Annotated in this window: 47 protein-coding genes (1 of these 47 only partly in view); 23 read left to right on the top strand and 24 right to left on the bottom strand. The window is 42.8% G+C overall.

All coding sequences use genetic code 11. From position 1 onward, the window contains the following. A protein-coding gene (locus AC2SLT_RS00480) for an efflux RND transporter periplasmic adaptor subunit (protein ID WP_486545278.1) crosses the window boundary here: on the bottom strand, positions 1 to 413 show its beginning. It extends 994 nt beyond the left edge of the window; 413 of the gene's 1,407 nt are visible here — the first part of the coding sequence; the start codon lies at positions 411 to 413; its stop codon lies beyond the left edge, outside the window. 617 nt (positions 414 to 1,030) lie between these two features. On the opposite strand from AC2SLT_RS00480, the gene AC2SLT_RS00475 reads away from it, so the two are divergent. Beyond that, complete coding sequence (locus tag AC2SLT_RS00475; RefSeq protein ID WP_486545277.1) at positions 1,031 to 1,579, top strand: hypothetical protein; 549 nt, start codon at positions 1,031 to 1,033, stop codon at positions 1,577 to 1,579. A 103-nt stretch (positions 1,580 to 1,682) separates the two neighbouring features. Here AC2SLT_RS00475 and AC2SLT_RS00470 read toward each other — a convergent pair whose 3' ends face one another. Next, positions 1,683 to 2,480, bottom strand: a complete 798-nt coding sequence (locus tag AC2SLT_RS00470; protein ID WP_486545275.1) for an MOSC domain-containing protein — start codon at positions 2,478 to 2,480, stop codon at positions 1,683 to 1,685. 356 nt (positions 2,481 to 2,836) lie between these two features. After that, on the bottom strand, positions 2,837 to 3,895 hold the full coding sequence (locus AC2SLT_RS00465; RefSeq protein ID WP_486545274.1) for an OmpW/AlkL family protein: 1,059 nt from the start codon (positions 3,893 to 3,895) through the stop codon (positions 2,837 to 2,839). A gap of 448 nt (positions 3,896 to 4,343) precedes the next feature. On the opposite strand from AC2SLT_RS00465, the gene AC2SLT_RS00460 reads away from it, so the two are divergent. Continuing rightward, positions 4,344 to 5,828 (top strand): FAD-binding oxidoreductase, encoded by a 1,485-nt coding sequence (locus tag AC2SLT_RS00460; protein WP_486545273.1) that lies wholly within the window; start codon positions 4,344 to 4,346, stop codon positions 5,826 to 5,828. 366 nt (positions 5,829 to 6,194) lie between these two features. Next, entirely contained in the window at positions 6,195 to 6,932 is a 738-nt protein-coding gene (locus AC2SLT_RS00455; RefSeq protein ID WP_486545272.1) for a glycosyltransferase family 2 protein, read from the top strand. A gap of 212 nt (positions 6,933 to 7,144) precedes the next feature. On the opposite strand, the gene AC2SLT_RS00450 is transcribed toward AC2SLT_RS00455, so the two are convergent. Continuing rightward, entirely contained in the window at positions 7,145 to 7,780 is a 636-nt protein-coding gene (locus tag AC2SLT_RS00450) for an O-acetyl-ADP-ribose deacetylase (RefSeq protein ID WP_486545270.1), read from the bottom strand. A 218-nt stretch (positions 7,781 to 7,998) separates the two neighbouring features. Between AC2SLT_RS00450 and AC2SLT_RS00445 the strand changes: the two genes are divergently transcribed. Further along, complete coding sequence (locus AC2SLT_RS00445) at positions 7,999 to 8,532, top strand: DUF2058 domain-containing protein (RefSeq protein ID WP_486545268.1); 534 nt, start codon at positions 7,999 to 8,001, stop codon at positions 8,530 to 8,532. Positions 8,533 to 9,277: 745 nt separating this feature from the next. Further along, positions 9,278 to 10,195 carry a DJ-1/PfpI family protein gene (locus AC2SLT_RS00440; protein WP_486545266.1) on the top strand — a complete coding sequence of 306 codons (918 nt, stop codon included), beginning with the start codon at positions 9,278 to 9,280 and terminating at the stop codon, positions 10,193 to 10,195. Positions 10,196 to 10,417: 222 nt separating this feature from the next. Here AC2SLT_RS00440 and AC2SLT_RS00435 read toward each other — a convergent pair whose 3' ends face one another. Beyond that, positions 10,418 to 11,968 (bottom strand): flavin-containing monooxygenase, encoded by a 1,551-nt coding sequence (locus tag AC2SLT_RS00435; RefSeq protein WP_486545651.1) that lies wholly within the window; start codon positions 11,966 to 11,968, stop codon positions 10,418 to 10,420. A gap of 638 nt (positions 11,969 to 12,606) precedes the next feature. Here AC2SLT_RS00435 and AC2SLT_RS00430 point away from each other — a divergent pair. Further along, a complete protein-coding gene (locus tag AC2SLT_RS00430) occupies positions 12,607 to 13,761 on the top strand; it encodes an ImmA/IrrE family metallo-endopeptidase (protein WP_486545264.1) in 1,155 nt (384 codons plus the stop codon). Further along, entirely contained in the window at positions 13,758 to 14,240 is a 483-nt protein-coding gene (locus tag AC2SLT_RS00425; RefSeq protein ID WP_486545263.1) for a DUF4411 family protein, read from the top strand. Before AC2SLT_RS00430 ends, AC2SLT_RS00425 begins: the two co-directional genes overlap by 4 nt. A gap of 320 nt (positions 14,241 to 14,560) precedes the next feature. Here AC2SLT_RS00425 and AC2SLT_RS00420 read toward each other — a convergent pair whose 3' ends face one another. Further along, positions 14,561 to 14,779 carry a hypothetical protein gene (locus AC2SLT_RS00420; RefSeq protein WP_486545261.1) on the bottom strand — a complete coding sequence of 73 codons (219 nt, stop codon included), beginning with the start codon at positions 14,777 to 14,779 and terminating at the stop codon, positions 14,561 to 14,563. Between the two features lie 138 nt (positions 14,780 to 14,917). Then, on the bottom strand, positions 14,918 to 17,191 hold the full coding sequence (recG, locus tag AC2SLT_RS00415; protein ID WP_486545649.1) for an ATP-dependent DNA helicase RecG: 2,274 nt from the start codon (positions 17,189 to 17,191) through the stop codon (positions 14,918 to 14,920). Positions 17,192 to 17,645: 454 nt separating this feature from the next. Here recG and lnt point away from each other — a divergent pair, with 454 nt between their 5' ends. The 4 genes from lnt to AC2SLT_RS00395 all read left to right on the top strand — a co-directional run bounded on the left by lnt (position 17,646) and on the right by AC2SLT_RS00395 (position 24,008). Further along, a complete protein-coding gene (gene lnt / locus AC2SLT_RS00410; RefSeq protein ID WP_486545260.1) occupies positions 17,646 to 19,220 on the top strand; it encodes an apolipoprotein N-acyltransferase in 1,575 nt (524 codons plus the stop codon). Between the two features lie 260 nt (positions 19,221 to 19,480). Continuing rightward, a complete protein-coding gene (locus tag AC2SLT_RS00405) occupies positions 19,481 to 19,903 on the top strand; it encodes a hypothetical protein (RefSeq protein ID WP_486545258.1) in 423 nt (140 codons plus the stop codon). A gap of 425 nt (positions 19,904 to 20,328) precedes the next feature. Then, a complete protein-coding gene (locus AC2SLT_RS00400; RefSeq protein WP_486545256.1) occupies positions 20,329 to 21,894 on the top strand; it encodes a peptide MFS transporter in 1,566 nt (521 codons plus the stop codon). A 218-nt stretch (positions 21,895 to 22,112) separates the two neighbouring features. Then, the gene (locus AC2SLT_RS00395) at positions 22,113 to 24,008 is read left to right on the top strand and encodes an aminopeptidase P family protein (RefSeq protein WP_486545254.1); all 1,896 of its coding nucleotides are present in this window, start codon (positions 22,113 to 22,115) and stop codon (positions 24,006 to 24,008) included. 829 nt (positions 24,009 to 24,837) lie between these two features. Here AC2SLT_RS00395 and AC2SLT_RS00390 read toward each other — a convergent pair. From AC2SLT_RS00390 to urtA, 9 genes are all read right to left on the bottom strand, one after another. Continuing rightward, positions 24,838 to 26,475, bottom strand: coding sequence for a phospholipase D family protein (locus tag AC2SLT_RS00390; protein WP_486545253.1), 1,638 nt, complete (start codon positions 26,473 to 26,475; stop codon positions 24,838 to 24,840). A gap of 117 nt (positions 26,476 to 26,592) precedes the next feature. After that, complete coding sequence (locus AC2SLT_RS00385) at positions 26,593 to 27,174, bottom strand: dihydrofolate reductase (RefSeq protein ID WP_486545251.1); 582 nt, start codon at positions 27,172 to 27,174, stop codon at positions 26,593 to 26,595. Positions 27,175 to 27,259: 85 nt separating this feature from the next. Then, positions 27,260 to 28,120 (bottom strand): thymidylate synthase, encoded by an 861-nt coding sequence (locus AC2SLT_RS00380; RefSeq protein WP_486545249.1) that lies wholly within the window; start codon positions 28,118 to 28,120, stop codon positions 27,260 to 27,262. Positions 28,121 to 28,281: 161 nt separating this feature from the next. Then, positions 28,282 to 29,163 (bottom strand): prolipoprotein diacylglyceryl transferase, encoded by an 882-nt coding sequence (lgt, locus tag AC2SLT_RS00375; protein ID WP_486545248.1) that lies wholly within the window; start codon positions 29,161 to 29,163, stop codon positions 28,282 to 28,284. Positions 29,164 to 29,634: 471 nt separating this feature from the next. Then, positions 29,635 to 30,333, bottom strand: coding sequence for an urea ABC transporter ATP-binding subunit UrtE (gene urtE, locus AC2SLT_RS00370; RefSeq protein ID WP_486545247.1), 699 nt, complete (start codon positions 30,331 to 30,333; stop codon positions 29,635 to 29,637). 322 nt (positions 30,334 to 30,655) lie between these two features. Continuing rightward, positions 30,656 to 31,690 (bottom strand): urea ABC transporter ATP-binding protein UrtD, encoded by a 1,035-nt coding sequence (urtD, locus tag AC2SLT_RS00365; RefSeq protein ID WP_486545246.1) that lies wholly within the window; start codon positions 31,688 to 31,690, stop codon positions 30,656 to 30,658. Then, positions 31,690 to 32,760 carry an urea ABC transporter permease subunit UrtC gene (gene urtC, locus AC2SLT_RS00360; protein WP_486545244.1) on the bottom strand — a complete coding sequence of 357 codons (1,071 nt, stop codon included), beginning with the start codon at positions 32,758 to 32,760 and terminating at the stop codon, positions 31,690 to 31,692. The genes urtD and urtC overlap by 1 nt, the downstream gene beginning before the upstream one ends. 10 nt (positions 32,761 to 32,770) lie before the next feature. Next, a complete protein-coding gene (urtB, locus tag AC2SLT_RS00355; protein WP_486545647.1) occupies positions 32,771 to 34,411 on the bottom strand; it encodes an urea ABC transporter permease subunit UrtB in 1,641 nt (546 codons plus the stop codon). Positions 34,412 to 34,937: 526 nt separating this feature from the next. Then, positions 34,938 to 36,287, bottom strand: a complete 1,350-nt coding sequence (urtA, locus tag AC2SLT_RS00350; RefSeq protein WP_486545243.1) for an urea ABC transporter substrate-binding protein — start codon at positions 36,285 to 36,287, stop codon at positions 34,938 to 34,940. Between the two features lie 295 nt (positions 36,288 to 36,582). Between urtA and AC2SLT_RS00345 the strand changes: the two genes are divergently transcribed. Continuing rightward, positions 36,583 to 37,464 carry an NRDE family protein gene (locus tag AC2SLT_RS00345; protein WP_486545241.1) on the top strand — a complete coding sequence of 294 codons (882 nt, stop codon included), beginning with the start codon at positions 36,583 to 36,585 and terminating at the stop codon, positions 37,462 to 37,464. Positions 37,465 to 37,753: 289 nt separating this feature from the next. After that, positions 37,754 to 38,848: an NAD(P)-dependent alcohol dehydrogenase gene (locus AC2SLT_RS00340; protein ID WP_486545240.1), complete on the top strand. Its 1,095-nt coding sequence runs from the start codon at positions 37,754 to 37,756 to the stop codon at positions 38,846 to 38,848. A 109-nt stretch (positions 38,849 to 38,957) separates the two neighbouring features. Here AC2SLT_RS00340 and AC2SLT_RS00335 read toward each other — a convergent pair whose 3' ends face one another. Further along, complete coding sequence (locus tag AC2SLT_RS00335; protein ID WP_486545238.1) at positions 38,958 to 39,479, bottom strand: RNA pyrophosphohydrolase; 522 nt, start codon at positions 39,477 to 39,479, stop codon at positions 38,958 to 38,960. Between the two features lie 241 nt (positions 39,480 to 39,720). Between AC2SLT_RS00335 and AC2SLT_RS00330 the strand changes: the two genes are divergently transcribed. The 4 genes from AC2SLT_RS00330 (at position 39,721) to AC2SLT_RS00315 (ending at position 43,433) form a co-directional block, all read left to right on the top strand. After that, complete coding sequence (locus tag AC2SLT_RS00330) at positions 39,721 to 39,963, top strand: hypothetical protein (protein WP_486545236.1); 243 nt, start codon at positions 39,721 to 39,723, stop codon at positions 39,961 to 39,963. Positions 39,964 to 40,208: 245 nt separating this feature from the next. Beyond that, on the top strand, positions 40,209 to 42,098 hold the full coding sequence (locus AC2SLT_RS00325) for an autotransporter domain-containing protein (protein ID WP_486545234.1): 1,890 nt from the start codon (positions 40,209 to 40,211) through the stop codon (positions 42,096 to 42,098). 382 nt (positions 42,099 to 42,480) lie between these two features. Next, positions 42,481 to 42,891, top strand: a complete 411-nt coding sequence (locus tag AC2SLT_RS00320; RefSeq protein ID WP_486545645.1) for an OsmC family protein — start codon at positions 42,481 to 42,483, stop codon at positions 42,889 to 42,891. Positions 42,892 to 43,007: 116 nt separating this feature from the next. Continuing rightward, entirely contained in the window at positions 43,008 to 43,433 is a 426-nt protein-coding gene (locus AC2SLT_RS00315) for an MAPEG family protein (RefSeq protein WP_486545232.1), read from the top strand. 316 nt (positions 43,434 to 43,749) lie between these two features. Here AC2SLT_RS00315 and AC2SLT_RS00310 read toward each other — a convergent pair whose 3' ends face one another. Then, positions 43,750 to 44,718 (bottom strand): tRNA dihydrouridine synthase, encoded by a 969-nt coding sequence (locus AC2SLT_RS00310; RefSeq protein WP_486545231.1) that lies wholly within the window; start codon positions 44,716 to 44,718, stop codon positions 43,750 to 43,752. A 190-nt stretch (positions 44,719 to 44,908) separates the two neighbouring features. Between AC2SLT_RS00310 and AC2SLT_RS00305 the strand changes: the two genes are divergently transcribed. Next, on the top strand, positions 44,909 to 45,400 hold the full coding sequence (locus AC2SLT_RS00305; RefSeq protein ID WP_486545229.1) for an ASCH domain-containing protein: 492 nt from the start codon (positions 44,909 to 44,911) through the stop codon (positions 45,398 to 45,400). An 86-nt stretch (positions 45,401 to 45,486) separates the two neighbouring features. On the opposite strand, the gene AC2SLT_RS00300 is transcribed toward AC2SLT_RS00305, so the two are convergent. The 5 genes from AC2SLT_RS00300 to hisIE all read right to left on the bottom strand — a co-directional run bounded on the left by AC2SLT_RS00300 (position 45,487) and on the right by hisIE (position 50,499). Further along, entirely contained in the window at positions 45,487 to 47,001 is a 1,515-nt protein-coding gene (locus tag AC2SLT_RS00300) for a UvrD-helicase domain-containing protein (protein ID WP_486545227.1), read from the bottom strand. 441 nt (positions 47,002 to 47,442) lie between these two features. After that, on the bottom strand, positions 47,443 to 48,243 hold the full coding sequence (gene tatC / locus AC2SLT_RS00295) for a twin-arginine translocase subunit TatC (protein ID WP_486545644.1): 801 nt from the start codon (positions 48,241 to 48,243) through the stop codon (positions 47,443 to 47,445). Between the two features lie 134 nt (positions 48,244 to 48,377). After that, the gene (tatB, locus tag AC2SLT_RS00290) at positions 48,378 to 49,151 is read right to left on the bottom strand and encodes a Sec-independent protein translocase protein TatB (RefSeq protein ID WP_486545225.1); all 774 of its coding nucleotides are present in this window, start codon (positions 49,149 to 49,151) and stop codon (positions 48,378 to 48,380) included. A 64-nt stretch (positions 49,152 to 49,215) separates the two neighbouring features. After that, positions 49,216 to 49,461 (bottom strand): twin-arginine translocase TatA/TatE family subunit, encoded by a 246-nt coding sequence (gene tatA, locus AC2SLT_RS00285; protein ID WP_486545224.1) that lies wholly within the window; start codon positions 49,459 to 49,461, stop codon positions 49,216 to 49,218. A 168-nt stretch (positions 49,462 to 49,629) separates the two neighbouring features. Then, positions 49,630 to 50,499: a bifunctional phosphoribosyl-AMP cyclohydrolase/phosphoribosyl-ATP diphosphatase HisIE gene (hisIE, locus tag AC2SLT_RS00280; RefSeq protein ID WP_486545223.1), complete on the bottom strand. Its 870-nt coding sequence runs from the start codon at positions 50,497 to 50,499 to the stop codon at positions 49,630 to 49,632. An 854-nt stretch (positions 50,500 to 51,353) separates the two neighbouring features. On the opposite strand from hisIE, the gene rpmI reads away from it, so the two are divergent. From rpmI to AC2SLT_RS00255, 5 genes are all read left to right on the top strand, one after another. Further along, complete coding sequence (gene rpmI, locus AC2SLT_RS00275; protein WP_486545221.1) at positions 51,354 to 51,554, top strand: 50S ribosomal protein L35; 201 nt, start codon at positions 51,354 to 51,356, stop codon at positions 51,552 to 51,554. Between the two features lie 93 nt (positions 51,555 to 51,647). Beyond that, positions 51,648 to 52,004 carry a 50S ribosomal protein L20 gene (rplT, locus tag AC2SLT_RS00270; protein WP_486545219.1) on the top strand — a complete coding sequence of 119 codons (357 nt, stop codon included), beginning with the start codon at positions 51,648 to 51,650 and terminating at the stop codon, positions 52,002 to 52,004. 286 nt (positions 52,005 to 52,290) lie between these two features. Then, complete coding sequence (pheS, locus tag AC2SLT_RS00265) at positions 52,291 to 53,466, top strand: phenylalanine--tRNA ligase subunit alpha (protein ID WP_486545218.1); 1,176 nt, start codon at positions 52,291 to 52,293, stop codon at positions 53,464 to 53,466. Between the two features lie 135 nt (positions 53,467 to 53,601). After that, on the top strand, positions 53,602 to 56,013 hold the full coding sequence (pheT, locus tag AC2SLT_RS00260) for a phenylalanine--tRNA ligase subunit beta (RefSeq protein WP_486545216.1): 2,412 nt from the start codon (positions 53,602 to 53,604) through the stop codon (positions 56,011 to 56,013). 560 nt (positions 56,014 to 56,573) lie between these two features. Further along, positions 56,574 to 56,909 carry an integration host factor subunit alpha gene (locus tag AC2SLT_RS00255; RefSeq protein WP_486545643.1) on the top strand — a complete coding sequence of 112 codons (336 nt, stop codon included), beginning with the start codon at positions 56,574 to 56,576 and terminating at the stop codon, positions 56,907 to 56,909. Positions 56,910 to 56,976: 67 nt separating this feature from the next. Here the strand turns inward: AC2SLT_RS00255 and AC2SLT_RS00250 are convergent, their stop codons facing one another. Then, the gene (locus tag AC2SLT_RS00250) at positions 56,977 to 57,333 is read right to left on the bottom strand and encodes a hypothetical protein (protein ID WP_486545214.1); all 357 of its coding nucleotides are present in this window, start codon (positions 57,331 to 57,333) and stop codon (positions 56,977 to 56,979) included. Between the last annotated feature and the right edge of the window lie 338 nt (positions 57,334 to 57,671).

Here is a 57,671-nt window from a genome sequence, read left to right as displayed (position 1 = left end):
ACAGTTTCGACGGTCAATACAGGCTTTTGAGACCCAGACTTATCGACTTCAGTGATGCTGGTTGCGGTTGCGACTTGAGGGTTCACTGACTTTTCATCCGCAAGCTGCGCATCTGCAAGCTGTTTTTTTGCCCACATTTGTCCACCGACTAGTCCGGCCACAAGTGTGACCAAGAGCAACGGTATCATCCACAACCAGTTGGTTTTAGACTTGTGCTTGCCAGTGTAAGGGGGATACTCAACAGCACCCTCTTTACCCTTCTCATTGTGAGCTTTATTAAGGGCTTCACTAGTAGATTCACTATGAGAAGTGGCGTCATGCACAGTAACCTTATTGTCTAATGGTTTACTGTCTGATGGTTTGGTGCTGACATCCTCTGATGTCTGTTTATTGGGGTCAAAAGAACTTGTCATATTAGTCTCACAAACGGTTTCGTTTGGATGTATAGTTGCTGAATTTATAAAACGCTACCTTGCCAACCTCATTTAGCCTACCCTGGTAGACCCTTTATTCGGTTGCATGGTAATTGTCATCGTCAAGTTAAAGAGCTTAGGCGTTAACCTCGTGAAGCTTACTTGTATAGTATTCGCACGCGGCTACCTCTACCCTTATTTTACTGTCTATGACTCTATTTTAAAGCTCATTGACTATAGAAGAATTGAATTTTTTCAAATAGCTATTTTTGTAAAAAGTCTTTCTTTTAATGAGTTATTATTGCAGATAATAATGGCACTATGGGTTCGTTAATATGCTGTTTTATAAACTTTAAAGATTTAACAGTTTGATTTACAAAGCTTTATAAAGGACGGCACTCACTCACGTTTTCATAACAGTTCTCTTTACAAACAGCCTATAAACATACAACTCTCAAGTAAAATATTACAAAGCCCTTATAAAAACAGCCTATTAAGCTTTTATTATATTGTTAATATCATTATATCTAGATCGTATTATATAGACTACCTTGGTCATCTATAAGATATTTTTAATTAATTAACACTTTAACATAAATTTTAATTTGGAGAAGCATATGATGTTTAATAATAATTCGTTAGTATTTTCAGCATTAGTTGCAAGCTTATTCGCAGTATCTGGAACAGCTGTTGCAGCAACTGGTCCTACTTATAATGGCTCTGGGATGACAGGTTATCAGGTTGGAAATCAGGACGTAGATCATGGCGTTATAAATCGAGGTAATGTTACACCTGCTAATGAACTTGAAAAACCTGTTGATAATACACTACAACAAAAGGTAAATGACAAACGTGGTGAGCTATTGGCCACACAACCAGGTCGTGTTGAGATTAATCAACATACTAAACGCAGTCATGACATGAGCAATACTTCAAATAGTAATGAGAGTGTGAACCGAGTCAACGCGATTAGTACTGCCCCCTTATTAAAAGGAGAAGGGTCAGCCAATCAGGTCAATAGAGGTAATGTAACGCCAGCTAATATGCGTACAACGCCGGCACCGATTACTCTGCAACAAAAAATCCAAGATAAGCGTGGTGAGCTTGTTGCCACTCAACCGGGTGAAGTTGAGATTCAAGAGATGCGTCATTTTGGTGTGCAGTAAACTATATTTAGTGTAGAACGCTTAAACTAAACAATAGTTAGATCAAAAAGAGTTGGCTTCTATGCCAACTCTTTTTTTGCTTGACCTTTTTAATTAAACCCTCTTAATTTAACGGTTGTGATTTTATTTTTTTAGATAGTACTTTTTTCCAACTTTCTTCAAGACAGTCAATATCAAGCCAAGGCTGAATGACATCGGTGTCAATAGTTTGTTTTGCGTTGGCAAGTTGCCATAGCTTGTCCAAACTTGCAAAAGGGTAGGGTCGCTCAATTAAATATACAGGCAGATCTTGACGAATAACACCTTCTTTAACCACCTCAAAATACCAACCCGCAATACCTTGTTGAGTAAACCATGAGGCAATATTTTTATTCCTATTGCTAGTACTAGATAGCATGCCTATTTGATCGTTAATTTTATAGCATGGCCGTCTCGGTTGCACAATACGCAGCTGAACCGCGTCTTCTGCATCTCCATACTGAAAGACATCGCCAATGCACACTGTTGATTCAGCCAAATCAGCATAACCAGACAGGGGTACAGTGGTTAAGTTTTCACCCAATAAACCAATCGAAGTTTTTAACCCAAACGCTTGGTTAAGCTTATCATAGGTAGCAGATGGCATCTGATGAACCGCCTTTAAATGACCACCATGATGACGTCTGTCAGCTTGCTCATCTGTGATAAGCCCCATATAGTTAACGGCAGTGGGTTCAGAGATTGGGGTTTTGTTAATGGCACTCAGCTGTTCACGGGTGAAAGGCATGGCCTTTCCAGCACGCACATGACTTAAGGTGGCGATATGAAGCGGTAGTTTTTGGGTAGCAAAATCATTGATATGAGTATTTTTATTGATACTTTCATTGTTGCGTTTTTCTGGACTTTCTGGGGACTGAGTCATGGCTTATGTTTCCAAATAGGAGTGACACCTTTATGAGTTATATCTTTCAAGTAAAATAACCTATCGTATTTAGGCTCGGTTATGCTCACTGAATCGACTGTTAGTTTCGTTAGATTTGTTTTGTTTGGATTTGACTTCTTTGAAAGGTAAATTTAACGATTTGATATTGAATTATGAGTATTAAATAAAAGGGTACACCTTAAGCTATTAGTATAAACTATTAAGCTTAACTATCAGGTTTAATACGCTTTTGAGTTTAATTCAAAGAAAACGCACATTCAATCCGAAGTTGAATGTGCGTTTATTATTGATGCGAATAATGTGCTAACTCTTGATTAAGAATATAGGGTCTTAAACTAGAAGCGGTAACCCACACCTAAGTAAGTAATATAGGGATCTATATCAATATTCGAAACCGCTTTGATTAATTGCTCGCCATCATCGTTTTTCACCGTAATGGTAGTATCGCTGTCAAGCTTAGCGTATGACACTGAGCCTACCGCAAACCAACTTTCATCGAAGTCATAAGTCGCACCGACGGTGACGATAGGTGCCCAAACACTGTCCGCTTCAACCTTAAGTTCCATTCCACTATCGGACGGTATACCTTCAAGAGAAGCCCCAGCTTTATCATTTTTAATATTTTGAATCATATCTCCAGCAGCCACTAGGTCTTTAGCAATACCAGAGTTAAGCTCAATATCATTAAAATAAGCATACATTAAACCTGCACCGACATAGGGACGGAACTTATCAACCCCTGACTTACCAAATTGATAATGGACTTCTGCAGCCGGTAGCCAAGCACGTGCTGTGGAAGCAGTGCTACCTTGGGATAGATCGGTAATTTCAATGTCTTTTTGAACATCGAATGGAGGTATAATATTAACTCCTGGTGTAACACTACCACTAAAGGGAGCCACAACAGTACCCTTACCTAAAATATCTACTTTAGGAGGGACACCTGCTTTAACTTCTACAGACCAGTTGTCATCAATATAATAATTAAATAACAGACCCACGGTATCTACATCATCAGCCTCAAGACCTGTACCAGGTGTCGCAAAGTTTTGTAAACCGTTGATCGTCGAACTTCCTGACAGTGAAGGGTCCAATGAGTCGCCAGTTAAAAGACTAAAAGTACTTTCAAGACTATTCGCTAATTCTGGATCAACGATATCGTAAACCGTTTGTTTTTTAATACTACCATTTTGAGCCACGGTACCATCATCGATAGCAGTGGTATTTTTAACAGGGGTCGCATCACCCGTAGGACTGGCGTGTAACCAACCTGCTGATACAGAAAATCGCTTGAAGCTACCATCTGTTTTGAAATAATCAAATTCAGCAGCAGCAGATTGACTAAACAGAATTGGCGCAGCAACGGCGCAGGCGAAAGATAGGGATTTATTCATGTTACGTCCTTGTATAATAGTAAAATGAGGTAGAAGATAAGATAACGAATCGTTAAGTCAATAGAGGCTCAAAAGCTTTGTCATAAACCAGCCTACGATGGGATGTTATAAGCAGCAAACTCTTAGGGAGTATGCTAAAGGGTAGAGGATCAAACCATCTGCTAAAATAGTGTAGAAAAACCTACTCTTAAACCGTCCTTGTATACACCCAACGTAGCCATTAAAGACAATCATGTTACACGATTATATCAGCATAGTGATAATTGTTTTAAAGGTTGCCTTATTCTAAAAAACTTGATGAGTATAGTCAAACCATTTTATTAACATAGTCCTAAGAAATTCTTACGAAAATAACAACTTAATATGTAGATTAACGCCTCACCCCTAACGCTATAGGACGTTATTTTGACCTCGTCATCTGATATACGTAATTATAAGGAAAAATATTATGAATCATACAACAGTAAAGCATTTAGAAACAAAAGATTTGGACGATTATTCTCATGATAATTCAGTAGCGTCTCATACTCATAATGGTTCAGAGCAGCAAGAGGGTTATCAGGATGCTATTGCCTCGTTAAAACAACAGTTTGGTGATCAACTGAGTGTGAATTTAACCAACCGTCAGCAGCATGCACATACGATGACATGGCTACAAAACCAGCCGGCGGATGCGGTTCTTGTGGCACGTTCTAAACATGATGTGGCAAAAGCGGTGGAGATATGTAACGCCTATCAAATGCCAGTTATCGCATTTGGTATAGGCTCGTCGTTAGAAGGTCAACTCAATGCCCCTTATGGAGGGCTATGTATTGATATGAGTGAAATGAATGAAATTATTCAAGTGAATAATGAGGATTTGACGGTGACCGTGCAGCCGGGAGTTACCCGTGAGCAGCTCAATCACTATCTGCGCGATACCGGTTTATTTTTCCCGATAGATCCAGGTGCGAATGCCACTATTGGAGGGATGGTCGCAACCCGTGCGTCAGGCACCAATGCGGTACGTTATGGCACTATGAAAGATGTGGTACTAGCCCTAGAAGTAGTCACCGCTGACGGTACTCTTATTAAAACCGGGACCCGTGCCAAAAAATCAGCGGCAGGGTATGACTTAACCCGATTAATGATAGGCTCTGAGGGGACCTTAGGGGTTGTCACAGAAGTGACCTTAAAATTATTTGGTATTAGTGAATGTATCGGCAGTGGTATTTGTCACTTCCCAACTGTCGAAGCGGCCTGTGAAGCCACAATGCTAACAATCCAAATGTGTTTGCCTATTGCCCGTATCGAGCTTCTTGATACGCTACAAGTCAAAGCCTGCAATCAATATTCAAATCTAAATCTTAAAGAGTCGCCTACTTTATTTGTTGAATTCCATGGCAGTGACGCCGGCGTACAAGAGCAAGCGCAGATTTTTTCTCAAATCGTGGAGGAATGTGGCGGGTCTGACTTTGCTTGGGACAGTAATGAAGATGAGCGAAGAAAGTTATGGCATGCCCGTCACAATGCGTATCCTGCCAGCTGTGCGTTACGTCCTGAAGCCAAAGCCTTATCTACAGATGCCTGCGTGCCTATCTCAAGGTTGGCGGAGTGTGTCAGTGCGACGGCCAAAGACATTGAAGCCTCGGGCATGATAGGGCCTATTGTCGGTCACGTCGGTGATGGTAACTTTCATGTACTGCTGCTGGTAGACACTAATAACCCTGATGAGATCAAAACAGCTGAAGAGCTGGTGGGACGTTTGGCGAAGCGATCTATTGATATGGATGGTACCTGCACCGGTGAGCATGGTATCGGACAAGGCAAACAAAAATATATGGCTTATGAACATGGTGAGGCGGTCAAAATGATGCAAGCGATCAAACAGGCGCTTGATCCTAATAATATTTTAAATCCTGGTAAAGTCTGGCCACCAATAGACGCTGCTTAAACAACCCTAACAGTAACATCCTATGTCATTATAATCATATTGACACATTTAGGACGTAACATGAGTGATAATAATATTTAAAAACATATGACCTGATTTATAGTCAACGAACTACTAAACAATTACGGCGTTAACCTCGTTAAGCTTAGTCCCGTATTACTTGATACTTGCACACGGTTGGCTTGTAACCATTTTAGACTTCTTTGACTATATTATGCTCATTGTCTACTATCAATGCAGAAAAACTAACCTATCAAAACTAACTTATCAAAACTAAGCTGTTAAAGACACCAAACCCACTGCCGGTAAAGCGAGTTTGATTAAGATAGGTGGTTTTCAACATTGGTATCACTATAGGATTGTCTTGTGTCTTCACTCAGTATTGTGATTATTACTCTAAATGAAGCCGAGCGTATTAGCGGACTTCTTAGCGATTTGGTAAAGCAAACCTATCGCGATTTTGAAGTCATTTTAGTGGATTCAAACAGTGATGATGACACCTGTGATATAGCCCGCCACTATGCCAATGCCTTGCCAAGCTTACGCATTAAGCAAATGCAGGACAGAGGGGTCTGCTTGGGACGTAATACTGGCGCCGAACTTGCTAATTATGAAAATCTGCTATTTTTGGATGCTGATGTTCGATTAGCACCAGATTTTCTACAAAGAGCGATGGCTTATAAGGAAGCAAGACAGCTCGATGTTGCGGGGGTTTATTTATCTCCTAAAGGACTACCAAAACGCTATACCCTCGGTTATCAACTTTTTAATATGGGTATCTTTTTGACCCAGTTTACGTTTCCTACGGCAGTGGGTGCGTGTTTGTTTTCAACTAAATCAATCCATCAGGCGATAAATGGGTTTGATGCCAGTATCACACTGTGTGAGGACTGTGATTATGTGAATCGGGCCAGTCGTCACACTAAGTTTCGTATGCTACCGATAGGATTTACCTTTGATCCTAGACGCCTTAAACAAGATGGTATCTTAAAGACAGGTAGCAAGTATTTGTATGCCAATACCCACCGTTTATTTATCGGTGAAATTCAGAATCAAAAAATTCGCTATGATTTTGGTCATTACAAGTCCGATAAATCCAAATAAACAGTGTCATACCTCATACCTTACGTCAATCTTAACTTAAAGTACACGCTATAGCTTTTGCAAGGTTTAGCTCCCTTCCTTTTTCAAAGGAAGGGTTGGGGATGGATTTTCGTGAAAAATCCCCCTAAATCCCCCTTTAAAAAAGGGGGACTTGCAACCCTTTTCAATATTTTTTAATAGATGAACTAAAAGTACTGTTGATAATTCAGTTGTTAAGGTCTGTTGTCTAAAAGCGCTTTGTACACCGCTGCATCTGCTGATGAAAAGCAACAAAAAATGATATCAGTGATTGGCAACGGTGTGTTGTCCTTAAGCGACGTCTCTATAAACTGCTGTACTGTCTTTATCGCTATCTGAGTGGCTTCTTTGATAGGGTAACCATAGACGCCCGTACTGATGGCTGGAAACGCAATGCTTTTAATTTGATGCTGTAGTGCTAATGTCAATGAGTTGCGATAGCAGTTTGCCAGTAGTTTAGGTTCATTGTCATTGCCGCCATGCCATACGGGTCCTACGGTATGTATGACATAATCAGCTGGCAGGTTAAATCCTGGGCTAATTTTGGCCTCACCGGTTGGACAACCCCTTAAGCCGCGGCAGTAGTCAAGTAACTCTCGCCCAGCCGCTCTATGGATCGCACCGTCAACGCCGCCCCCGCCCAATAAGCTTGAATTGGCAGCATTGACAATAGCATCTACCTTAAGCTGGGTAATGTCCGCTTTAATCACTAATACTCGAAGCGTGTCTGTCTCATTTCCCGTCACATCGCCCTGCCCATTAGCACTATTATCAAGGCGAATCATCTTTTGAGCGACGGGCTCAATCTCTTTTAACGACAATGCCATCATGGTGTTATTCTCCGTTTATGGTATGCTTTTATATTATAGTGAAACCATTTTAAAACTGCGACAGCGTTAAGCTTATACTTCATTAACGAATATTTTTACGCTATTACGCGCCATGAGTCGGTGAGGTATGGGAAAGGTAGTCTCTATAACAAATAGAGCTAAAAATAAGAAATTTTCAGATTCACGTGTTTAAATACAATATCTAAGGTGACAGTCATATGGCAAAAAATGCCTTACAAGCGCAATTATTAAAAGCGGGATTGGTTGACAGCAAAAAGGCCAAAAAGATAAGCAAGCAGACGCAACATGCCAAGCGTACGGGTAATGATCCTGATGCAGAGGTTAAGAAGGCCGTGGCAGCAGCACAAGCAGAAAAGTTTGAAAAAGATCAGAAGCTGAATCAACAAAAGCAGCAAGCGTTAGAAGAAAAGACCCGCTATGCCAATATTATCCAAATGATTAATCAACATCAGATTACAGAGACCCAAGGAGATGTTGAGTACCGCTTTGTCGATGACTCAAAAATTAAAAAGATTCATATTACCCAAAAGTTATTTGACCAAATCGTGGCCGGTCATGTCAGTATTGCGCGCTTAGAAGAAGGCTATGCGTTACTACCACGGCCACTGGCGGACAGGATTAACGATAAGATGGAAGGCTTTATCGTAGAATCGAATGATAAAGCGGTGGACGCACCCGCTGAAGATGATCCATACGCCGCCTATGTCATTCCAGACGACTTAATGTGGTAGGGTGGCTTGTAATTTGGCCTGCTTATTCAGACCTGCTAGATTTTTTATATCAATGATTGTTAAACGTTGTTTCACGTGAAACAACTTATTCTATTATTTTTCAATACACTTTATACATATTCAAACACTCATTATAGGGTGCAAACTATGTAGCATACGACCTGCCATAACAACTAAAACATAACCCTCTGCTATATTGGTAGAGGGTTTTTCATAAGCTTAATTTAATCCGGAGATACGCATAACCTACACAGCTTACGAAACGTTAAATCTTTCATCACCTTAATAACGCAGGAATTTGCTAAATTGAATAGATATTGATTAGATAAGGTATCGCTATTGCTCATACATGACGTTGTAAACAATCTTATCTATAACGTTTAAACATCATGTGTTCCATTATTTAACTATTCGTTTGAATTTACCGTTTAAATAAAAAGCTGGCAGTGGTTTATCATTTAACGCAATTTTGAAAACACGCCAATCTCAACTTAAAGGATTAACTGTAGCTTTTGAAAGGTTTAGCTCCCTTCCTTTTTCAAAGGAAGAGTTGGGGATGGATTTTCGGTAAAAATCTCCCTAAATCCCCCTTTAAAAAAGGGGGACTTGCCACCCTTTTAAGTATTGTTTACTAGTGGAGCTAAAAGTACTGTTGATAATTCAGTTATTAATATTGCTAGCTATTAAGTTTAGGATGGGATTGAAAAAATACTTATATATCTACAATCTTAAAGGAAGAAACAATATGAATATTAAAGAAACGCTAGGGAATATTAAGCAGACACTAGGCTTTGAGCCACAAGAAATTGAAGAGGGTATATTTATCCCTGCAGAATCGGCACTCAAAATCGCCGCACCTAAAAAGAGTGATTACGATAATACCGTTTTTGATGCTCCGTACAGTGGCAACAAAAAGATTATGATGGTCTGCACCGAACAAAAATATATGACCATGGAAAATGGTAAGAAGTTTGCAACGGGTAATCAGCCCATCGAGATGATGGTGCCGATGTTACATTTTAAAAAAGCAGGGTTTGAAGTTGATGTGTTCACTCCAACGGGTAAATCTGTTGAAATTGAAACGTGGGCAATGCCAAATGAAGATGACAACGTCAAAAACATTTATCAAGAATACAAAGATAAGTTTGAGTCGCCAAATAGCTTAGCAGACTTCGTTAAAAACGACATGGCAGATAGCGAAGACTATGTCGGCATCTTTATACCCGGTGGACATGGCGCGATGTTAGGTCTACCAGAAGATAAAAACTTAGGGGAAGTACTGCGTTGGGGACATAAAAAAGAGCTTGTGACTATGGTAATTTGTCACGGTCCAGCCGCTTTATTAGCCGCAGATCTAGCGCCCGCAGATTCTACTGATAACGACTCTGAAAATAAAGCAGATGGCGACTTCATCTATAAAGGATATGATATTGTTGCGTTCCCTGATGTCATGGACAAGCAAATGCCTAAGATGGGCTATCTACCCGGTAATATGCCATGGTACTTTAACGAAAAGCTTGAAGCCTTAGGAATGACGGTTACTAATAAACTGGCAACCGGCCACACGCATCAAGATAGAAAACTAATCTCTGGTGACGGCCCACTAGCCGCCAATGACTTTGGTAAACTCGGTGTTAAAGAGCTGTTAAAAGTCGTTAGATAGGTTATCTGAATTAACCTAATCTTTCTAACAATACGCTACTAAAGCAATAAGCTACTAACACATCCAGTCATAAAAAAATAAAGACCCTTAAATACCGTTTGCCACTCAGCAAACTATTTAAGGGTCTTTTTGATCAAGGCGCGATATGTTTTATTTCAAGTCCTATTTTATGCATTTGCTTTAAACCGCTACCGACTTTAAACCGCTACCGACTTTAAACCGCTACTTGCCAAATCTTAGCCATTTGTCCTCAATTCTGCGATATTTAAGCATAACAGTATCCGTTAAATAGTTATTAGTGACTAGCCATGGATAGCGGTCGCCCTGTTTAGGAAGGACGTTTTCAGCTCGTTTGATATATCCAGCTGTTAAGGAACCCATTACTGTGTCAGGTTGTTTTACAGCAACTTCACCATCGTCAGCCACGGGGCTTGGCACCACAGTTGAGTAGCCATTAAGGTACATATGGCGCAATAAACGGGTAATATAGCCGCAAGCCAAATCGATTTTTAAAGTCCAAGAAGCATTGGTATAGCCAAATAATACGGCTAAGTTTGGCGCCCCATCTACCATGACTGCTTTATAAGTCATGCGTTCGCTTACCTCTCGTAGCTCACCATCTATATAGACTTTTGCCCCGCCAAGCATTTGTAGCTTAAGGCCAGTCGCTGTTACTATGAGATCAGCCTCTAAATGGCGTCCTGATTCAAGTTCAATACCTGATGGCGTAAAGCATTTGATAGAATCCGTCACTATGTCAGCTCGCCCGCTTTGTATGGCTTTAAACAGATCGCCATCTGGCACCGCACACAAACGCTGATCCCAAGGATCATAATCGGGCTTAAAATGCTCAACGCTAACAACGCTTCCTTTTAGTGCTTTTTTGGCATCTCTTATTAACACGGTTTTTAACACTTTAGGGGCAACTTTTGCTAATTTATACACCCCTTGTTGAAATAAGATGTTTTTGCCACGTACAAGGCTATAGGCTGTATCCGAACTAAGTTTAAAGCGCTCTGTTAGCAAGGTTATGCTGTTATCCTCACTGGGTACACTTCCAATATATGTGGGCGATCGCTGTAACATCGTCACATGCGCCGCTTTACGGCCCTTGGGATTAGACGCTGATATCGTCTTATCAAGTAGCGCAGGCACCAAAGTCACTGCCGTCGCACCACTACCGATCACCACCACCCGCTTATTATTATAGTTAATATCATGTGTCCACTGCTGCGGATGAACGATCTGACCTTTAAACGACTCTTGTCCCTTAAACGTTGGTTGATAGCCTTCTTTATAATCGTAATAACCGGTCGCCCCGATGATAAACCGACTAGTAATCTGTTGGGTTTTACCAGTTTTAACATCGAGTACAGTTGCCGTCCAATACTTGAGCTTACTTGACCACTCAATTTTGGATACCTCTGTATTAAACTGTATTAGCGAGTCGATCCCTACATCTTCAGCGGTCTCTACAATATAGTGTTTAATAGACTCGGCATCGGCCAGCGTTTTTTTACCAAGCCAAGGCCGATGCGCAAACCCAAACGTCGTCATATCAGAGTCAGAGCGTATCCCTGGATACTTAAACAAATCCCACGTCCCACCTATAGCAGCCCGTTTCTCAATAATAGCGACTCGCCCGGTCTTAATAGACTTTGAGAGTATCTTATCGCGCTGAATATGACAGGCCATATCAATTCCTGAGACACCCGCCCCGATAATCAACATGTCATATTGCGGATGTTTGTTGGTAAAGGGCAGGCGCGGCATCAATCGCTTTGCACTAGCCAGCGCCCGCTTTGGCATATTTGGCAGTGGCGGTAATTGAGGCAGTTTTTGTTTAAGCGGAGTTTTCGGTGTTGCTGGTGGTTTAGGTGGGGTAGCGTTGGACTGCGTGAAGTCTGTCATTGAGTCACGCAATTTACGTAGCGTTGATAGCGATGGCATGGCTCATCCTTGAGAATGATAAGTTTGATAAATGATAAGTTTGAGAAAAGTATGGTTTTATTCTCTATTATACCTATTATAACGTCTTATAAAACGGCAACGCTATGAAGGGCGCTAGTACTTAAAAGATAATGCTTATACTGCGCTACACCACACGCTACACATTTTGCTCACTATATTTAGGGTTTTAGTATAGTAAAATAAAAAATGACATTTATGATCATAAGCTGACTTTATAAAATAAAGACTTCATAATAAATGTTTATCATCTTAAGGTGGATCAAGCAAATACTAAAATCTTACCTTGCTTCCTTTTTAAAGTTCTTTCTAGTTCTATTTTTATAGAAAGCAGTAACAAGAATTTTTATTATATCTAAAAGTATATGTACGAATTGCAAGATAATAAACATTCAAACTGCTAAAATAATAATTGATATACAGTTAACTTTGAGCTAAACGATATGGCACATGCGCTAATTAATCCAAAGATAATCAGTTGGGCGATTCAACGCTCAGGATTAACTGTGTCTGAGTTATCTAAAAAACTTAAGATTGATGAAGAAAAACTAGTCGAAATTGAACAAGGTTTTACTCCGATAGCCTTTGGCAAAGCCAAATTACTCGCTAAATATACCAATACCCCTTTTGGATTTCTATTCCTTGATAGGGTGCCCGAAGAGATAAAACTGCCACTTCCAGACTTGCGTACTATAGAAAGTAGAGAAATTTCAGAGCCAAGTTATGAACTAAAGGAAATTATACGTATCAATCAAGAAAGGGTGGAGTGGTATCGTGACTATCTAAAAGAGTATGGAATTGGACACAACGACTATGTTGAGTCACTTGCCGAATCAACTGTGAATGAAATGGTTGAGTTTTTAAATGAGAAACTTAACGTCAAAAGAAGTGGCGATGCTAAGACTTATCATCGTCGACTGATTGAAGCCATCGAAAATCTTGGAATCATGGTGATACAGGACAGTAATTTAGGCCACCATTCTAGACCCTTAAATGTTGAAGAGTTTAGGGGTTTTGCTATTGCAGATAAAGTGGCGCCATTAATTTTTATTAATACTGCGGACAGTTTGAATGCCCAACTGTTTACTTTAATCCATGAATTAGCCCATATTTTGAAAGGGGAGTCTGGCATTTCTGATAATAGTATTTGGGCAACTAATCCTATAGAGCAGTATTGTAATGCTGTTGCAGGTGAATTTCTTGTGCCTAAAGAAGATTTTAAAAATCAATGGCATAGTTTAGACATTGACCATATGGATATTGAGTTGCTTCTGAGCGATTTAGCGAAACACTTTCATGTCAGTCGTTATGTTATTGTGAGAAGAGCATTGACTCTAAAATATATAGATAAGTTGCAATATGAGAATTTCATAAAGAAGTTACGAGAAGCTTATCAAGCCGATAAAAGAAATAAATCAGATTCTGGTGGACCTAGTTACTATATTGTTAAAAACTCAAAATTGAGCTCACGGCTGTCACAAGCCGTTATCTCAGAATCTCTTTCTGGAAAAATGTTATTCAGAGAGGCAGGTTACCTACTAGGGGTTAATCCAGGTAAGCTTGAATCGTTTGCTCAAAAATCAGGCATTCAATTATGAGCTACCTTTTAGATACCAATGTTTTTGTTGAAGCCAATAAACGCTACTATGGTTTAGACTTCTGCCCCTTATTTTGGGATTGGTTACTCAAACATGAGATTAAAGGTAATATATGTAGTATACGACCTGTCTATGACGAGATTAAAAGTTATGGTGATAATTTAGCACAATGGGTAAAATCATATGACCATTGCTTTATTTCTGTTGATGACGAAGATTGTCAGAAGAATTTTAAAACGATCGTTAATTTATGCAATGATAACTATGATTTAACGCATAGAAAAAATGAACACTTCTTGGATTCAGCAGATCCATGGCTAATTGCAAAAGCGATGACAGAGGGATCTACTGTTATTACAGAAGAGAAATACGCCCATCAAGCTAAAAAAATAATTATTCCAAATCTGTGTCAAGAACTGGGTGTTAGCTATCTCAATACCTTCGATCTAATGAGAAAGTTTGATGATTGTTTTAAATAATAAAAATTACTTAACTATCAACTGTAAAGCTATTATCACTAGTGCCTTTCATTAAATGCTCGTTACCTTTTACCCTAATCAATTTATAAATTAAGTCTTTTGTAAGTCATGCTTAAACTGTAGATTGAGTTAAGTTCTCGGCACTTGAGTATCATCAGTTAAAATTATTAGGCTTGGTACCTTGAAACCAATCTACTAAAACACCGATCACACTTTCCTCAGACCATAAAAAAACGCATAAAAGCGTCAGGAATGACCTTCACTTTTATACGTTATGCGTATCTTAAAGAGTTGTCCTTAAGTTATGCTAGTGCAAGCCGCTATTTGCTAGCGATTAACCCTTTTATAAATTCAACCACTTTGGCGCTGTGCTCAGAGTTTTTAACTTCTTCTAGCAATTCTTCTTTTGACATATTTTTATATTTTTCAATATCAGCCATATCAAAGTCTTTTGCCATATCCATAACACCAGACAGACCACCGCCTTCTAAGTTGTCATCGCCTTTGGCCGCGCCGACAATATCCTTCATGTTAATCATTTGTGATTCCTTTTGAAAATAGTTTGTGCTTCTTGTTGAAACTGTTCAACGATTCATTTTAACTGAAATAGGCAGTAATGACTGTTTTTTTTGGAAACCGGACTAAGCGTCGGAATAAACCCCATACTAAACAATATGCTAAACATTGGTATATTTACTCGCCTCAGGCATCCAGCGATGAATTAATTGGGTGACCTCAGTTTTACGCGTATCATCATTAATTAAACGTTTGGCCAAATGGCTGGCAATCATCAGCAGGTTTTCATCACGGCTCAAATCCGACACATAATAGCCAATATTGCCCGTTTGACGTTTACCCAATAACTCGCCGGGCCCACGCAGTTGTAGGTCTTTTTGGGCGATCACAAAGCCGTCGTTGCTATCACGCAATACATTCAAACGCTCAATGCCCGTCTCTGATAACGGCGTTTGGTACAACAACACGCAAAAGCTTTTGGTCGAGCCACGACCGACACGGCCACGCAGCTGATGTAGTTGTGACAATCCCAAGCGTTCGGCATTTTCAATCACCATTAAGGAGGCATTGGGCACATCGACGCCTACCTCAATCACGGTCGTGGCGACCAATAAATCCAGCTCGGCATTTTTAAAAGCGGCCATGATTTCCTGTTTTTCTTTGGACTTCATTTTGCCATGCACCATGCCGATGCGGATGTCCAATCGTGCGCTTAGGTCGGCAAACGTGGCTTCAGCAGCTTGAGCATTAAGGGTGCTGGAGTCCTCAACTAAAGGGCAGACCCAGTACGCTTGCTTGCCCTCTTTGCAGTTTGCGGCAATACGCTCAATCACTTCGTCACGACGATTGCGATCAATCGTCACGGTGGTTATCGGAGTACGACCAGGGGGTAGTTCATCAATGATGGAAGTATCCATATCGCCATAAGCACTCATTGCCAGCGTACGCGGAATAGGGGTGGCGGTCATAATGAGCTGATGCGGGGTGCTGTCGGCAACACCCTTGTTGGTCAGCGCCATACGCTGCTCGACCCCAAAACGGTGCTGTTCATCGATAATGGCAAGACCCAGTTTGGCAAATACCACGGTCTCTTGGAATAAGGCATGGGTACCGACAACGATTTGCACCTCATTTTCTACCACATCGGCTAAGGCCTCACGACGCTGTTTTGCGGTTTGTTTACCGGCTAGCCAACCAACACCAATGCCCAAGGGTTCAAACCAAGTTTTGAAGTTAATTAAATGCTGTTCAGCGAGGATTTCTGTCGGTGCCATGACTGCCACTTGCCAACCACTATCGAGGGCATAACAGGCGGCCAATGCGGCAACGAGCGTTTTACCCGCACCGACATCTCCTTGTACCAGACGTAGCATCGGAATAGAGGTCGCCATATCGCTGGTAATCTCTTTGATCACTCGGGTTTGTGCTTTGGTTAAGTCAAAAGGTAGATTGGCAAGTAGTTTATCTGCAAGGGGACTGTTGTCATCACATTTAGGCGCTTTGTGCTGGTGTAACTGCTTGCGGCGATACAGCATGCTTAACTGATGAGCAGTCAATTCTTCAACGATAAGACGCTGGCAGGCAGGGTGGGTACGTTCTTTTAATTGCTCAAGTTGTGCCACTTGCAGACTGATATCGGTGTGCATCGGCGGTGTATGAATGAGGGTTAACGCTTCAAATAAGCTAAGATTCTGCCAACTCGGTGCGTGTGTATCGGCGGTCGTATTCGAAGCAGTATGACTAGATGTTGACGGTATCGGTATACCATAGGAGTTCGTCGGTAGTGGCGCAGGCAGTTGGTTAATGGCGTCCCAGTCTGAGCGTTTAAAAACACTGAGCGGTAAGCCTTGTTGATGCACGGTCTGTAATGCCAACTTCAGCAATGTACGCAGTTTGTTTTGATGAAGACCTTTGACACTCGGATAGATGGGTTGCAAACCCGTATTTATAACAGGAGCGCCAGCCGTTACCACAGTATATTCAGGATGTGCAATTTGCACCCCATAGCGACTGAACTTTACCTCACCAAACAGTCGTAGCCTTGTCCCTAAGGTCATGGTTTGCACCAAGCCTGCATACACTTTAAAAAAGCGTAGCTGAATGGCACCCGTGGCGTCTTCTACTACCACCGTCATGCCACTACGTTTGTTATCGACATAGGTAACTTGGCCTTCAATTAAGGCGGATTGACCATCTTGTAGGTCGTGAATGTTGACCAATCGGCTACGGTCTTCATAGTCACGAGGCAGATGTAGTAATAAGTCAAACAGACGTTCGATACTCAATTGTGCCAATTGTCCTTCAATCTTACTGCCGACACCCGCCAACACGCTCACAGGAAGATCAACCGCACTCGCCGGTTTGTTATGAGGGGCTTGGTTGTGAGCAAGGTGTTTAGGACTGTTTGGGACATCTGGGTTGGGTGTTGTCGGCATGTTTGGATTCTTGAGTAGCGTCAATAAATGAATATAAATAGTATAGATTGAGAGTGTGGTGGTCATTATACAGATTAGATCTTATACGATGTAACTGGGTTAACCTCCCACTTAGAGTATAGAATATAACCTGTCTATGGCGTAGTGGCAATTATGCTGTGTTAACGTCAGTAGATATAGTTAAAGCGAGAATCAGTGCCGGTGGCCTATAGGTGTTTAACGCCTGTTATTTGCATTAGTGTTATTTGCATTAGTCCTAATTGATGATGTAGGTTTGGGATTTTTTTATGTCATGCTGTTATGATACGCATAGTCAAGATGATGCTTAAAATAGTCGACGTTTTATAGACAGGTGTTTTAGCAGAACTATTTTAATTATCTTGTTTGATTATCTTGTTTCTTTCTTTTGATTGTCTCTTTCTTTCATTTGAATTACCCAGTTACTGGAGCCGTTATGCGTGCCTCAACCCAACATGTGCAACAACGACTTAATACGTCTACATCTTCCCAGCAAGCATCACAGTTACCGATGGGTATCACTATCGTCATAGCGTGGATGGCGGGGGCGATGTTTATGTTATCGTTGGCACCGTATGGTTATTGGATTATTGCATTGATATCGCCGGCGCTGCTGTATGCGCTGCTATTGGCGCCAATGACTAATAAGCGGGCGTTTGTCATCGGTGAAGCCTATGGTATGGGGCTGTGGTGTGTCGGGGCGTTTTGGCTGTATACCTCAATTCATGAGTATGGCTATATATCTGTGCCGCTGTCGCTACTTGCTATAGCGGTGATGGGACTGGGTATGGGCTTATTTCATGCGTTTATGGCAGTGATTTTCAATCGCTTTGTTGGTAAGCAGCCGTTGGCGTTCGCCGCCCTTTGGGTATTACAAGAGTGGATGAAAACCTGGCTGTTAACGGGTTTTCCTTGGTTATTTGTAGGCTATGCCTTTACCGAGCAACATTGGTTGTCCTCTTTGGCGCCTGTGGCAGGGGTATTTGCGGTATCGTTCGTGGCGGTGTTATTGGCGGTAAGTTTGGTAGAGGTATTTCGCAAACGGGCCGGTTATCTACTAATCACGGCCGTCTTACTGGCTATCAGTATCGGGTTATGGTTGCTGGATCCAGCGTGGACCAAGCCCAAAGACAATACTGAAGCCTTAAAAGTTTCGCTTATTCAAGGTAATATCTCGCAAGATGTTAAGTGGCTGACTGAGTTTCGATATAAAACGCTAGAGATTTATGCCACGCTAAGTAGTACTGAGTGGGGTCAGGATTTAGTGGTTTGGCCTGAGTCGTCCATTCCGATGTACCAAACAGAGGCGCAGCCATTTATCAATGAAGTGGCGAAAGTTGCCAAAGCGTCAGATAGCGCTTGGGTAACTGGGATACCCTATAAAGATGACGCCGCTTTTAACCCTGAAACAGACAACTATGCGCCGTTTTATAACAGTGTGATGGCGCTGGGTGCGCAAGCAGAGGGTCTGTATAAAAAACAAAACTTGGTTCCGTTTGGCGAGTACATTCCGTTTCAAGGGGCGCTTGATTTATTTCCCAAATTGGCGGGTAGTGAGGAGATACTAAGCTATAGCAGTGGCTCTGCAGGTCAGGCACCCCTTAATATACAGGGTCATAACTTAGGGTCTGCAATTTGCTACGAAGTGGCGTATCCGGATACCACAAGACGTAATGCGCAACACACAGACTTTATGTTGACCATATCAAATGATGCTTGGTTTGGCACCTCAGCAGGTCCGTTACAACATTTGCAAATGGTGCAGATGCGCTCGCTTGAAACAGGGCGTTGGTTTATGCGTGCCACCAATACAGGGGTAACTGCCATTATTGATCACAAAGGAAAAATAGTGGCACGGGCACCGCAGTTTGAGCGTACGGTATTACGCGGTGAGGTGCAGTCTCGGACGGGCATGACCCCGTTTGTGCGTTTCGGTAATTATCCGATATTGATAGTAATAGCCTTAATGCTAGTGCTAAGTTACGCTGGCAGAGGGACATATAAGCGTTAAATTAATAACAAAGACGGCTGTCTTAAAACTAATTAAATAAAAATGTACTGTTAATCCACAAATAGGATAGGGCATTTTCACAAAATGTAGCAAATTGCGATATAATAGCAAGAAATGGACACTGCTTTTGAATGATGTGGATTAATGACACTGTCATTCAATGAATAATATATACTCAGAAAAATAGTGACTCCCCCTAAATAAATGACAGAGGATATCATCCTCTTAAACCTTCATCACATTTTACAGATAGGTGACCTATGGCAGATGCAAGCCAAAACAAACCGAAAAAAGAATTACTCTACGCACTCGTTGGTGTTGTGGCTTTTTTGGCTATCGTACTTCTTATTGGAATTAGCGCTTTCTTACGTCCAGCGGGCGATCATATCACGCCTGAGCCTGCTGTAGATGCCACAACTGAAGAGATGTCTGCTGACACAGACGCGGCGGCATCAAATACTACCGAAGCGACTGAAACAGAAACCGCTGAATCAACAGAAACGACGGCCGGTACGGAAACCACTGATGCGGCTGATACTGCAACAGACGGCACGGAAGCGACAGTTGATGAAACAACTGATGTCGCAGAAGCCACTGCTGAAACAACTACTGAAGGTGCTGAAGCCGCAGCGGATCAAGCAGACGCAGCTACTGATGCTGCTGATGAAGAAGTGACTCAATAAGCAGCCGTAGTTTGCTTTAAGGTTATTTCTTAAACGAGTTTGGCTCGATGAAAACATTTTGAGCCATTACTTTCTGTATTATTAACCGCAATATTTTACTCTTAATTTAAATTCTTACGCCATTTTTAAACTTTTTTACTTTATCTGCTAGCTTTATTTTTGACCGTTTTTTAACGGATAGAGTATAAAACGTTTGCTCAAACCCGCCTAGTCTCAAGGACTCGGCGGGTTTTTTTATGTAATTTTGTCACTCAATCTTTACTCTCTTTTATCGGCATGAAACAATAGCACGTTTTTTTATCTCATTAATTTTTAATACCTTTTTAAATCGCTTGAATTTCGATAAAGGTGAATATGAACGCTAGGATAAGTGTTAGCGTCTAACTTTGTTTTTAATAGGTTAAAGCAAATAAGGAAATGAAACTATGAGTGTAGAGCCACGGACAACGAATACGTCTGCCGAATTTAAGGCACTAGACGATGGATTTATGGGGCATCCACAGCCGTTAAGATCTTTGTTTTTTACCGAAATGTGGGAGCGGTTTTCTTATTATAGTATCAGACCCTTGTTGGTACTGTTTATGGTGGCTTCAGTCAGTAGCGGTGGTTTTGGCTTTGACGATGTTACCGCTTCGGCGATTTATGGTATCTTTGCAGGCACTTTATACTTAGCGGCTGTGCCTGGAGGGTGGCTCGCTGATAACTGGCTCGGTCAAGAGCGCGCACTGTGGTGGGGCAGTATTATTATTGCGCTAGGTCATTTGTGCATTGCTTTATCCGCCATGTTTGGTATGGCGCTGTTCTTTATTGGACTGGTGTGTATCGTACTTGGTTCTGGATTATTCAAGACCTGTATTTCAGTGATGGTAGGCGCCTTATATGGCAAGGATGACTCACGTCGTGACGGGGGATTTACCTTGTTTTATATGGGTATCAACATCGGTGCACTGTTTGCCGCCTTGATTGTCGGATTATTTCAAGAAAGACAAATGTGGCATATTGGTTTTGGGGTGGGCGGTATTGGAATGCTGATCTCTTTACTAGTTTATCGCTTTGCTGCACGCAAAAATTTAAAGCGCTATGCTAATGCCAAAGGCATCACTGCTGAATGGGAACAGCCAAATACTCAATATAATCATATAGGGCGTTGGGTTGGCGTATTTATGGCAATACTTATTGCTGTCATTGCACTGATTGCCACCGGTATCATGCCCTTTAATCCGAGTATGGTGGCCGAGTATATGACCTATACTATTGCGGGCATGGTGATACTGTACTTCCTAGTGATGTTTATCTCGCCAAAGCTTGATAAGACGGACAAAATTCGCTTACTCATTTGTTTCTTATTAATCATCGGTTCAACTTTATTCTGGTCAAGCTTCGAGCAACAACCGACATCTTTCAACTTATTTGCAGATCGTTATACCGACCTTAATGTGATGGGCTTTACGATTCCAAGCATTTGGTTTCAGTCATTAAACCCTATATTTATCCTTATGTTAGCCCCGATTGTCAGTATCATTTGGGTAAAACTGGGCGAGCGTAATCTGGAGCCAAATAGTATGACTAAGTTTGCCATGGGTATGTTACTGGCGGCGGTTGGTTTTGGTGTGATGATTTTGGCTGCCAAACAGGTGGTTGGTCATCCAGGAACATTGGTGTCGCCCCTATGGTTAACCGGTAGCTTATTACTATTAACGCTTGGTGAGCTGTGTCTGAGCCCTGTCGGTTTGTCGTCAATGACAAAGCTTGCTCCCAAAGGCATGCAAGGTCAGATGATGGGTCTATTCTTCACCTCTTATGCGATGGGTAACTTGGTTGCTGCCTTCTTTGGCGGTCATGTGTCAGCTGAGACTATTGATGGACTACCCGGCTTATTTACCACGATGGCAATCTTCTTAGTGGTGACGGCGCTAATATTATTGGCTTTATCAAAACCTATAAGAGCGATGTTAGATCGCAGTGAAGATGAGGATAAACAGACCGTTTAACGGCCTTGACTCACGGTTAAATTCAAACAAGGTTTACGAGGTTTAACCAAGTCAAAATCGCATGACAAATGAAACGTGTTACCATAATCGGTAGCACGTTTTTTATTTGAAATCGTAAAAAATAGCCTTATAAAAGTAGCGGTACAATAGTGATTTTAATAATAAAGTAGACGGCAGAACAAATACACTGAGACAATAAAAATATACTGAGGTAATGAATGAGTAAACAAATTTTCCAAGACCGTATTACTAAACTGCGTCAAATCCTAAAAAACAACGAACTCAGCGCAATTATTATTCCGACCGCAGACCCGCATTTATCTGAATATCTACCAGAGTATTGGCAAGGTCGTCAGTGGCTGACAGGATTCACAGGATCAGTCGGTACATTGGTTGTTACCAAAGATTTCGCTGGTCTTTGGACCGACAGTCGCTACTGGGTGCAAGCCGCAGACCAGCTAGAGGGCACTGGCATCAGTTTGCAAAAGCTACAAAAAGGCGCGCCAAACCATATTGATTGGCTAGCAGCAAACCTGAGTGCTGGTGATAGCGTGGCAATCGATGGCAATGTGCTATCACTTGCCGAACAAGATCGTTTATTGGATGCGTTTGAAGACGCTGCCAATGAAGACAATGTTGAAGAGCGTGTCGAAGAGAGTGTTGAAGAGCGTACTGACAAGAGTGTTACAGAGGCACCAGACGAAGAGGACGGTATTCGCCTAATTACCGAGCAAGATTTCTTAGTGGAGCTATGGCAAGAGCGCCCAGCGTTACCGAGCGCCAAGCTATTTGCTCATGATGCCCAGTTTGTCTCGCAGTCGGCTCAAGATAAGCTGGCAGATGTGCGTGCTCAGATGCAGCAGCTTGGGGTCAGTCATCATCTACTCTCAAGCTTAGATGACATCGCTTGGCTGACCAACTTGCGCGGCAGTGATGTGGATTACAACCCCGTATTTTTAGCGCACATGCTGATCACCCAAGACACCGCCACCTTATATGTTGATAACCGCAAGATAGAGGATGATGTCGCTAAATTATTAGCAGAGGCGGGCATTGACGTTGCGCAATATGATCACATTCAATCGGCGCTAAGCCAGTTAACCCCTGATAATTTACTCCTGCTGGATCCCAATAAAGTCGCTGTCGGCACTCTAAAAGAGCTTGGCGATGATATCGGTATGATTGAAAGCATCGCACCTAGCACCTTGTTAAAATCTGTCAAATCAGACGCGGATATCGAGCACATCCGTGATGCCATGCGTCAAGATGGGGCAGCATTGTGTGAGTTTTTCAGTGAGTTTGAAAGTCGATTAGACCAAGGCGAGCGTCTCAGCGAGCTAGATGTCGACAGTATGCTGATAGATGTACGCCGCAAACAGCCACACTATGTCTCACCGAGCTTCCCCACCATCGCTGGCTACAATGAAAACGGCGCACTGCCTCATTATCGTGCCACCGAAGACAAGTTTAGCTACCTTGATGGTGACGGTTTATTGCTGATTGATTCAGGTGCCCAGTATCAAAACGGTACCACTGATATCACCCGTGTGGTCGGTATCGGCACGGTTAGCGAGGCGCATAAGCGTGATTTTAGTATCGTCCTAAAAGCTCACATTGCGTTGGCAAAAGCCTGTTTCCCAGATGGGATTGCCTCTCCGTTAATTGATGCCATTTGCCGTGCACCATTATGGCAAGCGCAAATGGACTTTGGGCATGGTACCGGTCATGGCGTCGGCTACTTCCTAAACGTCCACGAAGGCCCGCAAGTCATTGCTTATAGTGCCAGCACACCGCCTGAGCGTGCGATGAAAGTGGGCATGATTACCAGTAATGAGCCCGGCTTATATCGTGAAGGCAGATGGGGGATCCGTATCGAAAATTTGGTTGTCAATCAGCCCGTACCGACTCCGCAAGAGTCAGAATTCGGTCACTACTTGCACTTCGAGACCGTAACGCTGTGCCCGATTGATACCCGTTTGGTCGATAAAGCCCTATTGAACCAAGAGGAAATCGACTGGTTAAACGCTTATCATCAGCACGTTTATAATGAGCTAAAAGACCGTGTAGAAGGGGACGCGTTGACATGGTTAACTGAGCGCACAAAAGCGATTTAAGACCTTTTAACCGTATATAAAGTATGAGCAAAACCCTCTTTTAGTGATTTAAAAGAGGGTTTTTTATAGTGCCGTTTTTATTAAATATTTCGAATTGACCTATGATATTTAGGGCTGACCTAACCTTAAAGTTTATGGCGAGCGCATAGTATTTATTTGCATACGTCTTAGTCTTTATAAGATTGTGTAGCTATTCCTGCTGTCCGCTTGTATCTGCTAGCCTAGGCGAGGCGTGGACTAAGGCGAGATGGGTTCCTGTTGTCTCGATACCCCCTCTCACCAAAGTCCACGCACCCCGCCAAGACTATCAGGATACCGCTTCCATCAGGGCTAGCGGTTACATCGTGTTCTTGCCGGTATTTATCGTGATAAACGTTTATGCAATAACAACGTTGCCCATCCACCCTCAATATCAACCAATATTTAGATTCACGCACAATCCGTAGGCGTTAGCGATAGCGTAACCCACCAAATAGTTTAATAAGATACCATTGTTAATGGTGCGCGGTTAATAGTATGCGGTTAATGGTGCGCGTGGCGACACCCTACATATCGTGCAAGGTGTATGGATTGGTGTTTGGTTTTGCTTTGAATGTGGTCGTAAGAAGGTTTTTAGCCCCGACAGTAGCAGGTATCCTTGGTAAAGCACAGGGTTGCAGGCGCTTGGCTAGAGGCAGTCTCGTGGTGCAGGAATGACGCTAGCCGTAGTGCCTTTAAAAATCATAGATTTTCTCTTGCGTCGGGGTAAAGCAGTGCTTTACTTAATCCCTCCTCATAGGCAAGCCAAGATATGAGCGTATGGCGGGATTGGCTACGGTTGATATGGATATCACAATAGCCACTCAATCGGTAGCAACGAACATATCCACACCCCAATACGCGACCAAAAAGAGCTGTGGGGCTCATCATCAAACGCGACAATCTGGTTGTCCTCTTCCGTTTCCCAGCGCAGTTTACCTTGCGGGGTTAAGCTGACCGCATAGCTGTATTGCATCTGATTCTTTTTCATATTATCCGCCAAATAGCTGGCCAACTCAGGGCTATCAAACACAAATCCCATTTCGGTATTTAAACGAGCTGAGCGGGGGTCTATATTAAATGAGCCGAGAAATAAGGTCTTGTTATCAACAATAAAGGTCTTGGCATGTAAGCTTGCACCGCCACGTTTGATCATGCCGCCACGATCTTTTTGAATGATAACGGTGGCCATGGGTTTGAGTTCAAATATCGAAACCCCAGATTCGAGAAGGGGTTTGCGGTATTTGGCATAGCCGGAGTGCACGGGTACCACATCCGTGGCTGCCAATGAATTGGTGAGTACGGCGACCCGTTTACCGTCCTCAGCCAAGGTGGTAAATAGTGAGTTACCTCGCTTGGTGGGCACAAAGTAGGGGGAGATGATGAGTAGCTCTTGTTGAGTTTGCTGCATCATGGGGAGGATGTCAGTCAATAAGGAGCTGGAATTCTTAGATGTCTTTAATACCTTGGCAGGGGAGTCACTAATCAGCTTGGTTTTGGTCCATATCAGAGGTATATCGCCCTGTTTGAGTTGTTTGACAAAGGCGGAGTGTTGTAAATCGTTTAAGAAGGCTTTTGTCTGACTATCATCAGCGGGCGTCGTGTCAAAGGGCCTAGGGTTCGGAATATCTACGATACGCTCAACAGGATAAGCTGATTGACTGGCCCAATAGCGATCAAAGTCTTGCTCGACATCTTGGGCAGCAGGGCCGACTGCCAGTAGATCCAAATCGGCAAACATCACTCCGGTGCCAAAGCCAAAGTATTCATCACCGACATTACGCCCCCCACCGATGGTCATTAGGCCATCGGCGGTAAAGGTCTTATTATGCATCCGTCTATTTAAGCGAAAAAAATCACTTAAGTAGCCAAGCGGGCGAAAGCTGCGCTGCATAAAGGGATTAAACAGACGCACTTCAATATTTGGATGGGCATTGACGCTAGCAAGTAGCTCATCCATACCATCGGTGTTGTTGTCATCGAGTAGTAGCCGCACCCGTACCCCACGTTCTGCCGCTTGGTACAGGCTTTGCATCAGTAAATGTCCAGTCGTATCATCGTGCCAAATATAATACTGCACATCGAGGGTCTTTTGAGCTGCTGAGGCCAGTGCCAGCCGTGATAAAAAGGCTTCGTGACTGTTATCCAGTAAGTAGATGCCACTTTGATCAGGATGGGCCGCCATAGCAGGCAATAACCGTTTGGCAATCGGGCTATCACTATCGATAGTACTGTTATCGATAGTGCTTATATCAAGAGTGCTTATATCAACAGGTAGGTGCGTCGAGACAGGGCGATTCGTATTATCGGGTAGGTCTTGATAGGTGATGACGCCCAACAATGCTAATAGGCCAAAAAAAACCAGTAGGGTAATGAGTAGTTTCTTTAATAGGCTTATCCACATAATGGGCTCAGGGTCGTTTAAAGGATAGCTGGTATAGTGCCACACCTTCAAACCAGTGACGGTGTCAACTTTATTAACCTAATGGTGTCATACTTAAGCTCGGTTACGTTGACCCTAATTTAAAGGTATATCACGATATATGAAAATGGTGAGAAGAAGTCCTTAGCCTTTGTTGGCCATATACGTCACGAACTTATAGCTCAAACCACTATTGTCATCCGAATGAGTATCAGACTCTGCTGTGACTTCAAACTCGTCTGACAGAATAGGGTAGAAAGCGGAACCATTTTCAATCTCAGTATCAATAATGGTCAGCTCAATGCGGTCAGTATACATCATGGTGTTTTTGAAAATCTTTTCACCACCGATGACCCAAATGGTATCAAACTTCAATCCATGAGCGACGTTGGCTGCATGAGTCAAAGCATCATCTATATTGTGTACGACATGCAGGTCTTCTTTTCCTTCCAGATTGTGCTCCTCCGCATAATCCATCTGGGTAGTGATCACAAAATTGACCCGTTTTGGTAAGGGTTTAGCCCCCATCGACTCAAAGGTCTTGCGTCCCATAATGACGATACCCTTGACGCCACTATCTACATAGGCATCGGTTTCAGCAGTGGTCATCGCTTTAAAATGCTTTAAATCATTAGGGATGTGCCATGGCAATTCACCATCTTTACCAATACAACGATTACTACTGATGGCGGCTATTTGGGCAATTTGAGTATGGGCATAGCTCATAAGGGCGTCCTTTAAGATAATGATTTTAATTGGTTTTTATTTGATTGTTTGTTCAGTGGAATTTTTTTGATTTTGCTAGTAAATACTATACGGCGACCGGTGCTTTAATGGCCGGATGTGATTGATAATTGTCGACGCGAATGTCATCAAATTCAAAGTCAAAAATATCTTTAATGTCAGGATTCAACCACAATGTTGGTAGCTGATAAGGCGTCCGTGACAGCTGTTCATTAACCTGTTCGAGGTGGTTTTGGTACAAATGACAGTCGCCACCTGACCAAATAAATTCACCGACCTCTAAGTCGCAAACTTGTGCAATCATATGCGTTAGTAGCGAGTAGCTGGCAATATTAAAAGGCACACCCAAAAATAAATCTGCTGAACGCTGATACAGTTGACAAGATAGTTTGCCATCAGCAACAAAGAATTGGAATAAAGTATGGCAGGGTGGTAGGGCGACCAGATTCGCCTCTGCTGGATTCCATCCAGAGACGATCAGCCGACGTGAGTTGGGATTATTTCTGATCTGTTCAACTACTTCCATGATTTGATCGACCCCATCTAGATTGTAGTTGCCATCGTCATTTTTGCTGGCACCATAGTTGCGCCATTGATGACCGTATACTGGTCCGAGTTCACCCTCTGGGCGACCAAATCGAGCCGTCTGTTCCGCCGTTGACCATTCATTCCAGATACGCACGCCGTGGTCTTGGAGATATTGAACATTGGTATCGCCCTTTAAAAACCAAAACAGCTCATAGGTAATCGACTTCATATGCACTTTTTTGGTGGTCAAAAGCGGAAAGCCGTCACTAAGATCAAAACGCATTTGCGCTCCGAAATGGCTTAGGGTGCCTGTGCCTGTTCTATCGCCTTTGGGCGTTCCATGGTCACGCACATAGCGAATAAGGTCGAGATAAGCGGCTTCGTTTTTGCTGGTGATCATAGTGATGACCCTATCATGTCGTTTAAATAATGTCGTTTAAGTACTGTTATTAAAGTACTGTTACTCAAGTAGTGTTATTAAAGTACTGTTACTCAAGTAGTGTTATTAAAATAGTGGATAAGAGTGTTTGCTCATTAAAAAGTGTCATTGTCGCCTATATGCTATTTCGCTGCGTACTTGCCCCAATCAAACACTTGATTGCGGTACGCTAACACCATTAGCACTAAGCCGATAATAATCATGGGTAACGTATAGAGCTGACCTTTACTCATCCAGCCAAAGATTAACTGGTAGCCTTCATCAGGCTGGCGGAAAAACTCAATGGTAAAGCGGCTAAAGCCATAGCAAAGCATAAATAAGGCCGTCACAGCCATACGCGGACGCGGTTTAGAAGAAAACCACCAGACGATAATAAAGGTCAACAATCCTTCTGCGAACGCCTCATACAATTGAGAGGGGTGACGAGGCAATAAATAATTTCCTTCAACTTGTCTCATCAATGACTGCATGGCCGGATTGGTAGTAATCAGCGCAGCGTCAAATTGGGCGGCTTGTGGGAAAAAAGTTAACCAGTTGTATCCGCCCTCTGAAACACGGCCCCATAGCTCACCATTAATATAATTACCAATACGTCCAAATAACAAACCTGTTGGCACACACGGCGCAATAAAATCTAACACGTTAAAGATAGGTTTTTTGTATTTACGTGCAAAATAAGTCATTGCCAAGGCGACGCCAATAAGGCCACCATGGAATGACATGCCACCTTCCCACACTCTAAATAAGTAAGTGGGGTTGGCTAGAAACTCCCCAAACTGATACAGCAGAACGTAGCCGATGCGCCCACCCAATATCACACCAAGTGCGCCGAAAAACACCAAGTCAGATACCATATCTTGGGTCCAGCCGTCACGTTTTTTACTGCGGTAAGATGCCAGTCCATAAGCGGCGGCAAATGCCAGCAAATACATAAAACCATACCAGTGCACTTGAACGGGGCCAAGCGATAGAGCAACAGGATCAAATTGGGGATGAATCATCATGGGCGAAGTCTACTGTGGGTGATAAGTATGAAAAGCTTATTTGTGATAGATCATCGTATTAAGGCGATGCTAGTGAAAGCCATAATAGCAAAAAATAGCGATGTAAGCATTACGCTCTGACGAACATTTCAACCATAGTTGTTTTTGTCTGCATTAATGAGGCATAAAAATGAGGCATAAAAAAACCGAGCACTGATGTGCTCGGTGGAGAAATTGTAATCAGCGTATAAAACGGCATAGGACAAATTTCTAAGTTATCTGTCTACCGTATGCTAATTTAAAAAGATAGATAAGTTATAAATGTATGGTTTATGCGTGCTAAATAATACCTTTTATATAAAACCGCTATCTTTATTAGCCCTATTAAATCCGCTATTGATAGCGTTTGATTTATACGTTTAAACTGGCCTTCCTCGGTAGGCTATTGTCTAGAAAAGGTATTACTAACGATGAATAACAGGCCACTTAAGCTTAAATCGCGACCAACTCTTGAATGTTATTTTCCGCCATCGCATCGCCAGGCCCTTGAGCGACGACTTGACCACGAGAGAGCACCGTGTAATTATCGGCAAGCTCTTCTGCAAATTCATAGAACTGCTCAACCAAAACAATCGCCATATTGCCTTGCCGTCCGAGATCTTGAATCACGCGACCTATGTCTTTAATAATAGAGGGCTGGATACCTTCAGTGGGTTCATCCAAAATTAGAACGGTTGGCTCAGATGCCAGTGCGCGAGCAATAGCAAGCTGCTGCTGCTGTCCTCCCGATAAGTCCCCGCCACGGCGATGTTTCATCTCATCGAGCACCGGAAAGATATCGTACAAATGTTTGGGGACCTTGCTCGCTTTGCGCTGTGAAAACTTTGCCATGCCAATAAGGATGTTTTCCTCAACCGTTAACGTAGAAAAAATATCACGTCCTTGAGGCACATAGGCCATGCCAGCACGTACACGTTGTTCTGGCGTCAATTTACTAATGTCTTTATCATTTAATAAAATTTCGCCGGACTTAATGGGCAAAATACCCATCAAACACTTGAGCAAGGTGGTTTTTCCGACACCATTACGGCCGAGCACCACACTACATTCGCCTATCGGAGCAGTTAAGTTGACATCACGAAGAATGTGACTACCCCCATAATATTGATTTATGGCATTCACTTGTAACATATTAAACCCTTTATTCTTGTGTATAGTGACATAGATTCAAGCCAGTTGCGGCATTAACGGTGTTCATCCAACTATTGTAGTATTGCTATTAATATCATTATCAATGTTAATACTGCTACTAATACTTGACTTACCTAACTCTACTGGACGACTCTCATTAGAAGAAATGACACTATAGGTCTGTTTTTAAGCGGCAATATAGTCAAAGACGTCTAAAAGGGTTACAAGGCAACCGAGTGTAAGTACTACTGGAGTAGGCTTAACGAGGTTAACGCCGTGACTCTTTATAAGTTCACCGACTATAGTTCGCTGACTATAGCTATTATCGGCCTAGATAGGTCTCAATAACCGCCTCATCATTTTGTACTTCAGCTAACGTGCCTTCAGCTAAAATTGCCCCATTTGCCAATACCGTGACTTTTTCACTAATGGCATCGATAAAGGTCATATCATGTTCTACAACGACTAAGGTATGATCCTTTTTAAGACGCAAGCACAGTTCAGCCGTGTGTTCGGTTTCGGCATCCGTCATGCCGGCGACAGGCTCATCAAGCAAGATGAGCTTTGGTTGCTGCATCAACAACATCCCAATCTCAAGCCACTGCTTTTGTCCATGAGATAACAGCCCAGCAGGCTTATTAATCATATCTTTTAAGCGAATTTGGCTTAGCGTAGCGTCAAGCGTATCTTGAGTGTCCGCATCAACTTTGGTAAACCAGCTTTTTGAAACCCGTTTGTCTTTTGGGGCAGCCAACATCAAGTTATCAAGTACGGTAAAGTTCTCAAACACGGTTGGTTTTTGGAACTTACGACCAATGCCCGCTTCGGCGATCTCTTCAGTAGACAGCTTTGATAAATCATGAATTTGACCAAAGAAGGCCGTACCTTCAGTAGGACGCGTTTTACCCGTAATGACGTCCATTAAGGTGGTTTTACCCGCGCCATTAGGGCCGATGATGCAGCGTAGCTCACCTTCTTCAATATATAAAGACAAGTTGTTAAGGGCTCGAAACGAGTCAAACCACACGCTAACTTCTTCTAAATACAGCGCAATCCCATGGCTCATATCAGGCCCTGACTTAGGTTTAGGATGCGCTAAGCCATCGCTATCGCCGTAGTCTTCTGCCAACGTTGTCACTGGGTTGTTATGAGTCGCTGATGGGTGAGTATCTACTGTCGCATTATCCGCTACAGGAGTAGTGTCTATGCTATGCGTAGATGTCGTTGCAGTTGTAGCACCTTCTTGATTTAATTCTTGATTTAAAGACTCATTCTTAGGTGTTTTTAATAAACTGTCTGTTTTAGTTGGCTGTGCCACAGTCGTATCCGTCGTTGAATCAATAGATTGTTTTGGCATTATTCTTTTTCCTTCTTAAAGCGGTCGAGTAGGCCAATAATGCCATTCGGCATAAATAAGGTAACCACAACAAATAACCCACCTAAGATAAGTAACCAAAATTCAGGATAGGCAACTGTAAAGTAGGTTTTAATGGCATTGACCGCGCCAGCACCGACAATGGCGCCGATCAAGGTTCCACGGCCACCAGCAGCTACCCATACCGCCATCTCAATGGAGTTAACAGGGTTCATCTCACCTGGATTAATGATGCCGACTTGGGGGACATATAAGGCCCCAGCGATACCGGCGATCACCGCAGACAATACCCAAGCAGATAGCTTGTACCAAAGCGTACGATAGCCCAAATATTGCAAGCGGTTTTCACTATCCCGAATGGCGCCAAGCACTCGGCCATAAGGCTGATTCATAAGATAGCGTAGTCCTAGATAGGACAGCAGCAGCGCCACAGCGGTAGTAAAGCACAGCATGGCTCGTGTTGATGATGCAGTGATGTCATACCCTAACAGCGTGGTGAAGCCAGTAAAGCCGTTGTTCCCACCAAAGCCCGTTTCATTACGGAAGAATAGCAAGGCGGCAGCATAGGTCATGGCTTGGGTAATAATGGAAAAATAAACCCCTTTGATTTTTGAGCGAAAGGCAAAGAAACCAAATATAAAAGCGATCAGACCGGGGACTAACACCACCAGCGCCATTGCCCACCAGAAGTTTTGCGTTCCAGCCCAATACCACGGCATTTCTGTCCAACTTAAAAACCGCATAAAGTCAGGTAGTCCCGCGCCAGCAGTTTCTCGCGTCAAATACATCCCAAAGGCATAACCGCCTAAGGCAAAATAAAGACCATGACCTAAGCTTAGGATACCGGCATAGCCCCACACTAAGTCTAAAGCCAAAGCCACCATGGCAAGCGCCATGATCTTACCAATCAGGGTAATCCAGTAGGCAGATAGGTGCAACGCTGATGTTTCTGGCATTAAATGAAGCCAAGGTAGTATCAGTAGTACTAGGAAACACAGTCCAATAAGAATAGAGTTTCGCGGTGAATCAGATAATAGTTGGGTAATACGCATGAGGTTCTCCTTAATCCACAAAGCGGCCTTTGAGGGCGAATAAACCTTGTGGACGTTTCTGAATAAACAGAATCACAAGAACCAGTAACACAATCTTAGCCATCACAGCACCAATGCCAATTTCAAGCACCGTACCACTGACTCCAAGACCTAAGGCTGCCAATACAGCGCCCCATACTTGTCCAACACCACCAACGACAACGACTAAGAAGGCATCAATAATATAAGTCTGACCTAAGTCAGGACCGACGTTACCCACTTGTGCCAATGCGCAACCAGCGAGTCCTGCTAGCCCTGAACCAAGTCCAAAAGCGAGCATGTCGATGCGGGCAGAAGGAATGCCTACGGCACGCGCCATTTGGCGGTTTTGAGTCACGGCGCGCACAAACAAACCAAAGCGGGTTTTGTTCAGCAAATACACCAGTAGCGCCAATACAATCACGGTAAAACCGATAATAGCGATACGGTTATAAGGGAGTGATAAGCTTGCGGACACCTGATAAGCACCGCTTAACCAGTCAACGTTACTCACTTCAACGTTTTGTGCGCCAAAGATCATACGCACTAATTGCATCAGAATGAGACTGACACCGAAGGTCGCCAGTAAGGTTTCAAGCTCACGACCATACAGAGGACGAATGACAACACGTTCGATAATCATGCCAATAATGGCACTGACTAAAAAGGCAACAGGGATGGCGGCAACCAGATACCAGCCTGCCATACCCGGTAAATACGCTTGAAATAGGTTTTGCACCACATAAGTGGCGTAAGCGCCGATCATAATCAGCTCACCATGTGCCATATTGATGACACCTAGTAAGCCAAAGGTGATGGCAAGACCAAGAGCGGCTAAAAGCAAGATACTGGCGGTACTCATACCAGTAAATAAATGACCCGTCCAAGTGCTTACTTTAATGCGATTGGCAACACTGCTCTCAGCTGCCACTAAAGCGCTTTTTAACGCAGGATCTAAATTGTCAGCAGTGAGAGCGGATTGAATATCAACTAGGACTTGCGGACTGTCGCTATCAGCCAGCTCATTAACGGCAGCAACTTTAGTGGCAAGATCGCCATCTCTAAAATTAATACGAGCTTGCAAGTCGGCAAGCGCCTCTTGCACCTTGCCATTATCTTCTTTAGCAGCGGCGGCTGTAATCGTCGCAGGATCTACTTGATCTATATTGTCAGATAAAATTTCTACTGCCTGTAAACGCTGAGCGGTATCGTCAGATGCAAGCTTGACCTTAGCTTGACCGAAAATAAGGGCAGAGCGTAGGGCATTGGTCAGCGTAATTTGTGATAAATCGCTGGGCCAGTCAGCAGTTTCTTGTTTATCAGGATAAGTGAATAATTGATCGTCACTATTTAGCAAATAAGTCTGACCGCCATTGCCTTGATACAGCTCATCTTTACTAATCAGCTCAACCAACGTATCTAAGCTTTCAGCTGTTCCAGGCCAGTTATTTAACATCGCTTGACGTTGAGCGAAATCAGCGGCGACAAACTGCTCAATGGCATCACCTGAGCTCGCAGTCGGGTTATCCAAGGCTGCTGGCGTGGTTAGAGAGTGCTCATTTTGATCCTGCAAGGTGTCACCATCAGTATTTACGGTTTGTGAGGTAGCAGTGACCGTATCCGTTGCCGCCATTGCAGATGTCTGCTCAGCGTGCGCAGGCATCAGTAAGGTAAGGTAGGTGACAAAAAACAAGGGCAGCCACGCTAAAAAGCGGAAAAACCGTGTTATCAGCAACGGCTGCCTCTTATACGAGGGCTCTGCTATTGAGCGTGAGTTATGGCGCGGCATATGCGGCTCCTTAATGAGAATAGTATGATGTTCGACAAACCCTTGATGTCTAATCTTCTTTAATAGAGGAGTGTCTAATCGTAAAGAGATGACTTATACAGCAAGGGTTTATGGAAAATAGCCAAGTAATAAATAGCTTGTTATAATTTGTATGGACATAAGACGTTACTATGAAACATCTATATGAAACGCTACAACGAAGCGTTAAAATTAAAAGCTGAAATATAAGGTGGCGGTGAAAAGAGGAAGTAAACTTCCTCTTTTATTGCCCATTATCGACCTCAGTCTTTTAACAGTTACCACTCATATCAATTTAGCGTCATTTATAAGGATGACCAATTTGAGTTAACTAATATGAGTTACTTATGAGTTACTTAGGAATGTACTTACTCCAAGGTTCCGCACGGATTACCTCTGGCGTTTTACTAATCACATCGAACTGACCATCGGCACGGATTTGACCGATCATGACAGGTTTCCATAAGTGATGGTTTTCTTCATCCATTTTCAAGGTGTATCCAGAAGGCGCATCGAACGTTTGACCACCCATACTGATACGTACTTTATCCACATCAGTTGTGCCTGCTTTTTCAACTGCTTGTTTCCACATATTGATACCTACATAAGTGGCTTCCATAGGATCATTAGTCACTACTTTGTCAGCATTCGGTAGTTTATGATCCAAGGCGTACTTTTTATATTTTTTGGTAAAGTCACTATTAACTGGGTTTTTAACCGACATAAAGTAGTTCCACGCTGCCAAATGCCCTTGTAGTAAGCTGGTATCGATACCGCGTAGTTCTTCTTCCCCTACTGAGAATGCCATAACTGGGATATCAGATGCTTTGATACCTTGGTTGGCAAGCTCACGGTAAAATGGTACGTTTGAATCACCATTAATGGTAGAGATGACCGCTGTCTTTTTACCCGTAGAGAAGTTCTTTATGTTACCGACGATAGTCTGATAGTTGCTAAAGCCAAATGGGGTATACTCTTCCATGATGTCTTCATCTGCCACACCTTTAGACTTCAGGAAGGCGCGTAAAATCTGATTGGTGGTACGAGGATACACATAATCGGTACCCAAAAGTACGAAACGCTCAGCACTACCACCCTCAGGGCTCATTAAGTACTCAACAGCAGGGATGGCCTGCTGGTTAGGCGCTGCGCCGGTATAGAAGATGTTTTCTGACTGCTCTTGACCTTCGTACTGTACAGGGTAGAACATCAAGCCGTTCAGCTCTTCGACAACCGGTAGTACAGATTTACGAGAGACAGAGGTCCAACCCCCAAAGATGACATCTACTTTATCTTGAGTTAGCAGCTGACGCGCTTTTTCTGCAAATAAAGGCCAGTCTGATGCAGGATCAACCACGACAGGTTCAAGTTTTTTGCCTAACACACCACCATTAGCATTGATTTCATCAATGGTCATAAGCGCGGTGTCTTTTAATGAGGTCTCAGAGATGGCCATTGTGCCAGATAAGGAGTGCAAGATACCCACTTTGATAGTGTCGCCATCTGCAGCAGGGGTAGGGGTTGTCTCGGTGCTGGTTTCTGTTTCAGTAGGGGTAGTCTCCGCAGTGGTTTCTGAAGGTTTTTGGCAGCCAATTAGGCTTAAGCTTCCGACTATCGCGACGGCTAATACAGATAAACGTGATGACACACCAGTTTTAGAAGTGCGCGGCACTAGGGAAGGTACAGTGGCTAATAAAGACATGAATTTCTCCAAGAGTAAAATAACAGCTATGTAAGCTGAGGTAATAGAAGGTTACTAACTGTTATTAATGTTTCAATATTTGTGCCAACCTTAAATGATTAAATTTGCACCATTTTTGTTCTTTTTGACTATAACTGCCTAATTTTTGACCCAAAATCGACTATTTATTTTATCTACACGATAAGGCTCTGTTTTTTATGGAATAAAAATGAGCATAAATAGAACAATTTGATTCTACATTTAAAACCAAAGACCGACTTTTTATTTATATTTTTCATTAAACAAAGGAAATCTAATGTGTATAGCGGCTATTGCTTGGCAATTATTCGATGAGATGCCATTAGTGCTATTGTCTAACCGCGATGAGTTTTTGGCACGACCCACCACACCAGCCCATCAGTGGACAGATGAACCAATCTATGCCGGTCGTGATAATAAAAGTGGCGGAACTTGGCTTGGCGTGCACCAACAAAGCACAAAAGGAGAGGTAGTGACACAAAACGGGCGATGGGCGGCGGTGTTAAATTTTCGAGATGGCGTACAAGCAAGCGAAGACCAGCGCTCTAGAGGCGAGCTGGTTACCAGTTTTTTAATCAGCGACTTATCGCCACTAGCGTTTGCCCGTCAGCTTGATCTACAAGCCTACGCAGGATTTAATCTAATTGTTGGTGATACCCAGCAAGCAGTGATCATCAATAACCGGGGCTATCCACCGACGCCGTTACACAGTGGTCTTCATATTATCTCAAACGGTCAACCAGACGATGCGTGGTTTAAGTCTGAGCGTTTACGCGGACGAGTACGCCAAGAAGTGCTGCCTTTGATTAGTGAAAGTATTAAGTTTCAAAATGCAGACAAACACTATTGGCAATCGGCTGCATGGCAGGTATTGTCAGATACCCTACAAGCCCCTAGCGATCAGCTTCCGAATACGGGACTACCTAAGGCGCTTGAGCAAGCGCTGTCCTCTATCTGCATTGACACACCAGAAATGCCTAACTATGGCACCCGAACCCAAAGTATATTGACGATGAGTGTTGAATCACCTCTAGCGGTTCCTCAAACAACTCATTTAGAGTCATCAACTCATTTAGAGCCATCTAGTCCAACCTTAAAGACTGCAGTCCCCAAGCCAGTATTAACGTTAGAGAGTCGTGAGTATCCTTATCAGGAATAAGTGGCTATAAATAGAGACAGTTAAGTTACCAAAATCCATAAAAATAATGTGGCTTTAAACTTTCTTGTCATATATAAAGGGTATAGTCAAAGAAGTCTAAAATGGTTACAAGGCAACCGAGTGCAAGTACTACTTAAGTAGGCTTAACGAGGTTAACGCTGTAACCCTTTAGTAGTTCGCTGACTATATATACTAATTAAAGGAACAACAGTAAAGGGAAGAGACTGTTTCTCTGACACCAGAAACAGCTGCTTTGTTGATAAAAGCCAACACACAAGGAAGATATAACATGAGCATGATGAAAACGCTAATATTTGTAGAACCAGGTAAAATTGAACTCACTGAAAAGAAAATACCAGACATCGGCCCTAATGATGCGCTGATTAAAATCACCACTACTACCATTTGCGGTACCGACATTCATATCTTTAAGGGTGAATATCCTGTGGCGCAAGGTCTCACCATCGGTCACGAGCCTGTTGGTATTATTGAAAAGCTAGGTAGTTCTGTCATGGGCTATGAAGAGGGGCAACGCGTTATTGCTGGTGCGATTTGTCCAAGCTTCACCTCATACGCATCACAAGACGGTTTCCCTTCCCAAGACGGTGGTTATATACAACCTGATGGCACCTGTCCATGTCATGGCTATAAGGCCACAGGTGGTTGGCGCTTTGGTAATATCATCGACGGCACACAAGCAGAATACGTCTTAGTGCCAGATGCACAAGCAAACTTAGCCCCAGTCCCTGATGGCTTAACCGATGAGCAAGTGCTCATGTGCCCTGACATAATGTCGACAGGCTTTAAAGGCGCTGAGAATGCCGATATCCAAATTGGTGATATCGTCGCTATTTTTGCCCAAGGGCCTATCGGGCTATGTGCCACAGCAGGCGCTAAGCTAAAAGGCGCATCAACCATTATTGCGATCGATGGTAATAACGATCGCTTGGCCATGGCCAAAAAGATGGGTGCAGATGTCACCTTAAACTTCAAAGAAGTCGATGTTGTCGATGAGGTGATGAAGCTAACAGGCGGGCGCGGTGTTGATAGTAGTATCGAAGCTCTAGGTTTGCAATCGACCTTTGAGCAGGGACTAAAGATTCTCAAGCCGGGTGGCACATTTTCAAGCTTAGGGGTCTATTCAGAAGACTTGACCATTCCTATGGCACATTTTGCCGCAGGTCTTGGCGACCATACCATTCGCACTGCACTGTGCCCAGGGGGTAAAGAGCGTATGCGCCGTTTAATGAATGTGATTGAATCAGGTCGCATTGATTTGTCTGAAATGGTAACCCACACCTACAAGCTTGATGATATCGTTGAGGCGTATGACTTATTTATGCATCAGCGTGATGGTGTGTTGAAGGTGGCTATCAAGCCGTAATGCTTACCCCTTTTTAACGAATATAAGCAACAAAAAAGGCCTGCATCTAATGCAGGCCTTTTTAATAAAACAAATATCATAAATAACTTAGAGTGTAATAAAAAAGAGATTAAACTTGAATCAGATGATTGGTCTGCTCAGGGATAATCAACTCTTTTTTCAAGGGTAGCTCGCGTGCCAGTTGCTGTAAAGCACGGCGATATACCCCTCGCTTAAAATGAACCACTTGACCCAATGGATACCAATAGCTCACCCATTCCCAATGGTCAAACTCTGGTTTCGCTGTATCAAAGCGGATATGTTCTGTATTCGGCTCATCTAGCTGGAGCAAAAACCACTTCTGTTTTTGCCCGATACACAGGGGATATTGCCCATGACGTATATAACGTTTGGGCAGGCGATATCTTAGCCAGTTATCCGTAACTGCTAAAAGCTGAACGTGTCGAGGATATAAGCCTACCTCCTCCCACAGCTCTCGGTACATAGCATCGACAGGAGTTTCTCCCGCATCGATACCACCTTGTGGAAACTGCCAAGAATCATGACCAACTCGTTTTGCCCATAGTACTTGTCCTTGTGTATTTGCCAAGATGATACCGACATTGGCTCGAAAGCCGTCTGCATCAATCATGACGAAAACCTTAAATAAAATATGTGAAAAAAAGTAATCAACCTGTCGCTTTTTATAACTCTAGATTTTTATAACCTTAGCTTTTATGGCCCTATCTTTTATGACCTAAGCTACCTATTTTCGTTTTAATCTTCAACAGGTTATAAAAAATGGCAGATTGAGAATCGTTAACACTATTAAACCAGTAAATCATGTTAAATGGTAATAATATTTTGATATAAAATGTTTCACAGCATAGCGCTTGACGAGATTAGACAACTTTATAGCATCGCTTATTGATAGCTTCTTATTTTTAGAAGCTAATCCCGCTTTTTCGCTACTATCTGTCCCCCTAGGAGAGGCAGTGGCTAAGCTGTGCTGGGTATCTCTTGCTTCGCGTAGCTACCGCACAGTAAGCCACAGCAGCTCACCTAGCAGGACAGGATATCCGCTTCAATCGGGGCTAGCGGTGACATCGCGTCCTTACCCCTATGTATCGTATTAAATGTTTTTATAATGCGATAGCTTAACGTGTCTCGTGTTTGATAGTGTCTCTACAGTTAATACCAATCCAAATCCTAATCCCAATCCTAATCACCATACCAAATACTCTTAAACCCAACTCAAATTACCTTATTGCACAAAACAATCGCAAAGTGATTGTTTGCTTATAGCGTAAGATGTACAATCGTTCACTACCAACATATAACAATGGTAAATAACATAATAACGTCAAACAAGGAAGTCAAAATGACGCATACATTAAACCTACCCAGGCTCAATACCTTATCCAAATCTATGCTAGCGATAAGCTTGCTGATGTCCATTAGTGCGGTTGCCAGTCAAGCCCAAGCCGCTTCTCAAGAGAATGACACTTATAGTAGTGTGACCTTTTTTGGGGACAGTCTAACCGATGGCGGCTATTTTAAGCCTTTATTAGACACAGAGAACTCAGGTCAATTCACGACCAATCCAGATACTACTTGGGCGACCTCATTTGCAAATCATTTGGGCTTGACGTCTACGGCACAGACACTTGGCGGTGATGGATCAGGTAATAACTACGCCATTGGTGGTGCAAGAGCAGGTCTTGATGTTGAAAGGGAAGGGTTACCAGTCGCTTCTGCAAAAACTCAGCTAGACATCTATCTAACCAATAACAATGTCGACCCAAAAGGACTGTACTCAGTCTGGATTGGCGCCAACGACTTATTGGCAGTAGTGAATGATTTGCCAAATGCCAATAGTATTATCACTTCTGCGGTTGCTGATGAGGTGGCAACTATCCAAAAACTTCATGACAATGGCGCCAATTATATTTTAGTACCAAACATTCCAGATGTTGGGTTAACACCTTATTTAGCATCAGCTGGTAGTCAGGCTCAAGCATTTGGTACAGGGTTGTCTAACCAATATAACGATGCCTTATATACTGAGCTTACAGGTACAGGGGCCAATGTTATACCATTAGATACCTTTAGTTTATTACAAAAAGTAGCCGATAACCCATCCGCTTATGGATTTACGAATGTGACGAAAAAAGCCTGTGGTGACGTTAGCTCTCTTGAATGTGGACCTGACGACTTGGTGGAAGATAACGCCAATAATAGCTATTTTTTTGCAGATAATATTCACCCCACAGGTCGCGCACATCGTATGATTGCCGATTATGCCAGTGCTGTCGTTACAGCGCCAACTCAGGTGAGTGTATTACCGCATATTGCCACACAGGCTGGATTAGCAACCAATGAACGTTTGCAAACGCATATCAATCAGCGTCAAGCGAACAACTACGCGGCCCAAAGCGCTAGCCCCGAAGGCTGGGTGTCAGCCAATGTGAATGCGCTGGATGTGGCTGGATTTGAAAGCAGTGGCAATGCTCAGTTATTGTTTGGACTGGACATTGCTCACAGCAGCGTACCAAATTCTATGAGCGGAATTTATGCCAATCTGAGTCAATCAGAGTTAGACAGCAAGGTACGCAGTGGTCTTGATAAGGTCGATTTTGATGAGCTAGGTATTGGTCTTTATCACAGTCGTAATTTAGGTAATGTTCAGCTAAATGGTGCGCTCGGATATAGCACGATTGATATGGAAGTCAACCGTCAGGTGCGCTTAGATAACTATACTCAAAACTATAAGTCTGATGTCGATGGCAGTCGCTACTATGCCTCGTTACAAGCAGGCTATCCAATGTCATTGAATAAACGGTCTCGGTTTTCAGACATTAGATTAACCCCTTATCTAGGTGCGACGGCCAATCGCGTGAAGCTTGATGCCATTAGGGAAAGTGGATCAAGTGATCCGCTTGCTATGCAATTTGATGACCAAAAGTATAATACCGTTTATGGTACGCTGGGTGTTAAGGGCAGTAGCCGTTTGAGCAACACCTTAAATGTCTTTGGTGACTTGTATTACCAAAAGCAGTTAGATGACAATCATAAAGAAGTGACTGCACGGGTAAACACCTTATCTAACATTTCATATAAAACACCTAAAGCGGATTTCGACGATGACAGTTTTGGGATAAGCCTAGGATTATCTAGTCAATTTGGTTCAGTGCTAGGAAGTGCGGGAGTCTCACACAAAACAGGCGATGATGATGACATCACCAGTGTATTTATTGAACTCATTAAATAGGTAGTTAACTTAAATAGGTATTTACTTAAATAGGTATTTACTTAAATAGGTATTTACTTAAATGGGTATTTACTTAAATGGGTAGTTAGCAGCATGGTATTTTTCTCTTATCAGTCATTAACCGTGTGATACGATTAAGGCTGAATAGTTCTGACTATTCAGCCTTTTTATTGTGATGCTGAAATTTGTTTTGAACGATACAAAAACAGCCAATAAGCTAAACTGAAGGTAATGATTACGCGAAGCATATTTGCATCGCACCAATAGCATGGTACGATTGGCTTCTAAAGCCCTATCAAAAAACAAAATACCAGACACATAACCAGATACAAAACAGGTTAATACAATGAATAATGATGCGCCCACGTTAGATCCAAAATCAATGCCACTACAAGGCCAAGTGGTCTGGCAACAAGATAGACATTTTTTAGGGACGGCGCCTTCGGGCAATGTGGTACATATCGATGCCAATAAAACTGAGGGTGCAAGCCCAATGGAGTTGGTGTTGTTAGGCTTAGGCGGCTGCGCTAGCTACGATGTCGTCGGTATTTTAGAAAAAGGCCGTCAAGATATCCAAGATGTACGCTGTGAGCTATCGGCAAAGCGTGCTGATACCGTGCCTGCGGTATATACTGATATCCATTTACACTTTGTGGTGACAGGTAAGGATGTTAAAGAAAAGCAAGTTGCCAAAGCCGTTGAGCTGTCTGCCGACAAATACTGCTCAGCCAGTAAAATGCTAGCAGCGGGCGGGGTGCATATTACACATAGCTTTGAGGTGGTCGCCGGTTAAATGTATTTATCAGACTCAGATAAAGGTCAGTATATAAGGTCAATACAAAGGTCAATACAAAGGTCAATACAGAGGCCCAATCAAAGGTCTATATTAAGGCCCAAAAGGATAACAAGATGAGTTGGTTTTTTGCCCTAATACCGGATACTGCCAATGTAGCGATATGGATGATGATCGTTGCCAGTCTCCTGCCTTATGTATTTGCTATGCTCGCAAAAGCGATGGGCGGAATGGGTATGGCAGACAATGCTCATCCCCGTGAGGCATTGTCAAAATTAACGGGTAGGGCAGCCCGCGCCAATGCTGCACAGCAAAACAGCTTTGAGAGCTTGCCGATATTCTTAGCGGCAGTGATTGTGGCGATATTGTTTTTTGTGCCGCAAGTTGTGATTAACTATCTGGCAGTGATGTACGTGCTACTGCGTGTGTTATATGGCGTGGCATATCTTGGAAATTTACCGACGCTGCGCTCTATTATATGGGGACTGTCACTTGTCTGCTGCTTCATGCTGTTTTATTTGTCATTGCGGATGGCATTTTAGAGGCTGATACCCTTATTTAAAATACGATTATTAAGCCAATCTCAACTTAAAGTATAAGCTGTAGCTTTTGTAAGGGTTAGCTCCCTTCCTTTTTCAAAGGAAGGATTGGGGATGGATTTTCGGTAAAATCCCCCTTTGAAAAAGGGGGACTTGCCACCCTTTTCAGTATCTTTCAATGGATGAACTAAAAGTACTGTTGATAATTCAGTTATTAATATTTCCAGTTATTAAGTTGAGAGTGGGATATTATTAAAAAAGGTGTGCATGAAACACACCTTTTTTTAATTTCATGGCTTAGTTTAAGACTCTGACCTCATTATACCTGCGCTTGAAGATAATCAATAATCTGTTGCTTATCTCGCACTCGTTTAATGCTCGTAAATAACGTCAAAGCTTCCTCATAGCCTTTGCTTAACATGCCTAGCCACTGTTTATAGCGACCGACTAATACCTTATCGTTTTTGGCATCACCCTTCAAAAACATAATTTGATGCGGGATAAGCTCACGCCAGCTAAGCTGTATCTCAGGTTGGTCAACTTGGGCGATTAAGTCCGGCCGGCTCACCGCACCTCGGCCTAGCATTAAATGGGCAGTATTCGATTGGTCAATACAGCGAAGCGCCTGTTCATTATTCCAGATCTCTCCATTGGCAATCACCGGAATAGGCAGTTCAGTAAAACCCGATATTTTCTCCCAATAAGCAGGGGGTTTATAGCCTTGTGTCTTAGTGCGGGCATGTATGGTGAGCCAGTCTGCCCCACTGTCGGCGATTGCTTGTCTGATGTCATCTATGTTACTGGTATCTGTATAGCCCAAGCGGATCTTAGCCGAGACAGGCAGGTGGCTTGGTACGGCATCACGGACGGCCGAGATGATATCGCGCATTAATTTAGGCTCATCAAGCAATACACTCCCGCCTCGGTGATTATTCACTGTTTTGGCAGGACAGCCAAAGTTTAAGTCGATGGCAAGTGCACCCAGCTCGCAAGCGGCCAACGCATTAGCGGCCATAAGCTCAGGCTCACTACCAAGTAGTTGAACATGAATGGGGGTGCCACTTTTAGTGCGACTGTTATTTTTGAGTTCTGGCACATAGCGATAAAACACATGGTTGGGCAAGACATGCTGGGTGATCCGAATAAACTCACTGACCGACCAATCATAAGGACGACCCAAATCACTGGCAATCTGGGTCAGTATTTGCCGCATTAAGGGATCAGTAAGCCCCTCCATTGGAGCAAGCAGACGCACAGGCTTTAAAAAGAACTGGGTAGTAAATGACATAAAGCTCAAGTATGCAAATTAAATGAGGTAGTATAACAGCTTAAATTATCAGTCTCTTTTATTAGTCTCTTGGAATGAGTGACAATTAAGCAACTATTTTAATAAAGTGAAAAGTTTAATAAATTAATAAGAGAACGTTTAGTTTATTTTTTCCAAAAATAATTATATAAAAACCAGAGTAGAAGAATTGATGAATAAAGAAACGATAACCTTTTGGGAAGACTATAAACAAGAAACTGGTCAATATGATATTAAAGCAACGGCTTGGCAGTTTGGGTGTGAGCCAGATGAGTTATTGCAATTAGTCATAGATGGTAAAAAGACAGCGACATGTTCTTGGTACAGATTATACGAAATTGAGGGAGAGCACTTACCACAAGTAGGGTTGCACCAAATTATTTTAAACAGTGAGGACATGCCAGTGGTTATTATTAAAACCACTGAAGTGATGCTGCAACCTATGGATAAGGTGCCTATTGAGTTTGCATTATCCGAAGGTGAAGGCGATGGTACATTTCAATATTGGTGGGAGGGGCATTTAAAGTTTTTTAATGAGCTAGCAAATGAGTTCGAGATTCCCTTTACGACTCAAGAGTTATTAGTATGCGAAACTTTCGAAGTCGTTAAAATAAACTCTAAATTTATCAATATGCCTAAAGGTATTAAGAACTCACCCTCTTAACCTTCTTTTAAAGTATTAAGTATCTCTGAACTACCAGTACCATGACACTGACTGGCAGTTTGGTTTGATTGTTTTAGATAAACACCTTAAGATCCATAAATGACTTTTTTACCCGTCTTAAGACCGGATATTAAGTCTTTAATATTATGAATATCTAAGTTATCTTGCGCACGGGTACATGCCACATAGAGCAAACGCAATTCTTCAGGGCTGATCTTAACCCCATGCATCGTCACATCATAATAAAAGTCATCGTCAAGCTGCACCCGTCCCCACTCAAGCCCCTTGGCTTTGTGTGCCGTAGAGATTACGTAGTCTGCATCTCGCACATCGGTTAAGCTGTTGACCGCTTTTGATAATACCTCAGTCCCATGATCGTCCACCAGCTTTACCAAAGTCTTAAGATCACTGCCCTCATTGGTTTCGGCATAATCCTGTACATCAGACCAGTGATAAAAATAAGCCAATTCAGGCACGCCATAAGCAGATTTGCCCGCTTTTAAGCTTTCAGCTGCTTTACAGAACTTCAGCATTCTATCGGCATCAGCTTGCAAAGCGACTTTATGCCCGTTTTTTAATCCTGCCAATAGCTGCGACATCGCCGCTGCATTAGTACGGCATAATATAGCGTCTCTTTTACCCATGGCTAACGTTTTATCGGTACTTGACTGTTTTTTCGGATTGCCTTTTAACGGCACCTCTTCTTGTAGCGCCTTGAGTAATAAGTTGGCCACATCGGCAATGTCATCACCGAAGCGAAAAGATTGGGTTAATAAGGTTTGCGGTAGTGGCAGTTTCTTCATGGCATTGACCGCCCCTCGCCATTCATATATTTGTTGATGGGCATCCCCCACATAAATAACCTGTCTAGGCTGCTGAGTGAGAATACCCATCATCAAGGGATCTGCATCCTGCGCTTCATCAAATAATATAAAGTCAGCAGGAATAGAGGGTTTTGATAACGCCCAAAGCTTTAGATAGATGTCATGTCCAATGCCGGCAGGATGGCGTGGGTCAATGGATTGTAGCCAGCGTTGTTCAACGGCCGGATAGAGTATTTCACACAGTTGCTCGGCATCGGCATCTGTTATCCAACTGGGGAATTGCAAATGGCGCGGCGCAGGGTAGCTGGCGTGCGTACTACAAAAGTGGCTAACGGCGTCACTGACAAAACGTGCTTGGCGGGCAGGTGTTAGGTTGACATAGTTGGTTTTACCGTCCATTTGGCGGCGCACTTGTACAGTACGTAATCCCAAATCATCACCCAAGCGCTTTGGCGAAAATCTAGGCAGGGACAGCTTGGCAGTGATATCGCGAGGCACGTGGCGATAGGCGAGGGAGTGAAAGGTGCGACAATCAACATGTCCGGGGAATTTTTGTTTGGCTTCTGTCGCGATGCCTTTGTTAAAGGCTAAGTATAGACCACGCCCGCGCAGACGCTCACCGATAAGCTTTAAGGTAGTGGTTTTACCAGCCCCCGCATAGGCCACAACTTTAAAAGACTTATGGTCCATCGCCATATTTAGAGCAGCCAACTGTTCATCGGTCGGATCGCTCATATAAGCAGGCATTTGAGCGGACGCTGAATCAGTGTTGGACATACGGTTACCTACGGTGATGGGTGGACAGAGACAGTGAGCTTATATTGGTCTTAAAAGCGCTTTGACGATATTGTTTTATCAGTCTCTTATGTTATAAGAGTCTTGCTTTAGCAAGCTTGCTTGTAAAAACTGTACTGACAAAAAAACCATTGACGGGTCAATGGCATCATTTAATAACATCATTTTAAAAACGTCATTCTAAAACGTCATTCTAAAACGTCATTCTAAAACGTCATTCTAAAACGTCATTCTAAAACTTCATTCTAAAACTTCATTCTAAAACTTCATTCTAAAAAACAGTATCGTGCATCTAAGAGGTTCTAAAAGTATAGGCTAGTCATACAGCTTTTAACTAGACTCTAAAAAAACGATTATAACAGATATTGGTTGCTAAGCTTATCTAGAAGACCTTATTTATCAGACCTTATCAATCAGGTATTATTAATCAGACAGTGTGTCATCTAACACTGAATCTGCCGCAAGCGCTGCTTTCTTTTCTTTGACTAGCAGACGCGCCATGAGCAAACCAAATTCAAATAACAATATCATGGGTATAGCCAATAAAAACATAGAGGGCACATCGGGCGGCGACATCACCCCCGCCGCTGCAAAACACGCCACGATCACATAGCGCCGCTTATCCGCTAAAGCAGCGGTGGACACGATTCCAGTCACTACCAAAATAAGAACCACCACCGGTATTTCAAAAGTAAACCCAAACATCATCAACAGCTTGGTCACAAAGCTAAGATAGCTTTCGATATCCGTCATTGGTACCACACTGGAAGGAGAAAACGTAATTAAAAAGCTTAATGCCCGTTTTAATACAATAAAGTAAGCAAAGGCCACCCCAGTATAAAACAGCACAATAGAGGACAATAAAATGGGTATAGCGATCCGCTTTTCGTGCTTATACAGACCTGGCGCGATAAACGACCAGATTTGATACAGAATAAACGGCATCGCAAAGAAGGCCGACGTTAACAGAGTCAGCCGAATAGGCGCCATAAAGTTGGCAACCGGATCAATCGCAATCATGGTAGACGCTGTTGGCAATATGTCCACCAGGGGCTCAGCGATAAAGTCGTATAGTTCCCGTGAAAATCCGACTAACCCCAAGAATATAACAGCGACTACCACCATGATCTTGATAAGGTGGGCTCTTAGCTCAACCAAGTGCTCCGTTAGGGGCATATCCGCTAAGCTATCTTCTTTATTAGACGGGTCCTCTGCGTGGTGCATCGTATCGCTCATCGTGTCGTCTGTTGTCTGATTTTCTGAATGAAACCGAGGCTTTCTTTTTTCTGATAGCTTGTTTTTTGACAGCTTTTTATTTGACAGCTTCTTTTTCAAAAGTCGCTTGTTATTGAATAAACTCATGAGTCTATCCCAGTACGACTTACCGTCTCGGTTGCCGTATGGTCTGCTGAACCGGCCGACGACTGCGCCAAGTTGTACAGTAAAACATTGGCTTTATAATTAGGCAGCAGTGGCGCAGGGGGCAGTCTTCTCACCCGATCATAGTCCCCCAATAAAAACCACATATTTTCCCAAGGACGCGTCATAATTGGTTCAGGCACACTATTGACAGGTAAATCTGTAGAACCAGTCGAATTAGGTGAAAGTGTCGAATCAGGAGAATGCTTCAAGGATTCTGCTTCTGCTTGCAAGCGCGGCGAGTCCTTTGCTAGATCGTTAGAGGCTTGAGTTTGGGCGTCGGAGGCTTGAATTTGGGTGAGTGATGGATCAGGATTAACAGTAGAATCAGAGGTGGTTACAGGATGCACCCAATCTTTATCAGCAGCATGAGTGTCGGCAGACTCAGTGGCCGACGACGTACTTAAGGTTTGCTGAAGATGCGATTTTTGTTGGTGTTCATACTGCTGCATACTGCCACGCAGCTGTTCCATTTGCCGCTTCATCTGAGCTTCAGTCTGACGAATTTTGGCCAATTCTTCCTGCATCTGCTGGCGGGTTTCCGCCAAATCAAGTTCTGCCTCCATCTCAGCCTTTAACGTACCTACTGTACGCCGAAATTTGGCATAGTAAGTGCCTAACGTACGAACGGCTTGGGGTAGCTTTTCAGGGCCGAGAACTATGAGCGCGATAATACCAAATACCACGAGCTCATAAAAACTAAAGTCAAACATAACCGCTTATCGTCCTATCACAGTATTGAAGAGCAGAACTGTCGCAAAAAGCTATTAGGATTAATCAGTGTGTTTCTTCTTTGACTTTAATCTCATCGACATGCACTTTCGGTTCACTGGCAGACGCGTCATGATCTAAGACTTTATGCTGAGTCTTTTTAGCATGAGCTTCATCTTCATCTTTAACCGCATCTTTGAAGCCTTTAACCGCGCCCCCTAAGTCCTTTCCAGCATTTTTAAGCTTGGAAGTACCAAAAATAAGTAGCGCAATACCGAGTATAATTAACAACTGCATTGGAGATAGGCTCATAATCGTGTCCTTTTGTTAAACTCATCAATTTAGCAGGTCAGCATGGCTTGTTGAGTAGCCTGTCAAGAAAGCCGGTAGCGACACTCTTGGCTAAGGGTTGCGTGTTTATCTAATTTGCAAATAATTCATTTTGCATATAAAGCATTTAAATAGTCGGTTAAGACCGTTTTATGACATTCGGCTATTTTTCTCTTCAATACCAGACAGTCCAAAGCGCCGAGCCAACTCCGCTAAAATGCGATCAGACCCGATATTAAACCACGCTAATGTGACTAATGTATGAAACCAAACATCCGCTATTTCATAAATTAAATCATCTTCCAGCGCCTGTCTATCAGCCTGCTGCGGCGGATTTGCTAAGTCTTTGGCAGCGATTATGGTTTCCACCGCCTCTTCGCCAACTTTTTCTAATATTTTATTAATACCTTTGGCATACAGGCTTGCGACATAAGAGCTGTCCGCATCAGCGGTCTTACGCTGCGCCAATACATTGTCTAACTGCTTAAGTACGGTTGCCGCACTCATCTCAGGGGCATCCACTTGCGGTTGAGCACCTTCTATTATAGCACTCCTTTGGGGTTTACTATCACTCCCATAAATATCTTTTGGGTCCTTAATCACAGGCGCAATCGTTTGCCAGGAGGGCTGCTCACCTGAGACATCAAGCTTACGATAAAAGCAAGACTTACGGCCCGTATGACAGGCGATACCACCCATTTGAGTCACCGTTAATACAACCACATCCGCATCACAGTCCAAATGAATATCATGCACAATTTGAGTGTGCCCTGACGTCTCTCCTTTATGCCATAACTTACCCCGTGAGCGTGAGAAATATACAGCGGTATTAGTGTCAGCAGTGAGCTGTAAAGAGTCACGGTTCATCCAAGCCATCATCAAAATATCGCCCGTCGATTTATCTTGGGCGATGGCAGGTATCAGACCGTCACTATTAAAGTGAATCTCATCTAGCCAAGAAGCCGCGGATTTACCCTGATTTTGTTCTGCTGTAGGACGCTGTGTATCTGAATGGGACATGTGGCAACACTCTTATTAACAAAGTTTGAAATAAATAGCCTAATAACTCGTAGTATAAAGCTTTCTTAATCAATCATCACCCATTAAACAGGGTTTTTTAAAGGGTAGGGGCTTCTACTTATTCTTCTTATCGTTATTTCAGCTATAGTCATAGGCAACTAAATGAGATACAAGGCAACCGAGCGCAAGTACTACTCTAGTAGGCTTAGTGAGGTTAACGCTGTCGCTCTTTAGTTTACCTACGACGATATCAGTAGCTATTCCCGCTTTCGCTACTATCTTGGCTGGCAACAGGGCGCGTGCTAAGCGTTATCCCGTTCCTGCTACCGCGATAACGGGGTAACGCAAGCACTTACACCCTGCTGTTAGGCCAAGGATATTCGCTACAATCGGGGCTAAACCGCTCTCACTTTTCACTGTCTTATGTAAAACCTAGCTCGTTAAGACTGCATTTTTTACGCAAATCTCATCTTAACGGATGACGATATCACCAATTTTTTGTCATAGAAGGGTTTGAGAAAGCTGGCATGATATCTGATAGCGTGTGGTATAGCGGAGCGAAACTCACGGCATGGGATTTGGCAGTAAATAATCACAACCAGTATTCACACTATAAAACTAGGTTGGGCGGATTTTAGTTGGCTATTGGACACAGTTCTGCTAGAATACGCTCTTCCCACCTCAAGGCAGTGCTATTTTTGCTGACATATTGAGCTAATTTTTAATATTTTTTAAAAGTTATTCAGTATCAAGCCCACTTAATACACTGACAAACAGGTTTTCCCTTGGCTGTTAATATCAGTAGTGTCGTAGCGATAATGACTGAGCTTAACAACAAAGATTAAGAGGTTCTTATGAAAAAGATCAAAATGAAAACAAAACGTGGTGCCGCTAAACGTTTTAAGAAAACGGCAAACGGTATTAAGCGTAAACAAGCGTTTAAACGTCACATTCTGACCAAAAAGTCTCCTAAGCGTATTCGCCAATTACGTGGAACTAAAATGGTGCACGTTGCTGATGTAGCTGCGGTTCGCCGTATGTGCCCTTATTTATAACCCACTTAACTTATATCGTTCTTGTATTATTTTTATCAACGTTCCCTTATTGATAATATAAGTTCAGGCAAATCAATTTTTTAGGAGTATCTTATGGCCCGTGTAAAACGTGGTGTTCAAGCAAATCGTCGTCACAAAAAAATCTTAAAGCGCGCTAAAGGTTATTACGGCGCTCGTTCACGTGTTTATCGTGTAGCCGTCCAAGCGGTTACTAAAGCTGGACAATATGCGTATCGTGACCGTCGTAACAAAAAACGTTCTTTCCGTCGTTTATGGATTGCCCGTATTAACGCTGGTGCACGTTTAAATGGTTTAAATTATAGCCGCTTCATCAATGGCTTGAAAAAAGCAAACATCGAAATCGATCGTCGTGTATTAGCAGATATCGCTATGCATGATGCTGCTGCATTCACAGCCTTGACTGAAAAAGCAAAAGCGGCATTGTCTTAATTCGCTTTTTTATAAGCAGATTATAACAAGCGGATTGGGTGTGACGTAAGTATAATCTAACTCAAACCTTAAGCCGTCATCTCAAGTGTTACCACTGTTAAAAAAGAAGCCATCGTATTGATGGCTTTTTTTGTTTTATTTGCTTACAATTACCCTAATGATTCAATAATAACGAAAAATAATAAACAAGCTATAACTTGCGGCGAGTATCTGATTTATTTTACACGCTATGCGTTCTTCTCGATTAAAAGAACGCTCATAGCACACAACTTCTGAGAATGCATACATGACTCAATCTGACGTTTTATCCTCTAACAACACATCTAATGCTGAAAGCCGCACTGCAAGCAATGCGGTCAGCAGTGCCGAAAGCAATACAGCTAACCATCCTGCGAGCAACACTTCTGAGCCGAAACAAAGCTTAACGGCGCTGATTGACAGTCTACCAAGCCTATCTGAGGTGTTAAGTGAGCTTACCGAAGCTGAGCTACAAGACTACGCCGAAGCGGTAAAGTCTGCGATCAGTGAGATTGCGAGTGGCGCTGATTTACAGCAGATGCGGGTCAATTTAACGGGTAAAAAGAGCGCGTTAACCCAGTGGTCTAAGCAAATGGGCAAGCTTGATGCTGATGATAAGAAAACAAGGGGTGGTTGGTTACATCAGCTGCGGACGCAAATTAATGACAGCTTAAACACTCAGCAAAAGGCGCTTGATGATGCCGCACTCGCTGCCAAACTTAATGCAGAGCGCATTGATATTACGCTACCAGCCCGTGGTCAACAAAAAGGACAACTGCATCCGGTGACAATGACCGCTCAGCGTATGCAGCTGTTCTTTACTCAAGCAGGATTCAATGTTGCTACGGGTCCAGAAGTTGAAAGCGATTATTATAATTTTGAAGCGTTAAATATTCCCTCGCATCACCCTGCACGTGCGATGCATGACACCTTTTATTTTGATGCTCATTATTTGCTGCGCACGCATACCAGTCCCGTACAAATTCGTACCATGGAAGAGGGCGCGCCGCCTATTCGCATTATTTGTCCAGGACGCGTCTACCGTAATGACTCAGATCAGACGCATTCGCCTATGTTCCATCAGCTAGAGGGATTAATGGTAACCGAACATACCACCTTTGCTGAGCTAAAAGGACTGATCAATGAGTTCTTAGAAGCGTTTTTTGCCAAGCAGCTGACGGTTAGATTCCGCCCGTCATTTTTCCCTTTTACCGAGCCCTCTGCTGAGGTGGACATTTTAGCGGATAATGGCAAATGGCTTGAGGTCATGGGCTGTGGCATGGTACATCCAAAAGTTTTAAGCAACTGTGGAATCGATAGCGATAAATATACTGGCTTTGCCTTTGGTATGGGTATTGAGCGTTTTGCGATGCTATATTACGGCATTGATGACTTGCGTTTGTTTTTCCAAAACGATGTGCGCTTTTTACGCCAATTTGGCTAAAATAAGCGGCTCGAAATAAGTTGCTTGAGATAAGAGTCTTAAATAGTTGAATGCGCTTAAAACCTGAAAGCCCTATCGACACCATAAACCCTATACAAAACAACTAAAATAATTTGAAAGCTTTTTGAGAATTCTATGAAAATTAGTGAACAGTGGTTACGCCAGTGGGTGAATCCAAATAATAATACGCAACAATTGGCCGATCAGTTAACCATGTCAGGTCTAGAGATTGACGGTATCGAAGCCGTCGCTGCTGATTTTAGTGGGGTGGTTATTGGGGAAGTACTGTCTGTAGAGCCTCATCCCGATGCCGACAAATTGCGTGTTACCCAAGTAAATATCAATGCGGACGAGCCGCTACAGATCGTCTGCGGCGCCCCTAATGTGCGTGTCGGTATGCGTGCCCCCGTGGCGACAATCGGTGCCAAGTTACCAACTGACGATGGCAAAGGCTTTACTATTAAGAAAAGCAAACTTCGGGGTGTTGAGTCGCAAGGTATGCTCTGCGGTGCCTCAGAGATTGATCTGCCGGATGTGGTTGATGGTCTTCTTGAGCTACCTGAAGATGCGCCAGTGGGCACAGACATTCGTGACTACTTAGGCTTAGACAATAAGATATTAGATATCTCTATTACCCCAAATCGTGGCGACTGCTTCAGTGTGCGCGGTATTGCGCGTGAGATAGGGGTGTTAAACGGTTTGCCGGTGACAGTGCCCACGATTACCACACAAGCTAATGAGGTGGATAAGAGCCAAGACGTCGTTGTCGAAGCTGTCGAAGCTTGTCCACGCTATTTGGCACAGCCCGTCCTTAATATAGATCGTACTATCGAAACGCCTGATTGGATGCAGAAGTCTCTATTGCAAAGTGGGCAACGCTTGCATAACTTTTTAGTCGACGTTACCAATTATGTATTGCTAGAGCTTGGACAGCCTCTCCATGCTTTCGATGCGGATAAAATTGTTGGTACTATAACCGTACGCATTGCCAATGAAGGCGAACAGCTAGCGTTACTCAATGAGCAGACCGTGACGTTTAAAGGGGATGAGCTAGTTATTGCGGACGATGAGGGTATTTTGGCATTGGCGGGTATTATGGGCGGTATGCGTAGTAGCGTCACCGACGACACCACCAATATTGTGATTGAAAGTGCTTTTTTTGATCAAATCGCTATTGCAGGCCGCGCCCGTCGCTTTGGCTTACATACTGATGCGTCGCAGCGCTTTGAGCGTGGGGTTGATTTTGAATTGCCGGCCATAGCACTCAACCGTGCTGTTAACCTAATCAGTTCGATTGCAAATGGTCAAGCGGGTCAAGTAACCACTATTGAAAACTTAGAGTATTTACCAAAACGCACTCCTGTGGATTTACCCCTCTCTAAAGTGGCTGAGGTCCTTGGTATTGAGATTGATAAACAGCGTATTATTGAGATTTTAAGTCACCTTGAGATTGACGTTAAAGAGTCGCAACAAGACGATCAAACCATTTTGAGCTGCTTGCCGCCTAGCCATCGATTTGACATTGAGATCAAAGAAGATCTTATCGAAGAGATTGCCCGTATTTATGGCTATGACAATATTCCTAGTACGTTGCCCAATCTTGGCGTAGACATGCGCTATGACGACAGCGCCGATTTAACCCTCCGCTTAAAGCTGGCTATGGTGGACGCAGGTTATATGGAAGCCATTAGCTTTAGCTTTAGTGATGAGAAAGTCGAAAAAGTACTGGACGATCCAAAGCTTGGTAATCTGTTGGGTTTAGCAAATCCGATCTCAGCAGACTTAGCGGTGATGCGCCGTACTTTGCTCTCAAGCTTAATTCCTTGTGTACAGTACAATCTAAATCGCCAACAACCCAGAGTTCGCTTTTTTGAGACAGGTTTAAGTTTTGTTGGAGCGACCATAGAAGAGCTGGTACAAACGCCAAGCCTTGCAATAGTCGCCACGGGGGAGGTTAATCCTGAGCAGGCTCATGATAATCGCGCCATGGATTTCTTTGATCTTAAGCATGATGTTGAGCAACTATTACCGGCCACTATGGATGAGTCGCGTATCCGCTATCAGCGCAGTGAGCTGTCCTTTTTACATCCCGGTCAGAGTGCTGAGCTGCTCATTGATGGTGACGTCGTGGGCTGGTTAGGGCAGTTACATCCTAGCGTGGCACAAAAACTAGATTTGCCAACGACTTGGGTTGCCCAGTTGGCATTAGCGCCTATTTTAGAGCAATCTCGTAGCCTACATAGTATCCAAAGCCCATCGAAATTCCCACAAGTACGCCGTGATATTGCGTTATTAGTCGATGCCGATATCCCGCGTCAAGCTTTATCAGAGACCATACGTCAAGCGGGTGGTGAATTACTGCAGCAGCACTGGTTGTTCGATGTTTATCAGGGTGAGCATACCCCTCAAGGCAAGCGCTCAGTGGCGTTTGCTTTAGTATGGCAAGACATCGCCCAAACCTTGTCGGATGACGTCGTTAATAGTGCGGTTGAGAAAGTGGTGACTGCGCTTCAAAACGATCATGGCGCACAACTAAGAGACAGCTAGGCGGGGCTATAGTAGCAGATTACTTAATATTATTAATGTATGTTACAGTATATAGAACACTGACTATAAGTTAGAGCCTTTTAAAGGACAATTTAGGCTATGTTAATATGGCTATTAAATCCATTCTTATATTGGCTGTTGAGTTTGGCTGTTAGACTATGTTTCAGGATGGGTTGTGAGGTTGGGTTTTTAGTCAGGTTAGGTTGAGTGATTAAATAAATCTCTTAAAAAAGATTAAGGTGCTAACCCGATTTTTTGCAGCGTTTGCATATGTCTTATTCAATATGTTAAATTTCAGGTTTGGTTTTAGAGAGTTCTTTGACTATAGCAGCTATAGTATAGTAACCGTATTTATGTATTGGTACAGTATCGACCCTGCTTTAAACATTAATTGTATTATTAGCTCGGCTAATACGTTGTTCCAATTTTAAATGCTTAGATAAGTTTTAGTATCATCTTTACAGTGCCCATTTAGCAGGATGCTGGATAGGGGACATAATTATAAATTACTGCCTTTTGCTTAAGCACTGTGTATTTTAATCCCCAGTAAAGTAAGAGGTATAGACGAAAAGGAAGCCGTAATGACAGAAATAAAAGCTGAGACATTAACCAAAGCCGACATCATTGACCATCTGGTAGGTAAATTTGGTTTTACTCGGCAGCAAGGTCGTATTTTAGTAGATTCTTTTTTTGAAGAAATTTATGACAACTTAGTGGAAGGTAGAGATGTTAAGTTGTCAGGATTTGGAAACTTTATCTTGAAAGACAAAAAAAGTAGACCAGGACGTAATCCAAAAACTGGTGAAGAAGTTGAAATATCGGCTCGACGGGTTGTAACATTTAAAGCAGGTCAAAAATTACGCCGTCAAGTGGATGACAAACAACTACAACCGTAATTTTAAATTTAAAAACAAAAAAAAGAGAGCTAAATTAGCTCTCTTTTTTTGCATAATCAGTAATAAATTACTGAGCAACAGTTTCTTCGGTGCCATCTGCAGCAGCTTCAGCGGTAGCAGCAGCTTCGTCAGCAACTGGAGTTTCAGCTTCCATGTTGTTAGCTTCTTCAACAGCTTCAGCATCACCACTAGCAGCAGCAACTTCAGCCTCAGCAGCGGCAGCTTGGGCATCAGCTACAGCAGCTTGTTCATCAGCAACATTTGCGCCTTCAGCAGCAGCATCATTGATCTCAGCTTTTGCATCTTGTAACTCTTCTTGTGCATCATTAACGTCTTCAACAGCGTTTTCTTTGTTGCTGTCACAAGCAGCTAGGCCCATAGTAGCAGCCATTAAACCAGAAAGTGCGATTAGCTTGAAATTCATAGTATTCTCCAAATAGTGAAATATAACTGACTAAACATTTTATAAAAAGCCAAGCAGAATAAAGTATTAACTGTCATATAACTAATTACAAAACAAATATTGTAGAGTCAGAATTCGTTAGCGATTATACATCACTAATATTACATTTCAAAGTTATTTTGTTTAAATAAAATATTTAGATACATTTTTTAACGAAAACTTGCGATCTAAACCTATAAGTACCCGTTAATACCTATATTTATTGACTTGTAGAGAGTTTTTGAAAACTAAAATGATTTGAATACATATTAAATGACATATTTATGCATTAAATAGATGCTTTTTGAAGACCTATAACT

Source organism: Psychrobacter sp. CX18, from assembly GCF_057396215.1.
This window is presented reverse-complemented; position numbering and strand designations above follow the sequence as displayed.

Excerpts from the sequence above, each read along its gene's own strand:
- AC2SLT_RS00470 (WP_486545275.1), bottom strand. The coding sequence starts at position 2,480 with ATGACTCAGTCCCCAGAAAGTCCAGAAAAACGCAACAATGAAAGTATC.
- rplT (WP_486545219.1), top strand. The coding sequence starts at position 51,648 with ATGGCCCGTGTAAAACGTGGTGTTCAAGCAAATCGTCGTCACAAAAAA.
- pheT (WP_486545216.1), top strand. The coding sequence starts at position 53,602 with ATGAAAATTAGTGAACAGTGGTTACGCCAGTGGGTGAATCCAAATAAT.
- AC2SLT_RS00425 (WP_486545263.1), top strand. The coding sequence starts at position 13,758 with ATGAGCTACCTTTTAGATACCAATGTTTTTGTTGAAGCCAATAAACGC.
- AC2SLT_RS00315 (WP_486545232.1), top strand. The coding sequence starts at position 43,008 with ATGAGTTGGTTTTTTGCCCTAATACCGGATACTGCCAATGTAGCGATA.
- AC2SLT_RS00460 (WP_486545273.1), top strand. The coding sequence starts at position 4,344 with ATGAATCATACAACAGTAAAGCATTTAGAAACAAAAGATTTGGACGAT.
- AC2SLT_RS00465 (WP_486545274.1), bottom strand. The coding sequence starts at position 3,895 with ATGAATAAATCCCTATCTTTCGCCTGCGCCGTTGCTGCGCCAATTCTG.
- AC2SLT_RS00385 (WP_486545251.1), bottom strand. The coding sequence starts at position 27,174 with ATGAGCTATGCCCATACTCAAATTGCCCAAATAGCCGCCATCAGTAGT.
- AC2SLT_RS00320 (WP_486545645.1), top strand. The coding sequence starts at position 42,481 with ATGCCACTACAAGGCCAAGTGGTCTGGCAACAAGATAGACATTTTTTA.
- AC2SLT_RS00430 (WP_486545264.1), top strand. The coding sequence starts at position 12,607 with ATGGCACATGCGCTAATTAATCCAAAGATAATCAGTTGGGCGATTCAA.
- AC2SLT_RS00405 (WP_486545258.1), top strand. The coding sequence starts at position 19,481 with ATGGCAGATGCAAGCCAAAACAAACCGAAAAAAGAATTACTCTACGCA.
- AC2SLT_RS00340 (WP_486545240.1), top strand. The coding sequence starts at position 37,754 with ATGAGCATGATGAAAACGCTAATATTTGTAGAACCAGGTAAAATTGAA.
- hisIE (WP_486545223.1), bottom strand. The coding sequence starts at position 50,499 with ATGTCCCATTCAGATACACAGCGTCCTACAGCAGAACAAAATCAGGGT.
- rpmI (WP_486545221.1), top strand. The coding sequence starts at position 51,354 with ATGAAAAAGATCAAAATGAAAACAAAACGTGGTGCCGCTAAACGTTTT.
- recG (WP_486545649.1), bottom strand. The coding sequence starts at position 17,191 with ATGCCGACAACACCCAACCCAGATGTCCCAAACAGTCCTAAACACCTT.
- AC2SLT_RS00300 (WP_486545227.1), bottom strand. The coding sequence starts at position 47,001 with ATGTCCAACACTGATTCAGCGTCCGCTCAAATGCCTGCTTATATGAGC.
- urtB (WP_486545647.1), bottom strand. The coding sequence starts at position 34,411 with ATGGCGGCAACGGATACGGTCACTGCTACCTCACAAACCGTAAATACT.
- tatA (WP_486545224.1), bottom strand. The coding sequence starts at position 49,461 with ATGAGCCTATCTCCAATGCAGTTGTTAATTATACTCGGTATTGCGCTA.
- AC2SLT_RS00420 (WP_486545261.1), bottom strand. The coding sequence starts at position 14,779 with ATGATTAACATGAAGGATATTGTCGGCGCGGCCAAAGGCGATGACAAC.
- AC2SLT_RS00475 (WP_486545277.1), top strand. The coding sequence starts at position 1,031 with ATGATGTTTAATAATAATTCGTTAGTATTTTCAGCATTAGTTGCAAGC.
- AC2SLT_RS00250 (WP_486545214.1), bottom strand. The coding sequence starts at position 57,333 with ATGAATTTCAAGCTAATCGCACTTTCTGGTTTAATGGCTGCTACTATG.
- AC2SLT_RS00435 (WP_486545651.1), bottom strand. The coding sequence starts at position 11,968 with ATGCCGCGCCTGCCCTTTACCAACAAACATCCGCAATATGACATGTTG.
- lgt (WP_486545248.1), bottom strand. The coding sequence starts at position 29,163 with ATGATGATTCATCCCCAATTTGATCCTGTTGCTCTATCGCTTGGCCCC.
- urtA (WP_486545243.1), bottom strand. The coding sequence starts at position 36,287 with ATGTCTTTATTAGCCACTGTACCTTCCCTAGTGCCGCGCACTTCTAAA.
- AC2SLT_RS00395 (WP_486545254.1), top strand. The coding sequence starts at position 22,113 with ATGAGTAAACAAATTTTCCAAGACCGTATTACTAAACTGCGTCAAATC.
- AC2SLT_RS00305 (WP_486545229.1), top strand. The coding sequence starts at position 44,909 with ATGAATAAAGAAACGATAACCTTTTGGGAAGACTATAAACAAGAAACT.
- tatC (WP_486545644.1), bottom strand. The coding sequence starts at position 48,243 with ATGCACCACGCAGAGGACCCGTCTAATAAAGAAGATAGCTTAGCGGAT.
- AC2SLT_RS00445 (WP_486545268.1), top strand. The coding sequence starts at position 7,999 with ATGGCAAAAAATGCCTTACAAGCGCAATTATTAAAAGCGGGATTGGTT.
- AC2SLT_RS00310 (WP_486545231.1), bottom strand. The coding sequence starts at position 44,718 with ATGTCATTTACTACCCAGTTCTTTTTAAAGCCTGTGCGTCTGCTTGCT.
- AC2SLT_RS00400 (WP_486545256.1), top strand. The coding sequence starts at position 20,329 with ATGAGTGTAGAGCCACGGACAACGAATACGTCTGCCGAATTTAAGGCA.
- AC2SLT_RS00325 (WP_486545234.1), top strand. The coding sequence starts at position 40,209 with ATGACGCATACATTAAACCTACCCAGGCTCAATACCTTATCCAAATCT.
- lnt (WP_486545260.1), top strand. The coding sequence starts at position 17,646 with ATGCGTGCCTCAACCCAACATGTGCAACAACGACTTAATACGTCTACA.
- urtE (WP_486545247.1), bottom strand. The coding sequence starts at position 30,333 with ATGTTACAAGTGAATGCCATAAATCAATATTATGGGGGTAGTCACATT.
- urtD (WP_486545246.1), bottom strand. The coding sequence starts at position 31,690 with ATGCCAAAACAATCTATTGATTCAACGACGGATACGACTGTGGCACAG.
- AC2SLT_RS00345 (WP_486545241.1), top strand. The coding sequence starts at position 36,583 with ATGTGTATAGCGGCTATTGCTTGGCAATTATTCGATGAGATGCCATTA.
- tatB (WP_486545225.1), bottom strand. The coding sequence starts at position 49,151 with ATGTTTGACTTTAGTTTTTATGAGCTCGTGGTATTTGGTATTATCGCG.
- AC2SLT_RS00440 (WP_486545266.1), top strand. The coding sequence starts at position 9,278 with ATGAATATTAAAGAAACGCTAGGGAATATTAAGCAGACACTAGGCTTT.
- AC2SLT_RS00335 (WP_486545238.1), bottom strand. The coding sequence starts at position 39,479 with ATGATTGATGCAGACGGCTTTCGAGCCAATGTCGGTATCATCTTGGCA.
- urtC (WP_486545244.1), bottom strand. The coding sequence starts at position 32,760 with ATGCGTATTACCCAACTATTATCTGATTCACCGCGAAACTCTATTCTT.
- pheS (WP_486545218.1), top strand. The coding sequence starts at position 52,291 with ATGACTCAATCTGACGTTTTATCCTCTAACAACACATCTAATGCTGAA.
- AC2SLT_RS00450 (WP_486545270.1), bottom strand. The coding sequence starts at position 7,780 with ATGATGGCATTGTCGTTAAAAGAGATTGAGCCCGTCGCTCAAAAGATG.
- AC2SLT_RS00380 (WP_486545249.1), bottom strand. The coding sequence starts at position 28,120 with ATGATCACCAGCAAAAACGAAGCCGCTTATCTCGACCTTATTCGCTAT.